At 44.3% G+C, this 57,671-nt stretch carries 51 protein-coding genes, 1 pseudogene and 1 riboswitch (1 of these 53 running past the window's edge); of the genes and pseudogenes, 16 read left to right on the plus strand and 36 right to left on the minus strand.

All coding sequences use genetic code 11. The features are described from left to right. Nucleotides 1–366, plus strand: a 366-nt coding sequence (locus tag ED652_RS07845) for a cytochrome b (RefSeq protein ID WP_174214622.1), incomplete at its 5' end; no start/stop codon positions are given. Between the two features lie 80 nt (nt 367–446). Here ED652_RS07845 and ED652_RS07850 read toward each other — a convergent pair. The 7 genes and pseudogenes from ED652_RS07850 to ED652_RS07890 all read right to left on the minus strand — a co-directional run bounded on the left by ED652_RS07850 (nt 447) and on the right by ED652_RS07890 (nt 8,889). Continuing rightward, nucleotides 447–881 (minus strand): hypothetical protein, encoded by a 435-nt coding sequence (locus ED652_RS07850; protein ID WP_017105215.1) that lies wholly within the window; start codon nt 879–881, stop codon nt 447–449. A 116-nt stretch (nt 882–997) separates the two neighbouring features. Beyond that, entirely contained in the window at nt 998–1,264 is a 267-nt protein-coding gene (locus tag ED652_RS07855; protein ID WP_017111811.1) for a hypothetical protein, read from the minus strand. Between the two features lie 234 nt (nt 1,265–1,498). Next, on the minus strand, nt 1,499–3,283 hold the full coding sequence (locus ED652_RS07860) for an ABC transporter ATP-binding protein (RefSeq protein WP_122054187.1): 1,785 nt from the start codon (nt 3,281–3,283) through the stop codon (nt 1,499–1,501). Further along, on the minus strand, nt 3,277–5,040 hold the full coding sequence (locus ED652_RS07865; RefSeq protein WP_122054189.1) for an ABC transporter ATP-binding protein: 1,764 nt from the start codon (nt 5,038–5,040) through the stop codon (nt 3,277–3,279). The genes ED652_RS07860 and ED652_RS07865 overlap by 7 nt, the downstream gene beginning before the upstream one ends. A 211-nt stretch (nt 5,041–5,251) precedes the next feature. After that, entirely contained in the window at nt 5,252–5,749 is a 498-nt protein-coding gene (locus ED652_RS07870) for a hypothetical protein (protein WP_122054191.1), read from the minus strand. A 13-nt stretch (nt 5,750–5,762) separates the two neighbouring features. Beyond that, nucleotides 5,763–7,872, minus strand: a pseudogene (locus ED652_RS07875) (LruC domain-containing protein). 498 nt (nt 7,873–8,370) lie between these two features. After that, nucleotides 8,371–8,889, minus strand: a complete 519-nt coding sequence (locus ED652_RS07890) for an NUDIX hydrolase (RefSeq protein WP_122054195.1) — start codon at nt 8,887–8,889, stop codon at nt 8,371–8,373. A gap of 372 nt (nt 8,890–9,261) precedes the next feature. Here ED652_RS07890 and ED652_RS07895 point away from each other — a divergent pair, with 372 nt between their 5' ends. Next, complete coding sequence (locus tag ED652_RS07895) at nt 9,262–9,516, plus strand: DUF333 domain-containing protein (RefSeq protein ID WP_017105223.1); 255 nt, start codon at nt 9,262–9,264, stop codon at nt 9,514–9,516. A gap of 211 nt (nt 9,517–9,727) precedes the next feature. Continuing rightward, nucleotides 9,728–10,405, plus strand: a complete 678-nt coding sequence (locus tag ED652_RS07900; RefSeq protein ID WP_122054197.1) for a hypothetical protein — start codon at nt 9,728–9,730, stop codon at nt 10,403–10,405. A 4-nt stretch (nt 10,406–10,409) separates the two neighbouring features. On the opposite strand, the gene ED652_RS07905 is transcribed toward ED652_RS07900, so the two are convergent. Further along, the gene (locus ED652_RS07905; protein WP_122054199.1) at nt 10,410–11,276 is read right to left on the minus strand and encodes a YdcF family protein; all 867 of its coding nucleotides are present in this window, start codon (nt 11,274–11,276) and stop codon (nt 10,410–10,412) included. A gap of 355 nt (nt 11,277–11,631) precedes the next feature. On the opposite strand from ED652_RS07905, the gene ED652_RS07910 reads away from it, so the two are divergent. From ED652_RS07910 to ED652_RS07920, 3 genes are all read left to right on the plus strand, one after another. After that, a complete protein-coding gene (locus ED652_RS07910) occupies nt 11,632–13,002 on the plus strand; it encodes an L-serine ammonia-lyase (RefSeq protein ID WP_017105226.1) in 1,371 nt (456 codons plus the stop codon). Between the two features lie 591 nt (nt 13,003–13,593). Continuing rightward, nucleotides 13,594–15,072 (plus strand): peptide MFS transporter, encoded by a 1,479-nt coding sequence (locus ED652_RS07915; RefSeq protein ID WP_122054201.1) that lies wholly within the window; start codon nt 13,594–13,596, stop codon nt 15,070–15,072. A gap of 239 nt (nt 15,073–15,311) precedes the next feature. Then, nucleotides 15,312–16,094: a siderophore-interacting protein gene (locus tag ED652_RS07920; protein WP_122054203.1), complete on the plus strand. Its 783-nt coding sequence runs from the start codon at nt 15,312–15,314 to the stop codon at nt 16,092–16,094. 415 nt (nt 16,095–16,509) lie between these two features. On the opposite strand, the gene gntR is transcribed toward ED652_RS07920, so the two are convergent. The 13 genes from gntR to ED652_RS07985 all read right to left on the minus strand — a co-directional run bounded on the left by gntR (nt 16,510) and on the right by ED652_RS07985 (nt 31,472). Continuing rightward, the gene (gntR, locus tag ED652_RS07925; protein ID WP_122054297.1) at nt 16,510–17,511 is read right to left on the minus strand and encodes a gluconate operon transcriptional repressor GntR; all 1,002 of its coding nucleotides are present in this window, start codon (nt 17,509–17,511) and stop codon (nt 16,510–16,512) included. A 310-nt stretch (nt 17,512–17,821) separates the two neighbouring features. Further along, the gene (gene pepE / locus ED652_RS07930) at nt 17,822–18,562 is read right to left on the minus strand and encodes a dipeptidase PepE (protein ID WP_162929930.1); all 741 of its coding nucleotides are present in this window, start codon (nt 18,560–18,562) and stop codon (nt 17,822–17,824) included. A 193-nt stretch (nt 18,563–18,755) separates the two neighbouring features. Further along, complete coding sequence (gene gndA / locus ED652_RS07935) at nt 18,756–20,264, minus strand: NADP-dependent phosphogluconate dehydrogenase (RefSeq protein WP_122054205.1); 1,509 nt, start codon at nt 20,262–20,264, stop codon at nt 18,756–18,758. 3 nt (nt 20,265–20,267) lie between these two features. Next, entirely contained in the window at nt 20,268–20,765 is a 498-nt protein-coding gene (locus tag ED652_RS07940) for a gluconokinase (protein ID WP_122054207.1), read from the minus strand. Nucleotides 20,766–20,883: 118 nt separating this feature from the next. Further along, nucleotides 20,884–22,206, minus strand: coding sequence for a TRAP transporter large permease subunit (locus ED652_RS07945; RefSeq protein WP_010428786.1), 1,323 nt, complete (start codon nt 22,204–22,206; stop codon nt 20,884–20,886). Next, nucleotides 22,199–22,756 (minus strand): TRAP transporter small permease subunit, encoded by a 558-nt coding sequence (locus ED652_RS07950; RefSeq protein ID WP_102515829.1) that lies wholly within the window; start codon nt 22,754–22,756, stop codon nt 22,199–22,201. Before ED652_RS07950 ends, ED652_RS07945 begins: the two co-directional genes overlap by 8 nt. A 65-nt stretch (nt 22,757–22,821) precedes the next feature. Continuing rightward, nucleotides 22,822–23,838 carry a TRAP transporter substrate-binding protein gene (locus tag ED652_RS07955; protein ID WP_122054208.1) on the minus strand — a complete coding sequence of 339 codons (1,017 nt, stop codon included), beginning with the start codon at nt 23,836–23,838 and terminating at the stop codon, nt 22,822–22,824. 200 nt (nt 23,839–24,038) lie between these two features. Then, entirely contained in the window at nt 24,039–24,941 is a 903-nt protein-coding gene (locus tag ED652_RS07960) for an EamA family transporter (protein WP_122054210.1), read from the minus strand. A gap of 137 nt (nt 24,942–25,078) precedes the next feature. Continuing rightward, on the minus strand, nt 25,079–25,783 hold the full coding sequence (gene phnR, locus ED652_RS07965) for a phosphonate utilization transcriptional regulator PhnR (RefSeq protein WP_122054212.1): 705 nt from the start codon (nt 25,781–25,783) through the stop codon (nt 25,079–25,081). Between the two features lie 68 nt (nt 25,784–25,851). Continuing rightward, nucleotides 25,852–27,561 carry a putative 2-aminoethylphosphonate ABC transporter permease subunit gene (locus ED652_RS07970; RefSeq protein ID WP_174214623.1) on the minus strand — a complete coding sequence of 570 codons (1,710 nt, stop codon included), beginning with the start codon at nt 27,559–27,561 and terminating at the stop codon, nt 25,852–25,854. Between the two features lie 21 nt (nt 27,562–27,582). Then, nucleotides 27,583–28,692 carry a putative 2-aminoethylphosphonate ABC transporter ATP-binding protein gene (locus tag ED652_RS07975; protein WP_122054216.1) on the minus strand — a complete coding sequence of 370 codons (1,110 nt, stop codon included), beginning with the start codon at nt 28,690–28,692 and terminating at the stop codon, nt 27,583–27,585. 227 nt (nt 28,693–28,919) lie between these two features. Then, on the minus strand, nt 28,920–30,341 hold the full coding sequence (locus ED652_RS07980) for an FAD-dependent oxidoreductase (RefSeq protein ID WP_122054218.1): 1,422 nt from the start codon (nt 30,339–30,341) through the stop codon (nt 28,920–28,922). Nucleotides 30,342–30,461: 120 nt separating this feature from the next. Beyond that, nucleotides 30,462–31,472, minus strand: coding sequence for a putative 2-aminoethylphosphonate ABC transporter substrate-binding protein (locus tag ED652_RS07985; RefSeq protein WP_122054220.1), 1,011 nt, complete (start codon nt 31,470–31,472; stop codon nt 30,462–30,464). Nucleotides 31,473–31,822: 350 nt separating this feature from the next. Between ED652_RS07985 and phnW the strand changes: the two genes are divergently transcribed. The 4 genes from phnW to ED652_RS08005 all read left to right on the plus strand — a co-directional run bounded on the left by phnW (nt 31,823) and on the right by ED652_RS08005 (nt 36,717). Continuing rightward, on the plus strand, nt 31,823–32,926 hold the full coding sequence (phnW, locus tag ED652_RS07990; protein ID WP_122054222.1) for a 2-aminoethylphosphonate--pyruvate transaminase: 1,104 nt from the start codon (nt 31,823–31,825) through the stop codon (nt 32,924–32,926). Then, a complete protein-coding gene (locus tag ED652_RS07995; RefSeq protein ID WP_122054224.1) occupies nt 32,926–34,365 on the plus strand; it encodes an aspartate aminotransferase family protein in 1,440 nt (479 codons plus the stop codon). Before phnW ends, ED652_RS07995 begins: the two co-directional genes overlap by 1 nt. A 126-nt stretch (nt 34,366–34,491) precedes the next feature. Further along, complete coding sequence (gene phnX / locus ED652_RS08000; protein ID WP_122054226.1) at nt 34,492–35,310, plus strand: phosphonoacetaldehyde hydrolase; 819 nt, start codon at nt 34,492–34,494, stop codon at nt 35,308–35,310. A 333-nt stretch (nt 35,311–35,643) separates the two neighbouring features. Next, nucleotides 35,644–36,717: an OmpA family protein gene (locus ED652_RS08005; protein WP_122054227.1), complete on the plus strand. Its 1,074-nt coding sequence runs from the start codon at nt 35,644–35,646 to the stop codon at nt 36,715–36,717. 129 nt (nt 36,718–36,846) lie between these two features. Here ED652_RS08005 and ED652_RS08010 read toward each other — a convergent pair whose 3' ends face one another. Beyond that, entirely contained in the window at nt 36,847–37,245 is a 399-nt protein-coding gene (locus ED652_RS08010) for an OsmC family protein (RefSeq protein WP_122054229.1), read from the minus strand. 199 nt (nt 37,246–37,444) lie between these two features. Between ED652_RS08010 and msrB the strand changes: the two genes are divergently transcribed. Further along, a complete protein-coding gene (gene msrB, locus ED652_RS08015) occupies nt 37,445–38,587 on the plus strand; it encodes a peptide-methionine (R)-S-oxide reductase MsrB (RefSeq protein ID WP_122054231.1) in 1,143 nt (380 codons plus the stop codon). Nucleotides 38,588–38,672: 85 nt separating this feature from the next. Here the strand turns inward: msrB and ED652_RS08020 are convergent, their stop codons facing one another. Beyond that, complete coding sequence (locus ED652_RS08020; protein WP_122054233.1) at nt 38,673–40,040, minus strand: TrkH family potassium uptake protein; 1,368 nt, start codon at nt 40,038–40,040, stop codon at nt 38,673–38,675. Between the two features lie 26 nt (nt 40,041–40,066). After that, nucleotides 40,067–40,723 (minus strand): TrkA family potassium uptake protein, encoded by a 657-nt coding sequence (locus tag ED652_RS08025; RefSeq protein WP_017106229.1) that lies wholly within the window; start codon nt 40,721–40,723, stop codon nt 40,067–40,069. Nucleotides 40,724–40,909: 186 nt separating this feature from the next. Between ED652_RS08025 and ED652_RS08030 the strand changes: the two genes are divergently transcribed. From ED652_RS08030 to ED652_RS08040, 3 genes are read left to right on the plus strand one after another with little or no spacing between them, the layout of a single operon-like run. Next, complete coding sequence (locus ED652_RS08030) at nt 40,910–42,025, plus strand: mechanosensitive ion channel family protein (protein WP_122054235.1); 1,116 nt, start codon at nt 40,910–40,912, stop codon at nt 42,023–42,025. A gap of 54 nt (nt 42,026–42,079) precedes the next feature. Continuing rightward, entirely contained in the window at nt 42,080–43,615 is a 1,536-nt protein-coding gene (locus ED652_RS08035) for a mannose-1-phosphate guanylyltransferase/mannose-6-phosphate isomerase (RefSeq protein WP_122054237.1), read from the plus strand. A gap of 15 nt (nt 43,616–43,630) precedes the next feature. After that, the gene (locus ED652_RS08040; protein ID WP_122054239.1) at nt 43,631–45,055 is read left to right on the plus strand and encodes a phosphomannomutase CpsG; all 1,425 of its coding nucleotides are present in this window, start codon (nt 43,631–43,633) and stop codon (nt 45,053–45,055) included. 113 nt (nt 45,056–45,168) lie between these two features. Here the strand turns inward: ED652_RS08040 and aroG are convergent, their stop codons facing one another. The 4 genes from aroG to ED652_RS08060 all read right to left on the minus strand — a co-directional run bounded on the left by aroG (nt 45,169) and on the right by ED652_RS08060 (nt 47,554). Further along, entirely contained in the window at nt 45,169–46,221 is a 1,053-nt protein-coding gene (gene aroG, locus ED652_RS08045; RefSeq protein ID WP_004730106.1) for a 3-deoxy-7-phosphoheptulonate synthase AroG, read from the minus strand. Between the two features lie 315 nt (nt 46,222–46,536). Next, nucleotides 46,537–46,752, minus strand: a complete 216-nt coding sequence (locus tag ED652_RS08050; protein WP_004730103.1) for a DUF3820 family protein — start codon at nt 46,750–46,752, stop codon at nt 46,537–46,539. A 12-nt stretch (nt 46,753–46,764) separates the two neighbouring features. Beyond that, the gene (locus ED652_RS08055) at nt 46,765–47,100 is read right to left on the minus strand and encodes a hypothetical protein (protein ID WP_102444986.1); all 336 of its coding nucleotides are present in this window, start codon (nt 47,098–47,100) and stop codon (nt 46,765–46,767) included. A 100-nt stretch (nt 47,101–47,200) separates the two neighbouring features. After that, nucleotides 47,201–47,554 (minus strand): hypothetical protein, encoded by a 354-nt coding sequence (locus ED652_RS08060; RefSeq protein ID WP_017066796.1) that lies wholly within the window; start codon nt 47,552–47,554, stop codon nt 47,201–47,203. 323 nt (nt 47,555–47,877) lie between these two features. Then, a riboswitch (cyclic di-GMP riboswitch) is annotated at nt 47,878–47,967 on the plus strand. A 73-nt stretch (nt 47,968–48,040) separates the two neighbouring features. Here ED652_RS08060 and gbpA point away from each other — a divergent pair. Next, complete coding sequence (gene gbpA, locus ED652_RS08065) at nt 48,041–49,507, plus strand: N-acetylglucosamine-binding protein GbpA (RefSeq protein ID WP_122054241.1); 1,467 nt, start codon at nt 48,041–48,043, stop codon at nt 49,505–49,507. 112 nt (nt 49,508–49,619) lie between these two features. Here gbpA and cyoE read toward each other — a convergent pair whose 3' ends face one another. From cyoE to ED652_RS08085, 4 genes are all read right to left on the minus strand, one after another. After that, the gene (gene cyoE, locus ED652_RS08070) at nt 49,620–50,612 is read right to left on the minus strand and encodes a heme o synthase (RefSeq protein WP_122054243.1); all 993 of its coding nucleotides are present in this window, start codon (nt 50,610–50,612) and stop codon (nt 49,620–49,622) included. Beyond that, on the minus strand, nt 50,602–51,657 hold the full coding sequence (locus ED652_RS08075) for a heme A synthase (protein WP_122054246.1): 1,056 nt from the start codon (nt 51,655–51,657) through the stop codon (nt 50,602–50,604). Before ED652_RS08075 ends, cyoE begins: the two co-directional genes overlap by 11 nt. Nucleotides 51,658–51,763: 106 nt before the next feature. Then, nucleotides 51,764–52,363: a hypothetical protein gene (locus ED652_RS08080; protein ID WP_102541603.1), complete on the minus strand. Its 600-nt coding sequence runs from the start codon at nt 52,361–52,363 to the stop codon at nt 51,764–51,766. 1 nt (nt 52,364) lies between these two features. After that, complete coding sequence (locus tag ED652_RS08085) at nt 52,365–53,234, minus strand: SURF1 family protein (protein ID WP_254051686.1); 870 nt, start codon at nt 53,232–53,234, stop codon at nt 52,365–52,367. Between ED652_RS08085 and ED652_RS08090 the strand changes: the two genes are divergently transcribed. Continuing rightward, nucleotides 53,173–53,403: a DUF2909 family protein gene (locus tag ED652_RS08090; protein ID WP_122054298.1), complete on the plus strand. Its 231-nt coding sequence runs from the start codon at nt 53,173–53,175 to the stop codon at nt 53,401–53,403. The two genes, ED652_RS08085 and ED652_RS08090, sit on opposite strands and share 62 nt — an antisense overlap. Nucleotides 53,404–53,442: 39 nt before the next feature. Here ED652_RS08090 and ED652_RS08095 read toward each other — a convergent pair whose 3' ends face one another. The 4 genes in view from ED652_RS08095 to coxB are tightly spaced (at most 38 nt apart) and all read right to left on the minus strand, a layout consistent with a single transcriptional unit that may run on beyond the window. Continuing rightward, a complete protein-coding gene (locus ED652_RS08095) occupies nt 53,443–54,327 on the minus strand; it encodes a cytochrome c oxidase subunit 3 (RefSeq protein ID WP_102360957.1) in 885 nt (294 codons plus the stop codon). A 38-nt stretch (nt 54,328–54,365) separates the two neighbouring features. Further along, nucleotides 54,366–54,986: a cytochrome c oxidase assembly protein gene (locus ED652_RS08100; protein WP_122054250.1), complete on the minus strand. Its 621-nt coding sequence runs from the start codon at nt 54,984–54,986 to the stop codon at nt 54,366–54,368. A gap of 11 nt (nt 54,987–54,997) precedes the next feature. Then, nucleotides 54,998–56,659: a cytochrome c oxidase subunit I gene (gene ctaD / locus ED652_RS08105; RefSeq protein WP_122054252.1), complete on the minus strand. Its 1,662-nt coding sequence runs from the start codon at nt 56,657–56,659 to the stop codon at nt 54,998–55,000. After that, nucleotides 56,656–57,671 carry the 3' portion of a cytochrome c oxidase subunit II gene (gene coxB / locus ED652_RS08110; protein ID WP_122054254.1) on the minus strand. Its footprint extends 187 nt past the window's final position, so only the last 1,016 of its 1,203 coding nucleotides appear in the window; the start codon falls outside the window, past its right edge — the gene reads right to left on this strand; its stop codon occupies nt 56,656–56,658. Before coxB ends, ctaD begins: the two co-directional genes overlap by 4 nt.

Genomic DNA, 57,671 nt, shown 5'->3' on the forward strand with positions numbered 1-57,671 from the left:
GATTATGGGTTTGGCAATATTAGATCATATTTGTTAACAAAGTGCGATCCCGCCCTGACACCACCCATGCCTTCCTCTGTGGCTGCCGGTCAAATATGTATTGCCAAACTCGCCCACTCACTCATGTATCTCGTTATGTTCATGGTTTTCAGCACCGGTTATTTAATGCTTAAAGAGCCCTATTCATTATTTTGGCTAACAACCGTCGACAACCTAATAACCGACCCTGCAATCAACAGCTTCTTTTTCTATTTACATCGCACCAGTTGTGTTGTTGCCCTTGCTTTTTTAATCTTATTGCATATTAGTGCTGCGCTTAAACATCACTTCGTCTCTAAGAATTACGTGTTGAAGATGATGATCTAGGTTTAATAATTCGAACTTTTGAGCACAAACAAAAAAGCCACAGCGTGTAAGCTATGGCTTTATTCAATCTATTTAATTGTTCAGTTTTTTTGAGTATCTAGCATCACTTGCCAATATTCACATTTGGCTAAGAACTCTTTTAAATAGAGCTCTGGATTCTCTAGTTTCTCGCCGCCTTTTACATCAGCGCCAGTCACACGCCAAAAGCCACGAGTGACCAAGTTTCGATGATAAATAAAATCGCTGAGTTCATTAGCCTTCATAGGAAGTTGCTCACCAAACGTATTTTCGTAGTGGCTCAGAGTCGAGGCTTGCTCACTTGGCTTCTCTCTTAAAAAGGTATCCAAGTCCAAGCCTAGTTGATGTTGCGCTTCCTTTGGTAAGGCTTTAGCTAACTTAGAGATCACACTAAACAGAGCCAACTCAACTTTTTGAGACGCTAATAACGATGCACCGAGAAGCGCATGTTCATTGGAAATATGTTGCTCTGTTGATGAAACGGTTGCTGTTGTCACTGTGTTAACCTCAAATAATCATAACGGGTGTTACTGAACTGGATAGAGTCTTTTCATTACGCTGAATCTTATTCTGGTAATTAAGAAGAATCTTGTCGTTAAGCAGAGTCTTGCAACTAAGCAGAATCTTTTAGCAGAACGCGTTCAGCATCAATAATGGTGAAGCCCGATGCGTCTTCATTCTTCTCGACTTGCACTAAACCTTTAAAACCAATTTGCGACAACTTCTTCGCAAGCTGATCCGGCGCGGTTTCAAACACTACATTCATAAAAGGCAAAGATTCAGCATCAACAAAACCATGCTCGTTAAACAGTTCCATTGCTTGAGATAAATGGTCTGAGTCGGTTAATTCAATAATTTCTACAACTTCTTCCAACAACATCTTCGATTCCATATTCGCCAGAAAGTGACTGACACAAGCAAGTTCGTCTTGCTCGCATACATTCCGATGCCCTAAGACACCCCTTTAGTAGTAAGGAGATCATAACATATTAATAATCGTAAAATATGTTTATTTTCCCTAAGCCACTGGGGATAACAGAAAAGAATCGAAACTGATTAAGCATAATCAGCAGCAATTTATCTCATCGAAAACGGTAGGTATGACTTGAGATGATTAGGCTACCGTAGCTTGAGAATCGCTCGTTTCTACAATCGATTCTTGCAACAAACCGGCATAAATACCATTGTGTGCGACCAATTGTTGATGATTGCCTTGTTCAACGATTTCACCCTTTTCCAGCACCAAAATAGTGTCAGAGTGACGGACGGTACTCAGACGGTGCGCTATCGCAATCACGGTTTTTTCTTTAAAAAGGCGCTGCATCGCTTTTTGAATAAGGTCTTCAGTAATTGAGTCTACTGAGCTGGTTGCCTCATCAAGCATCATCAGCTGCCCACCTTGTGCGACCGCTCTTGCAAACGAAATGAGCTGCGTTTGTCCCACAGATAAATTTGAGCCATTCTTTTCTAAATGGAAATCATAGCCTTGTGGCAATTGCTCAATAAACTTATCGGCGTAAACATAGCGCGCTGCTTGTTCAACCTCAACTCTAGTAAGATGCTCCTTACCCAAAGCAATATTGAACTGAATCGTCTCTTCAAATAAGTGCACATCTTGCATCATCATTGAGAACAAGTGGGCAGAGTCTTCGCTTGAAATTTGTGACAGCTCAATGCCATTCAACAAAATGCTGCCTTCATAATCTTGATAAGTTTTAGAGATCAGACGCAGAATCGTCGACTTACCTGAACCCGTTGAACCGACAAGTGCGATTTGATGCCCTTTCCCCAGAACAAAAGAGACATTCTTTAGAACATATGGAGAGTCGTCTTTGTAGCGGAAACTCACATTTTTGAACTCAAGACTGACAAACTTTTCGAGCTGGCTTTTGACTTGATGAGATGGCAATAAGTTGCGCCCTTCCTCTTCCGTAGGCTCGACAAAAAGCTCTTCAATATGGTCAAAAGCCGCAAACGAGCTTTGAATAGAGGCAATCTGAGAAGTAAAGTCACGAATGGGCACAAACACCTTTTCGAGCGTGTTGATGAATGCGATCAGCACACCCAATGTTAACGCACCTTCAATGACTTGCTCTGAACCGTACCAGATCATAATCGCGATGGTGATTGAGGTGATGCCCGAGATAAACGAGAACAAAATCGCATCGTACTTATTGATCTTCTTTTGAGCTCGCAAAAACTCATCCGTGTAGCCTTGGTATCGTTGCTCGACTTGCTCCTCAGCGCGATACATCTGAACGGTTTTCATGCCAAATAGCACTTCTTGTAGGAAGCCAATACCACGCGCCAGTGTTGAGCGAGTAACCTTATACATCGCGCGGAGACGATTACGCACATAGACCGTCAAGTACATCACGGGAGGCATGATAATCAGCACAATCATAGTCAACTGCCAATCAATGAAGAGCATCATAATAAGCAGAGCAATGGTGTTGATGCTGTCTTTAACCAATCCAACGACAGATTGAATAAACGTCTCGCCTATCGTTTCTAGATCGCTGGTCAGGCGCGAAAGAGTCACACCAATCGGTGTGTTATCAAAATAGCTACGAGGCAGTTTAAGCACACGCTCAAACAGTACTGAGCGCATGTCGGTAATGGTGTACTGGCCTGTTTTTCGCAGATTATACGAATAGGTGGTGTCGACCACATAACTGGCAATCAAGACAAGAACTAAATAGAAGACATACTCAAGTAACCCGTCCATATCACCCTTGCTCAAATGCACGTCGATCACTTGAATAATCAACCAAGGGAACAGCAGGCTTGTGATCACCGACAACGGAAGCATCGCAACACCCAGAATTGCTGAGCGTTTGTATTTCTTAGCAAACTTAAAAAAGTGCTTTAGATACTTAACATCAACACCTTTTAACATGCTGCTGCCTCCGTTTCATTCTGTTGTAATTGCCAAGTGTTGTAATAGTAAGCACAGGTTTTTAATAAGGTGTCATGGTCACCTTTCGCGATCACTTTCCCTTCATTCAGAACAATGATTTCGTCCATATATTCAAGGGCATTAACACGATGCGAAACCACCAGCACAGATTGATTTTTCAATCGATTGAACAGGCCTTCTAAGATCTTTCTTTCCGTTTCATAATCGACTGCTGACAGAACGTTATCCATGATGATTAAATCTGTAGGCTCTAATAAAGCACGCGCAATACTTAGGCGTTGCTTCTGGCCACCCGATAACATGATCCCTTTTTCACCGACTAAGGTTTGATCGCCGTTTTCAAAACGAGTGACGTCATTCGCTAGTTGGCTCAACTCAAGAACTTCATCAACCTGACTCTTTACGAGTTCAGTATGCAAACTGCCAAAACGAATGTTGTCTTCAACCGTTGCTGAAAACAAGTAAGGATCCTGAGTAACCGTTTTGACATAACGGCGTAGATCACTGCGTGAGAAACTTGTTATGTCTGTTTCCCCGAGAAAAACCGTTCCTTTAGGCACATCTAGATGGTGATTCAAGCAGTTAACCAACGTCGTTTTACCCGAGCCAATTCCTCCTAATACACCAATTTTCTTTCCTGCTGGAATATCAAAGCTGATGTTATCAAGAATGAGTCGCTCCTCACCTTCGTATTGGAAGCTCAGGTTGCGCACAGAAAATGCCTTTCCCTTGAGAGATTCAACGTCTAATTCAGACAACTTCGCGTCATCCAATTCTGGAACTCGCGCATTAAGAATAGTCTGTGCGCTTTGAATTCCGACTATGCCACGCTGATAAATGGTCGCGATTCTGCCGAGCTGCATCAATGGCATAGCGAGTAAAACAGAATAAGTCAGGAAAGCGGTTATTTCGCCTAAAGTAAGCTCTTGCCGCATTAGCATAAAGCCACCAAGTCCCAGAATGATGATTTTCATTAAGTCGTTGGCATAATCGAGAACAGGCATGAAGAAGACTTGAATACGAGTGATCTTAAGGCGACATTCAAGCAGTAGCTGATTGAGCTTTTCGGTTTCAGCCTTTACCCAAGGTGACATCTGCTGACTCTTGATCAAATCAATCCCTGATAGGTAACTCATCAACTGAGCAGACAGATTCTGTAAACGCTTCATATGTTCTAAATGCAGTGTCTTCATTCGTTTAAAACCAACTCGGAAAATCACAAAAGCGATTGAGATAGGAATAATCGAATACATCGTAAGCTCTGGCGATATGCGCCACATGTAGAGCGGTGTTAATGACAGTGCCAACAGGGCATTAAAGAACTGCAGAAAGCCCACACCAAAGAGCAAGCGAATGCCACTGAGGTCATTATTGATGATGGAGATCAGTCTGCCTGACGCAAACCTCTGGTGAAAGCTGTTAGGTAGACGGTTTAATTTATGGAGAAGTGTCGTCTTAAGCGCCGCCTCTGTAATCCGCCCAGGGTTAAGCGCATAGATACGAGACAATATACGCACCACAACCATGGCGACCGACATGCCAACCACAATCCAAACATAGGTTTGAAGCTGCTGATGGCCACTTGAGGAAGCATCATCAATCAGATCTATCGCCAATTGGATATAGCGTGGTATTTCAACTTGAAGCCAATTTACGAGAAAAATGAAAACTATCGCCAACAAATAAGAAGTGCGATTCATACGCAAATAGTGGGCAATAAACTGTCTTTTATTCATGGAATTCTTTCTTTGAGGACGGGTTCGCGGCTGTACCATGGATTCATCAGGAGCTTGGTACATTCTCAGGTTTAAAGGTACACCAAAAAGACATGGTTGACAATGTCAACCAAATTTATATTTTAATCGTTCCGTTGTTTTTCAAGGCTACAAAAAGAATATTTGCCGCCAAAATGGCGGCAAATATTTTAGGTTTGTTAAATGATGAACTTTAAAGGACGACGTCTACCTGCCCGTTGTTGATGTCCACTAAACGCTTCACTTCACTTCCCATTGCTGATGGATACCATACTTCTACCCAAACCTTATCAACATGATTTGGAAGAAGCAGTGTCGTTGAAAAATCAATATCCTCATTGATCGGCGTTCTCAACACTTGTGAGGTGTAATCGACAACCTCTCCATTAAAATCAGTGTAGATACTCATAAAGCCTCGGGAACTCTGTGAGCTTGCTACATCAACGGTGACAACAACCTCCCTCTCAGTAGAGAAGTCAAAACCTTCCGGAACCGAGAGCTCTACTGATTTCAGCGCTTGTGCAGGTGCAACGCTAGAGGTAACCGCGTTACTGCCGCCAGCAGGAGCGCTACTCGGTGGGGCAACGGAACTTGGTGATGAACTGGTTGAACCGCCACCACCGCCTCCGCCGCCACAAGCAGTAAGGAAGACCAGAGTTACACTACTCAGCATTAGTTTAGTTGTATTCATAAATCCTCCTTGATTAATCTTCAGTAGACCAAGTTTTGTCTGAAGTCGGGTTTTGGTACCAGGTTGGTTTTGCTGAACCTCCTGAGGTCGCCCATTCGGCAAAATCAGGATACGCCTCACTGATATCAATGTACTCTGCCGGGTGATTCCAAGGAGATGAAATTAAGATACCCCAAGGCATATTTTGTGTGGTTTTGTAGTATTTGTTGCTCGATGGATCCGAGTCATCCTGCGCTATGCCATAAAAATCACTGACTAACGTACCGCGAGTTGTCGGTGGGAAATCGGCTGTATGAATCTCGAGATCTTTCCCTTGAGAACCAGTGAAACTCGAACCGTGATACAAACCTTGACCCGGACCAAAGATGAATGGGTCAAAACCACTCAATGGCATCAATGAACTCACAGTTGGCTCACTTCCAGAAGCAAACGGTAGTGAAATACTAAACGTCATATTATCTGCTTCCAGAGACATGCTACAAGATGGGTTAGTACGGTGGAACATACACTCGGCATTAATGGGCAGATCGTTTCTTAAATTTAGAGATGCAACAACGACAACGTCTCCTCCTGGCGATGCAACCGCTTTGTCCTCACCAGTAAATGGTGAAATATTAACGCGAGTCGCCCCATCTTTTGTACTCGAGCAGTTTGCAGATCAACATCTGACTCATCGAATCCATTGAGCTTCCAACCTAAACCATTGCCGTAAGAAGCTCCATAAGCCATGACAGTGCCAGTAATATCCATTCGAAGAACGGCATCGTCTTTACTTAAGATGGTGGTTCGGTAGTAAACAACGACATCATTTAAGTCAAAGTCGCCCACTTCTGGCCAATTATCTTCAAAGGCCGCAGTGTAGTAATTAGAGTGTTGGATCGTGGTCCCTGGGTCGGTTACATTGAAAACGTAATCTTCAACTTCCCCATCACCGACATAGCCATCGCTAGGAATGTTGGGGCTACTAGCCAAGCGGAATCGAGTTTGTACAGTACCAACGACTGCACCGTCGCCGACACGAATAGGAACAACTTGGCTTCCATCGACAACAGAATGATTTTTCAGTATTTGCTCGTCATCATCGAAAACACCATTCATGTCCCAGTCAGCCCAAGCCTGTAGATAGCCGCTACCGACTACGTTGACATTGATTAAGCTGTCTAATCCAATTTCTAGATTGGACAACAAGGTAATTCCATCGTCGTCGTTCCCGCCAATATCCAAGTCGTCGCCATTGGATGCTGCACCAGGTTGTCCGTCGGTATCAGCATCAATGCTAGCACCTAACCTAAATAAAGCGTTGACGAAATCGCATGTTCAGCACCATTACTCGCTTGTAACGTGCCGTAACTATCAGGCGCATCACCAAAATCAGATTCGTCTGAGCTTTCGATGGGAGTTGTAAAACCGGATAACTCCCAGTTACCATCAAATGCAGAGAATATAGGGTTAGGTCCAGTACTCGTGGTAACCGTTTCAAACTGAAGTGTGACGATAGAAGTGTTTTTGTAGGTGAATTTAACCGCCCCTGAAGTGTCTGTTTCAGAGTAGTTTGTACCAGGCCCCGTGAATAAGACTGAAGTCCCATCGGCACTCTCTTCTGCCGTCAAACTTGCGCTCGCACTACCAAGTTGATAGCTGAAAAAACCTTCACTTTTAAAGACTCGTACTTGTTCAGACTGTGAGGGTTCTCCATCTATGTCATAACCAATCATGTCAAACTCAGGAATAGTATAAGGTACTGAGAAGGTTCCGGAGAGACCTTCCGTACCATCATAAAATTCAAAGGTATAGATTAAGCCTGCCGAGCCCGCAGAATTAGTTTGGTAAAGAAAGCCAATATCTCCTGAAGGCTGCGTTGCGCCAACTTTGTAGTTGGGAGCATGAAACAAAAATGTCGCATCACCAAACACATTACTAGACACTTTGGCATCTATTGTTTTTCCATCATGTGTTCCGACATTCAGAAAATGCATTGACACCCCATCGTACGTCGGTCCCGCCCAGCTACTACTCCCATTAGTTGACTCTATATGGTTTGAAAAGTCCAAATCCACCGTCGTTGCATAGATAGGGACACTGACTACTGCCGTCATAAGATAAATAACTTGCTTGTATTTCATAGTAAACCTCGACTTCTTCTTCGCATGAGCGATTTCCTTGAAAAGTGTGTGAACTCTGAACGACGGTTAAACAAAAGTTTTCCGCATCCCAAACTCGTAACTAAGCAAAAGTAGTGGTTTGTTATTTTGGTATCGATAAAGCGAGCTGCTTAGTCAATGAAGCAAGAGGAAGGCCAAGTTTTCAATTAAGCAAAGTATGAATTTAAGATAATGAAATTAAAGGTGATTTCATTTATTTTCATTTTAAATCTAGAGCTCGTTCTCGATATATTCAAAATAAGAATCAAATTGCTTAAGTGTTACGTCAATTTAAAAACCACCGACTTTAACTACGATTTATACCTATATAGGAAAGTCAAAAGACGAGCACTACATTCACTTTCAAACAAAGTGGTTGGTGTCAGATACAAAAACCGCCTAAAAGCACAGGACTCTTAGACGGTTAATAATTAGTAAGTTTAAAAAATAGAAGCTTGATAAGGAAAAAGTTATTGCTGCTTACAGCATCTCTTTGGCAATCAAATGCAGTAAGAAGGTTTCACGCTCAATACTCATGCCCTTTTTCGGGCTCTCGTCCATGGTCTTTTCATTATGGGCAATCGCTTCATGGATATTCATCCACACCGGTTTCATCCCATTTTTCACTTCATAATCTTCGTAAGCCGTTTCACCAAGCTCACGATCGATCTTGCATGAGTAGCAGTAAGAGATCATGTGCATCATATCTGCGTCGTCTTTATACCAAGGACGAAACTCTTCAAAAATGCCGAACGGCTTGATGCTATGAATGTTCTTTGCACCCGTTTCTTCTTCGAGTTCACGAACCATACCAGCAATCACATCTTCACCTTCATCCAAACCACCACCAGGAATGGTGTAATCGTGATAGCGCTCGGTGTACAGCATCAGAATGTTTTCACCATCTAAGACAATTGCACGTGCAGCGTTACGCTTGTATACAGTTTTATTGTCTAGGTGATCGATATCAGGGTGAATTGTGGTTTTTAGATGTCTCATGATTCTGACTGCTCAACTGAATTTGGGCGGCATCATATCATAATAGAGAATAGATTCGAGGCTAAGAACAAGTGACACAACATCAAACACCACGCTCTTTAAGCCAGTTTATGCATTGCCTTGAAAGAGTCAGTTCCACTTCAAAACCCTAAGTTCTCCGTATACTGATCTCGCAATACCAGGGTCTCTCTTAGCTTGATCTAACACCCAAAAAGCAGCTAAACATGAAGAAATATCAACCTATTTCAATATCTTGACCAAATTAGGACAACCTTTTCTGAAATCTAAAATATACTAGTTTCATAGAGCTTCTCATTTGGTTCTGTAGAACTTAACGCATTCGATTATAGAGTTATCACGTAGGAGATAAACATGAAGAAAATTGGTTTGATGGCTGTATTTGCCGTTGTATTAGGCGGTTGTGCAAACGACTATGCAGAATATAGCGAAGGCCAACGTGTTTCAGTCGCTAACCCAGCTGCGGTTTATTGTGTTCAACAAGATGGCGAATTAGATACGGTGACTGAAAACAATCAACGTACCACTTACTGTGTATTCGATGACGGTGAGCGTATTGAACAGTGGGAGTACTACCGCAATAACCACGAGCAAGAAGCTGAAAAGTAATCACTTCGACTGCGAGTTTCTAACCTCACCGCTGTAAGACCCCGCCCCAAAAATTCTAGTACGTTACGTAAACTGCCTGCCTCAAGGCAGCGGTTTACCGTATACACACACCAATTGAACAGTGTTTTATTTTTGACATTTTCATGACATTCGAGCAAGCAAAGTAAATAGACTGCAACTCTGTTACAAATATTTACAAGTAGTGTTGATTATGAAAGTACAAACAAAATCGAAAGAACAAAATCATATGTCCTTTGAGATACCTGAATTCAGCCTGTCTCAATCGACTTCTGAGGTAATCTACAAACGCTGTCAAACAGCGCTAGTAGTATTAGCGATTGGTATAATAGTCAACCTAGCAATCCGCATTGATTTCGTTTTATTGAATGGAAAAATCGGCGAAAATTCAGTCACTGAAATGCTACAGCAATTTCTTTTAATCATCTCCTTTGGTGCATTTGCTTACCTCGCTAAAAAACGTCCTGAGGTAAAATATGCCGCTGTGTTAATCAGCGCATTCTTTGCCGTAATGTTCATCCGAGAATTAGATTATTGGTTTGACATGATCATACACGGCGCTTGGGTTGTCCCTGCCCTATTAGTTGCTGGTAGCGCAATCTTCTATGCAATTAAAAATGGTAAACGAACCATTGATCAGCTTGCGCTTATTCTTGCATCCCCACACATGAACATGCTGGTTACTGGTGTTATGCTTCTGCTTGTTTTCTCTCGCTTATTTGGCATGGGCAGTTTTTGGCATGGCGTAATGGGGGAACATTATATTAGTAATGTTAAGACTATCGCAGAAGAAGGTACTGAGCTTCTAGCTTACTGTCTGATTGCTTTTGCTAGTTTAAAGACCGTTATAGGCATCACGAGAAAGAAATAATTACCTATCGCCACAAGCGCTGAGTCTTATCTTGCTCTGGGTCTAAATATCGATTTAAGAAAGTCAGGTTTGTATCTAGTAAAGCTAGGTACTCCCTGGCTTTTTCTATATCTGAACCAACTGGAGTTTGAAGAATACAACGCTCCAATACCGGAATGAGTGTATCCACAATATCAAAACGGGGAGATGATTCTATCCAACCTCTCGCTTTCACTAACGCTTCAATAGATAACCTTTCTGGTTCTTGCCTTACGGATTCTAGATCTCGCTCAAAAGACCCTGCCACGACACCTTCGAGATAAACTCGATAAGTGGTCAGTACATCCATGAGCAAAAACAATCGCCCTTGAGGGCCTTGATGAGGATATGGCACCGCCACATGAGCCTCTAACTGATGATCTATTTGCAAATCCACACCAAGTTCGGAACACCTGTCAACAAGCACTTTAAGCAGACCTTGTTCATCCATCAGCGATTGAATCTCGAAAATACGTTGTAAATGGTAGTCATTCGAAACGAAAGTTACTTTGACACTCTGCCCACGTGTAAAAAGCCCGCTTGCAATCATTTCTGAAGCCAAATTCTGGATGTTCTCGACCGTGTTTGTCGAAAGCTGCTCAAGTAAGATAGCACCCAACACAAACGGCGCTTCAAGCTGGCTTTCCAGCTTTCGAAAATACTGGTGCATGGCATCAGCTTCGGAGGTGTTTTGCCCTTGCGTAACCCCACCACAAAATGCGACCGCAGTTTGCTGGTTCGCTTCCACCATTAAATACTCAACTAAAGCATCAACACGACTGATTCCCTCATCAGTCAATTTATTCTCATTAAGTCGCTTACCCAGCACAATAAGGAGGTGATTAATGCTCATTTTATGTTCAAGTCTCGTTTTAGTGATTAGATGAAGTGAATTATGTATACAATAGTTGTTAACAAAAGTATTTTGAAATTCTTATATGTTGCTCGCAATAATGCTCACTATTCATAGCGACACATAGGTAATGCAAGAATAGACGTGCCGCTTTTAAGCAAAAATAACACGCTCATGCATTTCATTGCTTTACGTTTGCTAACACAAGCCTCAATAAAAGAGACGTTTCAAACAAAGAACAAGCTCAATCAAAAAACTGTTTCAACCAAGGTCTGTTTTCACTAAAAAGTAAAACGCACAAAATATAAATTTTATACAGAGTTCGTTCATCGAACCGTCTTCACAGGAAGTTACTATGCTGTCTATTTTTGACATTTACAAAATCGGGGTTGGGCCTTCCAGCTCCCATACAAATGGACCAATGATCGCTGGGTTTAATTTTACCCAAAGAATTGAATCGGTACTTGATCAAGTTACCCGCATTCAAATAGACCTATACGGCTCATTGTCACTAACAGGTATTGGCCACCACACCGATCGTGCAACCCTATTAGGTCTTCTTGGTAACCGCCCTGACACCATCAAAATCACCAGTGCGAATCTAGCAATGCGTAAAGCGATTGAAGACAAGTCGCTATTGGTGAGCGGCAACCATGAAATTCACTTCGACGTAGACAGCGACTTACTGTTTCATAAAACCAACCTACCACTTCACGAAAATGGCATGACTATCTCAGCCTTTAACGCGAATGGTGAACTGTTGGACATGGAAACATACTACTCTATCGGTGGTGGTTTCATTGCAACCGCTGATGAACTGCAAAATGGCAAGCAGGAAGCAGAAACACAAGTTGAATTCCCTTTTACTTCTGCCGACCAATTGCTTGAATTGTCTGAACAACAAGGGCTTAGCCTTGGCGGCTTAATCCTGCGTAATGAAGTGTCTTTCCAAGACATGGATGTGATTGACCAAAAAGCTGACCAAATTTGGAAGGTAATGTCTCTGTGTATGCAGCGTGGCTTTGACACTGAAGGCATTCTTGATGGCGGACTAGAAGTCACCCGTCGAGCGCCAGCTCTTTTGAAAAAACTGGAAGCGAATGCTTCGATTGAAAATGATCCAATGGAGATCATGGATTGGATTAACCTGTTTGCCTTCGCCGTGAGTGAAGAAAACGCAGCGGGTGGTCAGGTTGTGACATCACCAACTAACGGTGCTGCTGGCGTTATTCCTGCAGTATTGATGTACTACCACCGCTTCATCAAAGAGCTAGATACCAAGCAGTTGAAAGACTTTTTAGCAGTATCTGGCGCTATTGGCATCTTATACAAAACCAACGCTTCAATTTCTGGTGCAGAAGTGGGGTGTCAGGGCGAAGTTGGCGTATCTTCTTCAATGGCAGCGGCTGGCCTAACCGCCCTACGCGGTGGCAGCAACGAGCAAATCTGTATTGCAGCTGAGATCGCAATGGAGCACTCACTTGGCATGACATGTGACCCAATCGGCGGGCTTGTTCAAGTACCGTGTATTGAACGTAATGCTATGGGCGCGATGAAGGCAATCAATGCATCACGTATGGCGCTGAAACGCACCAGCAAATGCCTTATCTCGTTAGACAAGGTTATCGAAACCATGTACCAAACGGGTAAAGACATGAACAAGAAGTACCGTGAAACATCTTTAGGTGGCTTGGCCGTGATCCACATGGCGCCACCTTGTGAATAACCGCGAATACCAATCACAGTAAGTAAGTGATCATAAATAGCGCAGGAAAAAGGCTCAAGAACAAGGCGGCTCTTCTCGATAAGAAGTTTCGATAAGTAGTTATTCTACAATCAAAATTTCTAACGCAGTTATTGAGCGTTTTAACCAGCTAGGATGACCAGTTATTTACTACGATTGGTATAAAACACGAGTTCAGAAAACCCCTATAGAGATGGCATTCTTGTAAACTTAGTTTTCAATATCAAAACAAAGCCAGCTGCCAAGCTGGCTTTTTTAATGGCTAAAACCCAACGGCCAATTGAAAATGGTATTCACTTGAAAAACTTTACAAGATGACCATCGCTAACTTTTCCTTTATTTGTTCATTACTTAGCCACAAATAAAAAATGGTTAAATTTCACACAGCCATGCATCCACTAGCAAAATCTAATATTGCAGATTTCATTCATGAGAAATATCAATGTGCTCATAAGAAAAGGTATATCGAGTAAAGTTCTGTTTGGGACACATGTTTCAGTTTATGTATTGCTACTAATGATATTATAATTGGGCAATTACACTACATATCAACACAAATGTGAGAATAAAATAATGTGGAATAGATTAAACAAATCAATGATGTTCTGCCAAATGATGTTCGGACTTTCGTTCTATGGCGTCATGGTGATCTTGACTCGTTTCTTCCTTGAAGATCTGAACTACAATGAAGCCGACACCATGATGGTTGTTGGTGCTTTCTCTGCAATCGGACCGCTGTTTGCTATCGCAGGTGGCTTCATCGCCGATAAATTTTTAGGCGCATACCGATCTTTGACTATTGCCTTTTTAGGCTTCGCAAGTGGTTATGTTTTACTGGTACTCGGTGCAGCTGCTACCAATGTACCGATGGCATTATGTGGTATCGCTTTAGCAAGTTATGCTCGTGGTTTGATGTCCCCTTCTTACCCAAGTCTTTACAAACGCACGTTCAAAACTCAAGAAGATTTTGAAAACTGCTACCCGATTAACTACTCAGTAAACAACATTGGTGCGTTACTAGGCCAATACTTGTTCCCAATGCTAGTGCTTGTTGTTGGTTTCCACGGTGGTTTCCTTCTTTCAGCTGTTCTAGCGGGCGCTGCGCTGCTAATGATGATCTTTGTTCGCAAAGGCCTTGTTGAAGCCAGTGCTGAAATCGATCAACAACCGGTAAGCACTAAGAACTGGGCGGCATTCCTTGGTCTTTCTGCAGCAATGATTGGCTTGGTATTCTTCATGTTCTCTAACATGGATATTGGCCAAAACATCGTATACGCAATTGGTGGTGCAGCGATCGTCTACTTTGTTTCTTTGATGCTGAAGTCGAAAAAATCAGACATGCTGAAGATGGGTACGATCTTAATCATCACATTCCTGACGACATGTTTCTTCGTGTACTACGGACAGATGATGACTTCGATGACAATGGTTGCGATCAACACAATGCGTGGCGATCTATTTGGCTTCATCCCTGTAGCCCCTGAAGCTTCAATGGCAATGAACCCACTTTGGTGTATGGTTGCAGGCCCTATCATTACGGGCATCTTCTCTAAACTAGAAAAGAAAAACATTCACTTCTCAACCGCTACCAAAGTAGGTTTCTCTTTCATTCTGACGGCGATCGCTTTTGGTATCTTAACGATGGCAGTAACGACCGTTGGTGAAGATATTCTGATTCGCCCGGAAGTGTTCCTAGCAATCCACTTCTTCCTAGCGTTTGGTGAAGTTATTGTTGGTTCTATGGTTGTAGCGTTCATTTTGTCTGTTGCACCTAAGCACATCGAGAACTTCTCAGTAAGCTTATTCTCTGTAGCAATCGCACTATCCGGTATTGTTGGCGCGGTATTCTCAACGTCAATTGCACTTGAGAAAGGCCAAGCAATCACACAAGAAATCGTGCAAACGGTTTACGGTGATTACTTCCAGTTACTAACTATTCTAGCTGTTGTAATGGTTGGTATCGCAATGGCAGCATCGTTCATTATTCGTAAGATGCTAGACGCAGCGAAAGCCGCTGATCAAACGATTGAACTAGAGCAAGCTAACAGCTAACAGCTAACAGCTAACAGCTAACAGCTAACAGTATTCTTACTCAACAAGCTCGTTCATCAAGCCCTTTAGTTTTCTAAAGGGCTTTTTTGTCGATATTGATATCAGGATTGGTAGATAACTCGATGGATGATTCAAGTTACGTTGTGCTTGTGTAAATAAAAGTAAATGATAACCATTAGTATTGAGTGTTTTCTTGTTCAGGATTATGATGTAAAAATCAGAATCTAAGAGAGCCTTATATGAGCAAGCCTAGCCCTATCACATTAACCGTTACTCAAACCTCAACAATTACACCGAATATGCAGCGTATAACGCTTAGCGGTGAAGGATTAAGTAAGTACCCAACCGAATGTACTGGCGGCTACATCAAGCTTTTGTTCTCGCCACTCGGCACCACTGATTTAAGCCAGCTGAACGAAGGTGAGCGCCCAACCATGCGCACTTACACCATTCGTCAATACAACCCAGTAGAAAAGTGGATTGAGGTTGACTTCGTTCGTCACATCACCACAGATCTGCAATGTGGCTTTGCTGCAAGATGGGCAATGAACGCAGAAGTAGGTGACAAGGTTTCAGTGGCAGGCCCTGGATTAATTCAAGGGCTGAATCTAGAATCGGATTGGTTCTTCTTGGTGGCAGATATGACGTCGCTACCTGCGCTCTCTGCAAAAGTAAAAACGCTTCCGGAACACGCAGCAGGCCACGCTGTCATTCAGATCAATTCAGCAGCAGACAAGCAAACACTTGAAGTACCTCAAGGTATAAAAGTAACGTGGCTGATTGAAGATCAAACCTCAGAATCTCTTTCACAAACGGTTCGCAACTCAGAATGGTTAGACGGTCAGGTTTCGATCTGGACAGCGTGTGAATTTGAAAGCATGCGCGCACTAAGACAATACTTCCGCAACGAAAAAGAAGTCGCTAAAGAGAACATCTACATCAGCAGTTATTGGAAGCGTGGCGTCACTGAAGATGGCCACAAAGTGCTGAAGCAACAAGATGCTCAAGCTTTAGCGGGTTAAGCCTGCTATACCAATCACAGTAAGTAAGTGATCAAAAATAGCGCAGAAAAAAAGCTTGAGAACAAGGCTGAATTTTTCGATAAGTAGTTATTCTACAATCAAAAATTCTAACGAAGTTATCAAGTTTTTTAACAAGCTAGGGTGACCAGTTATTTGCTACGATTGGTATTATTACATACATCTTTTTGCTAGGAAGATTCCCCCGGGCATGCCCGGGGTACTTACCGTGACAACGCTAAAGCGTTGACCAAAATTACAAACAGCTTACGCTGTAATTTTGGAATTGGCATTCATCCACGGGTAAACCCGTGGTTTTCTGTATTCACAGAATAAATAGAAAACGCTCTTAGCGAAGTTCATCTCGTTAAGGGCGTTTTAGTTTGAATCCGATGAAGATCAAAGCCAAAGTGTAAGATTAAATACTCTCACCTACTTCAATCTCATAACCGAGATCCAGCTTCGCAACCCATTCTTTATTGCCTTGTAAACGCGCTACAACTTGCTGTGCAGCGACTTTACCAATTTGCTCCCTAGGTGTTACGACAGTCGCCAAACGCGGTGTCATCGCCACTGTGATATCGTGTCCGTGGAAACCTGCTATCGCCATCTGTTCTGGAACTTGAATACCACGACGTACACATTCGTAGAAGGCACCAATCGCCAAGTCATCATTAGTGCAGAAAATGCCATTCACTTGTGGGTGTTTCTCAAGTAGCTCACCAATCAGTTTTGCACCAAGAGTAAACGAGGAAGCGTCTTCTGTTTGCAGTGTTACTGGCGTTTTGTCGGCTTCTTGCATCGCATGTTCATAGCCTGCCATTTTCAAGCGAGTACGCTCATCCATACGAGCGGCTAAATAAGCAATATCGGTGCGCCCTCTGTCGAGCATGGTTTTGGTCATCGCTCTAGCCGCTTCGAAGTTATCAAAGCCGACGGCTTGTTCAATTCTTGGCGATACCGAGTCCATAATCTCAATCACGGGGATTGAAGCGGTCTGCAGCATTTTTCGAGATCTATCTGTGTGGACATTCTCAGACAGAATAATCGCATCAACATTGTACGAGAGCAGCGAAGCAATGCTTTGTTCTTCCAGTTCAGCGCTATAACCATAGTGGGCAATCATGGTTTGATAACCCGCAGGAGCGGTGACTTGCTCGATACCACGGATAACCTCAGCAAAAACTTGGTTGGTTAACGACGGAACCAGTACACCAATCGCATTGCTTTTTGCGTTGGAAAGGATGTCTGGCGCGCGGTTAGGAATATAACCTAGCTCGTCTACTGCAGCGCTGATCTTATCTCTCAGTGCTTCTGATACCTGTGAAGAGTCACGTAGACATCGACTGACGGTCATTTTGGTGACACCAACTAGGTTGGCAACATCTTGTAATGTGGGACGTTTTTTCTTACTTAGCATACTGACAGCATCATGGTTACGATTAATGTTACTGGTAACATAGTAACGAATTTCGACTACTTTAGAAGAACTAAACACCTAAAACTTGATATCAGATCATAAACACACACGTCGCTGTACCACTAATAAAACTAACAATACTTCTTTTCGAAGACGATGTTCAATAAGTTCTCAACTTACACTTGATGTGTATATTACGCATTAAAAACCCCAACCTTGGATGATCAAGACTGGGGTTTCGCTTAACCCATTACAATTGCGCACATAACTTACCCCTATTAAGAGGTTGTAACGTGTCTCTATTCGTTATCTAGCAACCGATGTCCATCAAGAATGCAAGATCGCTGTCTGCCGTGAACGTTTCTGCAAGTCGACCATGCTTAAAGAGCTTCATTGGCTTGCCTGTCGCGGTGTGGTACGTTAATTTCCCTTCACACACTTGCAGCATCGTCCCTTCAGGGATACCAACAACGACTTCACTTGGGTTCATGCACAAGAACTCTTCAATACGTTCATCACGTGTTTCGCCCATATGCCCAGAAATGGATGCTTCTATATAGTGAGGGTTAATCTGAAATGGTACAAAGTTAAGCGCAGGCAAGATAGCAGCGCTGACAATTGGCATGTCATTAGTGGTACGAATCGTTGGTGTTGCGACATTTGTTCCCGCACTCCAACCAATAAACAGCTTACCTTTGTTGATCACAGCATCACGCATCGGTGTTACCAAACCTAGATCGTGAAGCATACGGTTAAGTACCCACGTATTACCGCCACTAATGATGATACCATCAACCTCTTTCAAGGCTTGCACAGGGTCTTCGGCTTCATGAATGCTCACCACTTCGCAATCATATTCATCGAACACTTGCTGCAATTGCTGCAATTGCTGCGTGCGATCCGAGTATTGCCCTCGAATCATTGCGAATGGAATAAACAACATTTTTTTAGGCTGAGCCTTTTCCATCATTGGACGAATCCACTCTTTACCATACTCTAAAAGTGATGTGTCACCTGGTAACTTGCCGTTACTAAATAGCATTACATTCATTACAACCTCACTACAATTTGCAAATTTACTATATATTATTTTGATATTCTCTTGAACTACAACACTTGCCGCTTTCAAAGACTCTACGGGTAAGTATTCATAAATTGAGGGGGAAGTAATGTGCGCCAGTAAACAAGTTCGGAAAAGGAATGACCTTTTGAGACAAAATCTTGTTGAGGGCGTTATTAACTGTTTAAGCGTTAACTTTTACTTCAGTTCTTGGAGACTGACTCCAAGTCACGTGAAACTTTTCAGCTTCATCTCTATCGACTCGCGAATAAGTATGAGAACCAAAATAGTCTCGTTGCGCTTGCAGCAGATTTGCAGGCAACACCTCACAACGTAATGAGTCGAAGTAACTCAGAGCAGAGCTGATTCCCGGCATCGGCACACCATACAGAGCTGAGTTCGCTACCGCGATGCGCCAAGCAAGCTCACGCTCTTCCACTTGTTTGATGAAAGCCTCATCAAACAACAGGTTCGCCAGCTCACCATTTTGTTGATAAGCCGATGTAATACCTTGTAAGAATGCTGCACGAATTATACAACCCGCTCGCCAAATCTTAGCTATTTGAGTGAAATCGAGATTCCACCCCTCCTTGTCTGACGCTGTCTTTAATAAATCAAAACCTTGCGCATAAACAGACAGTTTGGCGCAATACAAAGCATCATGAAGTTCAGAGACAACCTCTGTTTTGTCCAACTGACTCGCATCCGCAATAGTACCTTTTAAGAGTTGGCTTCCCTGCACTCGTTGCGACTTTTGGCCGCTCATCGCGCGTGCATAAACCGCCTGTGCAATAGTTGGAGTTGGACACCCTTCTTGAAGGCTGTTAACTGCCGTCCACAAACCCGTACCTTTCTGCCCTGCTTTATCAAGCACAACCTCAACGAACGGCTTACCCGTTACAACATCTTCTTGTTGAAGAATATCGGCACTGATTTCCATCAGGTAACTATTAAGTACACCGTTGTTCCATTGTTCAAAGACTTGGCCAATCTCTTGAGCTGGCATTTCAAGCACATCACGCATGAAATGGTACACTTCGCAAATAAGCTGCATGTCGGCATATTCAATACCATTGTGTACCATTTTCACATAGTGCCCTGAACCAGAAGGACCAACATACGCCGCGCACGCTTCACCCGTTTCAAACTGAGCAACCGGTAGTCCATTAGCATCCACTTTTGCAGCAATCGCTTCCCACATCGGTTTCACATATTGCCAAGCTGATTGGTCGCCACTCGCCATGAGCGCAGGGCCAACACGAGCGCCTTCTTCACCACCAGAAACGGCGGTGCTAAAGAAGCGCAGTTTGCCTTTGTAGCTCACTTCACGCGCCTCGGTATCTGTCCAAAGGCTGTTGCCTGTATCGATAACAATGTCGTCATTTTCTAAGCCAGCATCAAGCAAGCTATTTACGACGATATCGACAGGTTTTCCAGCAGGAACCGACAAAGCGATTACACGCGGCTTCGCGAGCCCTTGCAGCACATGCTCAAGGCTAGTCCCTTGTGTGAACTGACCTTTACCAGTAAACGATTCATTAAGCAGCTTTGCTTCTGAACTGGCGCGATCAATATTGTCTGTATTCAAGTCAAAGCCAGCAACGTTAAAGCCGTTGTCCAATAGGTTGAGCGCAAGGCTTTTGCCCATCACGCCTAAACCAATCATCGCGATGTCATTTTTTATCTGAGTCATGGTTTAACCTATCTGCTTAATTTGTTTGAGTGCACTTTCTACGACTTGCTCAACATCTTGCGATATATCGACAAATAACGCTTCATCTAACTCAGGTTCAACCAAGGTTGCGAATTGGCTTTTCAACATTTCTTGACCATTAAAGTAATGGTTTTCGCGAGCTTTATGGCGATTCCAAATCGTATCGAAACTGCCTTGAAGGTACACAATCACTAAGTCTTCATTGTTCTCTCGCAGAATCTCGCGGTATTGAGGTTTCAATGCAGAGCATGCAATCACAGCACTTGGTTGTTCGATATATTGCTTATTTAGTGTTTCTAGCCATCCTTGACGATCTTCGTCAGTCAGCGGGATACCTTGGCGCATTTTTTCTACATTACTTGGCGGGTGGAAGTCATCTCCATCAAAGAATTGAAATTCTAAAGCCTGCGCGATACGGCTACCAATCAGGCTTTTTCCGCATCCAGATACGCCCATCACGAGTATTTTTTTGCTTTTCATAAGGCAAGCCTTCCCTAAGCCCCAACCAAAACAGGGGCTGACAATCGAATCTAATAGTTAAACTTGTGTTGCTGTTGATAGGTTCCTGAACGTAAAACTCGCTCTGGAACCTTTGCTGTTATTGCCACCAAAGCGCGAGCTGAGGAAAGATAATAACCAGTGCCAGCACCAATACTTGAAGTGCAATGAACGGCAGTAGTGAAGAGAAAATCTCACCTAAGCTGATGTCTTTTGGTGCTACTGATTTCAAGTAGAAGGCCGCAGGACCAAACGGCGGTGACAAGAACGACACCTGCATGTTTAGGCAGAACACAACGCCGAACCATACTGGGTCAAAACCAAGGCCAGTGATGATTGGAACGAAGATTGGCATAGTCAGAAGTGCCACACCTACCCAGTCAAGGAACATGCCTAGTACCAACAAGATAGCCATCATAATTAATAGCGTTACTGTCGCGTTACCGCCACTGAGCGCAAGGATGGTTTCTTCAACAAAATCAATGCCGCCCATCAGGTTGTAGATACCAACCAATGCACTTGCACCGATACCAATCCACATAATCATGCCGCAGGTACGCATGGTTGCGATGGCACTCTCTTTCAACATACTGAAGTTCAGTTCACCACGGATTAACGCACTGATCATGATACCAACCACACCCAAAGCAGACGCTTCTGTTACTGATGCGATACCTGTGTAGATACTGCCGAGAACCGTTGCGACAGAGAGCAATGGGAAGAACAGAGCTTTGAAGTAGCTTGGCTGATTGGCAATATCTTCTTCTGTCTCATCATCACTTGGAATTGGCGCAAGAGAAGGGTTCAACTTACAGCGAATCAATACGTAACCGATGTAACAGCCCGCAAGGATAAACGCTGGCAAGAAAGATGCTTTGAACAGGTCACCGATCGACACACTCGCTGTCATACCGTAAATGATCAGTACGATACTTGGCGGAAGCATAGTGCCTAGTGCGCCGCCCGCACAGGTTGTACCAATCGCAAGCTTGCGGTCGTAGCCTAAGCGAAGCATTTGAGGCAGAGCAAGAATGCCAAGCAGTACGGTTTCGCCACCAATAACACCTGACATCGAAGCCAACAGAACCGCGACTAATAATGTTTGTACCGCAACACCACCGCGAACCTTACGTCCGACAGATTTCATTGCATCAAACAGGTCACGTGCAATGCCTGAACGGTCTAACAAAGCGGCCATCAACACGAACATCGGAACCGCAAGAAATACATAACCAGAAGCAAAGCTGTAAGTTCGGCTCGCAATCAAAGGTAAAGCATCAGGGCCAAACCAACACAAGGTGAAGAAAATCGCGACAAAGCCCGTTACAAACGCTAGCTGCATACCTGTCAGTAGCAAGCCAATCATCATAACCAGCATGAGCAAGCTGCCCCATGCGATACCAATAGAAGATAAATCAAACATCGTCATTCTTCCTTAGACCCATCAGCTCTTGGATTAGGTGCAATACAAACTGGACAACAAGAACACATAAAACGACAAAGATCAGGCCTTTAAGTAACGCGGGATAAGGCGCGTTTAACACTGAACCTGAGGTCTCAAGACGGAATTCACCCCATGGCGCAAACCACGATTCTTCTGCAGTAAAATATGCCGCGTAAGCCAACATGCCAGCAAACGCCAAACCAACAATATGGTGAACAAGATTAAGATATTTACGAGCTTGGTTAGACACTGAGTCATAGATAAGAACTACTCGTACGTGCTTGTTTGCGGCAAACGCGTAGATGCCACCAATAATGAATAAAGAGCCACCGATGAAAGAAGCTGTTTCATGTACCCATGTGGTCGGGGCATCAAATGCATAACGCATCACAACTTCATAAAATGAAATCAATACAGTGAAGATAAAAAACCAGCTCACGAGATTACTGAATTTTATAACCAAACGGTCAAGCGCATTTCTTGGTTGCTCGTCGTTTTCAGCTGGGGAATGGGGAGTTTTGTCTGTCATGGGCCAAATATCCTGGGAAAGAACGGGAGAGCAATGCCCTCCCCCTTCAGTACGCTAAGTTTGAGTTACAGTAAGCCGTTTTCTTCTAAGAATACGGTTACTGAGGTGTAAACTTTTCCTGCGTTATCAGAACGCTCTGCAAACACTTTCCATTGGCCTTTCGCGATTTCACGGAACTTCTTACGCTCTTCTTGAGACCAGTCGTGGATAGTGATTTCTGGGTTCGCTTCAGCTTCTTTAAGTGCAGCTTGGTCAGCCATTTTCAGCTGAGTTGTCATGTCGTAAGAGAAGTCACGCACTGATGTTTGCAGCATTGTTTGTAGATCAGCAGGCATCTTGTCCCACTTCTTCTGAGATACAGAGATATCGATAAGAGGCAGTGAGTGGAAGCCCGGTTGAACTGGATGAGTAGCGATATCGTTCATGCCCGCTTTTTGGTTGGTAGAGAATACCGTGTAGTCCGCAGCATCAATTACACCTTTGCTCAGGCCAGTAAATACTTCAGAACCCGGCAGGTTTACTGGAGTTGCCCCCGCGGCTGCAAATACTTGTTGAACTAGGCCTTCAGGCGCACGCAGTTTAAGACCTTTAAGATCTGCAACGCCATCGATTGGCTTTTTAGAAATGAATGATTCAACGCCGGTTGTTGAAGCACCAACGAACTGAACACCGTAAGGCTTGTACAGTTCAGTCATTAGCTCATTACCACCACCGTAGTTCATGTACTGAAGCAACTGTGTTGTGTCTGACCATGCACCAACCATGTTACCGATAAGACCAAAAGCTGGATCTTTACCAGAGAAGTAACCTGTTGCTGTGATGTGACCATCTAGGATGCCCATTTTGATCGCGCCTAGCGTTTCTGTGTGCTTAACCACAGCACCAACAGGAAGTAGATCGATGTCGATACGTCCATTAGACATCGTTTCTACGCGCTCAGCCCACTTCTGCTGAACCTTGAAGTTCAAATCACCAGATGGATCTGAAGATTGAATCTTAAGTTTAAAGTCTGCAGCCATTGCTGAAGTAGCAAATAGACCAGTGAGGGAAGCGGCAATCAGCGTTTTAGTCAGAGCTTTCATTTGGGTATCCTTATGAGTTTCACAGAGTCCGGCTTGTTATTATATGTTACCGGTAACGTTGGAGTGGATGTTACCGGTAACTTTACAGCATTGTCTATGAGAAGGATCACATCTTTAACATTAGTAAAACGTTTGCTATCAATAAGAAAAATGTGACTAAAAAGTCACGTTATAGGTTGGAGGTAGGATTTAATTTCTTTTTAAGTCAGTGAGATAACTAAACCTGCAATGATAAAAACGACGCCTACACCGCGAGTGGCGTGCCACTTTTCCTTTAAAAAGTAGATCCCCATCACTACGCCGAAGATGATGCTTACTTGCCTTAGAGCGACAACCAAGCTGACATTTTCAGTCATGGTCATCGCAAATAATACGAGGCCATAGGTCGAAGCCATCATGATGCCAGCAAGTGTTGCTCTTTTACGCAATAACCAAGCATTATGAAATTCGATTTTTTGATTCGACACGAGCAACCACAGGCTCAGTGGAATCACAATCGCCCAAAACTGAATGCCTAGATAGAAAATCGCGGTGTGCTTGTTAGTTATAACTGTTGTGCTCAAAGGATCGAGTAACAGAAGCGCTTCTTTATCAATTATGGAATAGCCCGTGGTACCAATGGCCGCAATTAACGCCCACAGTACGCCAAGGTTGAGATACGCTTTTAACCTAAGATCTGAAAACTTCTTAAGTGGTACAAACAAACAGCCCAAGGTAATCAAGGTGAACCCAAACCACTGATTAGGTGACAGCTCATAGCCTATCAACACCGTGCCTAAACCCACCATCAACACGGGCAGTGCTCTTGCCATTGGATAAATTACGCCGATATCAGCCTGTTTATAAGCTGCGCCCAAGCCGATCAAATAGATGATTTGGCAAATCCCGCTCAAGAAAACCAGTTGCCAAAATGGAAGTAAGATATTTGACAGTCCAACGCTGTGAACATACCAGATCAAGTAAGGCGTCAATATCGCGGCAGCGGCAAAGCCAGAGGCTAAGAAGAAAGACGAGCCCGAGCCTTGATTAGATTTACCTAGAACATTCCAACCCGCATGAAGCAGAGCTGAAATGATCACGATTACAATGGCAGAGAATTCCATTTCATTCCTAACTTATTGATGAATTAGCACAACGGCTGACAACAGGTGATAAAAAAGGCCTCCGAATAAGAGACCTTTGATCGTTTCAATTGGGCAATCCTGCATAGTTGCAGATATGCCAACGTTATAACGTATGACTAGCGCTCGAGCTGTGCGACCGACTCAATGCTGATCGCGTCATGACGCCAATATTCAATATCGCAATCAATCAAATCACCGTTCTGATTGTAGTTAACACGCTCAACCACCATAGCCGGAGAACCAGAAGTCGCACGCAGAGCTTGCGCTGTTTCACCCAGCAATGATGTTGTGCTCACACGATAACGTATCTTTTGATACACCACACCAAAGTGCTCTCGGTAGATGTCCGTCAATGACTTAGACAAGTCGTAGTCAAGCAAGTTAGGGAACAGTTCAGGTCGAATGTAGTTGGTCACATACACAACTGGCCTATCTTCAAGGTAACGAACTCTGTCCACTCGATAAACATCCGAAAAAGGTTGCAGCTCAAGAAGCTTAGTTGCTTCCTTGGTTGCTAACATACCTTTCGCTGCCACTAATTCTGTTTTCGGCTTACGATTCTGCGACAAAGCCATATTAGTGAAGTTCAGCGTTTGCGTTGGATCGTAGCGCAGCGGCGCTGGAGAGATAAACCAACCACGGCGGTCTTCTCGATAAATACGCCCTTCAGCTTCAAGTGAAGACAGCGCTTCACGCAACGTTACTCGTGTTGTATCAAACGATTCAGCCAGTTTTCGCTCCGCAGGCAGCTTCTGTCGTGGCGTTAACATCCCCGACTCTATCTGCTCTACGATGACGTCTTTGATTTTTACGTACTGCACTTCATTTCCTTTTATTCTTGTTCTTGTCGTCAGCCACTCCTTGGCCAACTGCAATATAAAATGGTTCGCTAGCGTTTGCGCCAAGCTTGGGTGCGCTTCTCAAATAACTTGTTGATTAGCATATGAATCAACTTCGCACTTGCCGCCGATATCATGATCATGACGGCCATGGCGGCTGCTGCACCGGTTTGTCCCGCATCATCCATATTCAGTACTGAAACTGACGCAGGTATCGTATCGGTAGAATACAAGAATACTACCGCAGAAGTCGTGGTAAGTGCATTAATAAACAGGTATGTCGCAATATCTAAAATCGCAGGCAAACAAACCGGCACGGTCACCTTAAAGAACAGCTTGTATTGCGGTAGGTTAACCGAGGCCGCCGTCGCTTCTATCTCCTCAGGCAGCTGTTTTAATGCGGTTAATGCCGTCATGTGCCCTACCGTGTAATAGTGAACCACGGTGTTGATCACCAAGAACGCCATCGTGCCATACAAGAAGTTAAGTGGGTTGCTCAAGTCATTGAAGTAGAAGATGTACCCCAAACCCAACACCATGCCCGGAACCGCCATCGGGACCACACTGAGCATTTGCATTGCTTGACGAACAGGACCAAATGCTCTGCCTTTCTCAATGCAATATGCACCCAAGAAAATCAGTACCGTACCGATAATAGCAGTCCAAGCACCGAGCGTCAGAGAGTTGAAGAACGGCGTCCAACCGTAGGTACTCATTTCTGCGAAGTTGTAGTTATTCAATGTAAGCGCTTTGTTCCAAGGCCAGAACGTGACCATAGAACCGTATATCGCCATGCCTAGCACGATAACAACAGCAGCAGAGATGATAGTGCAATAGAGCAAACACACGCCATCACGTAGAGTGTTTGGTTCAGGTTGGTACGCGACGGATCGAGTATCAAACAAGCTCTTCTGTTTCTTTTGAACCCAGCGATCCACAGTAAACGCAAGCAACGCAGGCAATAGCAATAAAATACTGGTTACTGCACCCATAGAGAAATTCTGTTGCCCTACCACTTGTTTAAAGATGTCTGTCGATAGAACGTTGTAACTACCACCAATCACCTTTGGCACACCAAAGTCACAAACCACCAGCGTAAATACAACGATCAGAGTGCTTATCAAACCATACTTTGCCGCAGGTAGCGTCACCATGAAAAAGGTTTTTAATGATGAAGTATTAAGTGCACGTGCCGCCTCATACAGACGAGCATCAGAGGTTCTTAAGGAGGTGGTCAGAATCATCAAGGCGTGTGGAAAAGTCCAGAATATTAAGCCGAGTGATATACCAATCAAACCGTATACCGAATTTCCCCCTAATACTTCTTTGGCGATACCTTGATTGCCAAATAAGAAGATCAAACTGATCGCAGGAAGCAACGACGGAGCGAGAATCGGCGCTGAACCCAACATCTGAAAAAGCCCCTTGAAAGGCATACATGAACGAGTCAACGCATAGGCATAACCAAACGCTAATACACCCACGACAACCGTTACTAACAGCCCAAGCGTAAACGTGTTACCTACCGACAGCCAGAGGCTCTGCGAAGCAAAATACGTTGCGAAATTCTGTAACCCTACAAATTCACCGTCTGCGTTCTGAACACTCTTTTTCAACATTGCCCACAATGGCATCAGGATAAACAGCGTCATGACCACAGACAAAAAGGCCAACAGCCCAAAAAGGATTACGTTGTCTTTACTTAATCGAGCCAGAACAGGCTGTACTCGTCGTTGAATTAGCAGCTTAGATTGCATCATTTGAGTCGATTCCATGATTATTTACGCCGCCTCGTCTTTCATCACTTGCTGGCTTTTCGATGGGTAAGCTCTCAGGCCTTCTTGGTCAAACGCCACATAACGAATATCACTGCGACGCAGCTTCAATCGATTGAATTCTTTGACTGATACATCAACGATGATCTCTTTCGCCGTTGAGTCATGTTGTAATTGACACTCAACACGATAAAACGCCCCTAAGAATTCGCTTGATACGATTCTCACGGGTAATGACTCACTAAAACGATCCACAAACTGGATTTGCTCTGGACGAACGGCAATATCAAAAACGTCCCCAAGTTTTGGAGTGAGGTTATCTAAACCCGGCAACGGTAACATCGACTCAGCAATACGTATCTTGCCTTGCGCTGCGACAGAAGCTTGAATGAAGTTCATGCTGCCAACAAACTCAGCCACAAAACGACTGACTGGTTTTTGGTAGATCTCTTGTGGGCCGCCTACTTGCTCAATGACACCATGATTCATGACCACAATGCGATCGGCCATGGTTAAGGCTTCATCTTGGTCGTGCGTCACCATGATGGTGGTAATACCCAGTTTACGTTGCAGCTGACAGATCTCATCGCGCAGGTGTGTTCTGACCTTCGCATCTAACGCAGAAAGCGGTTCATCAAGTAGCAACAAACCTGGAGACAAAGCCAGTGCACGAGCCAAAGCAACACGTTGTTGCTGCCCACCAGACAGTTGATTTGGGTATTTCTGACCAGACGTTGGTAAGCCGATGGTCTCTAACCAAGACTCTACTGTTTCCAGAGCTTCTTTGGTCGACATCCCTTGATTCTTCAGGCCAATCGCAATGTTCTCTTCCACAGTGAGATTTGGGAACAAAGCATAGGATTGGAACACGATGCCAAAATCACGCTTTTCTGGTGGCAAGAAGGTCGTGTCATTACCGTTCTGCTCAATAGAACCTGAAGTTGGTAAATCTAGGCCTGCAATCGCACGTAATAAGGTGGTTTTTCCACAGCCAGATGGGCCAAGGAAACAGACGAACTCACCTTTTTCGATCGATAGGGAGATGTCTTTTAACGCTGTAAATTGGCCAAATTGCTTTACAACGTTTTCAATATTCAAATAAGTTTGGTTGCTCATACTACAGCACTCTCCATATGGTATATACCAAATCTAAACTGAGAATATTGCAGTTGAGTGACAAATTTATAGTAGCTAAATGACAGTTATATTGCAGATATAATAAGCATTAAAGATTGCTATTTATTCAGCATTAAAAGTGAGCTCAACGTTGAAAGCCCTCAGTGACTTGCCCATAAATCACTGAGAGCCTAAATGTAAACTTCTAATTTAAACGCTAGATTAATCTATGATTCAACCTTGTCGGCTTTGCCCGCCGCACCTGCGAGTTTTGATAACTGTTTATCCAGCCACAATGGCGTGTTACCCGAATCTTCCGCGTTCTCTTTTCTTCGCACCGCATCACGCACCATCATGGCACCTACCCAACGGAATGGCTCTGGCGGGAAGTGTCCTAACGGGCCTTTAGTTAAACCGCTTCGTGTCCAAGCGTTGTCGATATCGAGTGCCATTGCTGACAAAATCTTCCCGCCCATACGGGTTTGAGCAACGCCATTACCAGAGTAACCAAGCCCATAATAGATATTACTTTGGCTTTTTAGATTACCGAAAAATGGCAAACCGCTGACCGAACGATCTGAGCCGCCTGACCAGTTGTAATCGAATTCATTCTGTTCCAGTTTAGGGAACAATTTCTGGAAAGATTGATTGAGGATCGGTATGTAGTTAGTCGTTTGGTTGAACATGCTTTCAACTTGATTGGCAAACGAGAATTTATTGCCGCCTTTGCCCAACATGAGTCGTCCATCCTCAGTGTCACGGTAGTAATGAACAAAGATACGTGAGTCCACTACCGCCGCTCCTTTTTCGGGACCAAACTGCTTGAGCTTTTCTGGAATAGGCTTGGTCACTACCATGTCAGACGAGACAACCACAATGCTACGTTTGAACTCTTTAAAGTGATCGAGCATCCATGCATTGAGCGCTAAGATCACTTTATCGGAAGTTATCGTCCCACCTTTAATCTGGACGCGAGCTGGCGAGCCGTAATCAAGAGAAGTCATCTCTGTGTTTTCGTATATTTCGACACCCAATTCGATCGCAACGCGGCGTAAGCCTCTCGCCAATAACGCTGGCTGAACGCTACCAGCAGCTTCTGAGTAGTAACCTTCAATGTGGCGATCCGACCCCGCTTTATCAGCCAAAGAGTTATCGCACTTCTTCCAGCTATTAATACCCTGTTTAACCAGTTCGTTAACAACAGGCTCCATTCCACCCTTTTGAGCTTCATTGGTCGCCGTGTAGTAAGTTCCGCTGCGATACATGTGCGCGTCGATGTTGTGTTCGTTACAGAAAGCTTCGATCTCGTATATAACCTTTTCCGATTCCTTAACCAACCATTTCGCCTGTTCTTTTCCGTAGAGCTTTTTCAGCGTTGGATACTTAGTCGACCACGTCAGCATGCAGCCGCCGTTAGCACCAGAAGCACCGCTGCCACACAAGCCTTTTTCAATGACCACAACGTGCTTTTGAGGCTGTTGTTGTTTGATTAAAATCGCCGTCCATAAACCAGTGTAACCTCCGCCGACAATGGCGATGTCACAGTTAACGTCTTTTTGAAGCGGCTTAGCCGAATCTAGTCCCGCATTGACGCTGCCAAATTCCTGTTCCAATGCTTGCTTGAACCAATATGAGTAGTGCTTTTTCATTTGTTGTACCTTACTTAAAACCTAAAGGCGTAAAACTAAAAAAGGAAGACCGAAGCCTTCCTTTACTGATTTCTAACTTCTAATGAACCAAATAGTTAATTAACTGGGTAGCTCAGTAGACTAAGATTTTGGCTCTGACTTAGCGTCAAACTTCTCAGACCATGTTTTCAGAACATCTGCACGTTCACTGCCCATGCGAGCGAAGTCCATTTTTGCCATGTTCTTCTCTACGTTCGGGAAGTTCTCTGCTTTACCTGTGACATCTTGGTGGCCAACAACTGGGTACATTTCGATGTAAAGTTCATTCGCGGCTTTAGAGATAGACCAATCGATAACACGTTGTGCTGCATCGGAAGGCTTAACAAGACCTACCGCTTCAGATTCCCAACCGATACCTTCAGGCGTAATCACAGAAAGTGGCGCACCTTGAGTTTTTAGCTTCGCACCGCGGCTCGCCATAGAAATACCGATCGCCACTTCACCCATACCGGCTTGAACACATGGCTTCGAACCTGAGTGCGTGTAGTGAGCGATGTTTTGATCTAGCTTCTGCATGTAGTTCCAACCTTGGTCTTCACCCATGTTTTGCAGCCAAGCAGACACTTGCATGTAACCCGTACCAGAAGACGCTGGGTTTGGCATCGCAATATGGCCTTTGTAGATAGGCTTCGTTAGGTCATCCCAAGATTTAGGTGCAGGTAGGTTCAATTGCTTAGCAACTACTTCGTTGAAACAAACCGCATTGAAGAATGCGTCATTGCCATACCAAGCTTGAGTAGATTGCGGGTCGTTAAGATTTGCACGCAGCGCTTCTACACCTTGAGGAGTGTAAGGCTTAAGAATGCCCTCATCTTTAAGTAGAGCCATTGAAGAACCCGCAAGGCCCCATACTACTTCTGCACGAGGGTTGTTTTTCTCGGCCAATAATTTTGCCGTCATGATCCCAGTTGAATCACGAACCCATTTGATGTTGATGTCTGGGTTTTCACTTTCAAATGCGTTTTTGTATTTCGCTAAAATGTCAGTTTCAAAAGCGGTGTAAACCGTCACTTCCTGTGCTGCATAAGCATTACCAGCCAATAGAGTAACTAATGCTGCAAGTGATCCTTTCATAAAACGGTTTTTCATCATTTTCTCCAGTCAGGCCCGATGCCAAGGTTAGGAATTGCCAAGGTTAAAGTTGTTAAGGCTAGAAGCTCCATCTAGAGGCTTCTATATCCATAAATTCATTTAGGTTGTTAGCACACATCCTTACATTGGTATGTACCAGATTTCGAGTATTAAGCTAACTGGCTTTTATGACGATTAAATGAACAAAAAATGGCAATTTCAAGATCGGAAAATTTCTCAACACAAGTGACAAATTTGAATATGAAGCTTTTGTGAAAATAACGTTTGGGCTATTTACGACCGTTTAAATTGGTTGTTAAAGTAATCGCAAACATTGGTATAGTCCAAAACACAAATCACGAGAGTTGAACATGAGAAACGAATACTTACTACTGACACCAGGTCCTCTATCTACTTCTGAAACCGTTCGCCAAGCGATGCTAAAAGACTGGTGTACTTGGGATGATGAATACAACAAAGGCGTTGTTGAAGTGATTCGTAGCAAGCTTGTGACTTTGGCGACTAAGCAGGCGGGATATACAAGTGTATTAATGCAAGGCAGCGGCACCGCTTCAGTTGAAGCAACAATCGGTAGCGTTATCTCTAACAGCGGTAAGCTTCTTGTTGTCGATAACGGTGCGTATGGTGCTCGTATTGCTCAAATCGCAGAATATTTAAACATTCCATGCCATGTCGTTTCCCCAGGTGAAACATCACAGCCTGACTTGAACGAAATGGAAACGGCATTGGCCATGGATTCAGACATTACTCACGTGGCGATTGTCCACTGTGAAACCACCACTGGCATGCTGAATCCAATTGAAGAGATTGCCAAATTGGCAAAACAGCACAACAAAACCGTCATTCTTGATGCTATGTCGAGCTTTGGTGGCATCCCTATGGATATTGCTGACTTAGGTATCGATTACATGATCAGCTCAGCAAACAAGTGCATTCAAGGTGTACCTGGCTTCGGCTTTGTTATTGCAAAGCAATCAGATCTCGAGAAGTGTAAAGGCCAAGCTCGCTCATTAAGCCTTGATTTGTTTGACCAATGGCACTGTATGGAAAGCAACCATGGTAAATGGCGCTTCACCTCTCCGACTCATACAGTGCGCGCTTTCTACCAAGCTCTACTTGAATTGGAGCAAGAAGGTGGCATCGAAGCTCGTCATAATCGCTACCAAACCAACCAAGCCACATTGGTTGCAGGCATGCGTTCTCTTGGCTTTGAACCACTGCTCAATGATGACCTTCACTCACCTATCATCACCTCTTTCTATTCTCCAACTCATAGCGATTACCAATTCAAGGAATTCTATGACCGTTTGAAAGAACAAGGGTTTGTGATTTATCCGGGCAAGGTTTCAAACGCAGACTGCTTCCGCATCGGTAACATCGGTGAAGTTTACCCTTCTGATATTGAAGCCCTCATTGGCGCAGTGAAAAACGCTATGTACTGGGACATCAAATAATGACCACGACCAATCAAGAGCCAACTCTAAAAGCGACGCACTTTCGAAGCGAAGGCGATGTGAACACCACACCAGCACGTGAGAAATGGAACGAGTCGCTAAACGATGATGCAACTCAAGCGATGTTAAAACGTGACTCTGACGTATTTCTTCATCAAGCGATGTCAACACCTTGCCTAGACACGCTTGAAGCCGCAGAAGGTATTTACATTCAAGATGCGACGGGCAAGAAATACATGGACTTTCACGGCAACAATGTTCATCAACTAGGTTATGGGCACCCACATATTATTAATAGAGTGACTCAGCAAATGGCGTCATTGCCGTTTTCACCACGTCGATTCACCAATGAGACTGCAGTTCAGTGCGCCGAAAAACTCACACAGATCTGCGGTGGCGATTTAAACCGCGTGTTGTTTGCTCCGGGTGGTACATCGGTGATCGGCATGGCGCTCAAACTGGCTCGACATGTCACCAACAACTTCAAAGTAGTGTCATTGTGGGACTCATTCCATGGCGCGTCGCTGGATGCTATCTCTGTCGGCGGTGAAGCCTGTTTCCGCGAAGGCATGGGGCCGTTAATGGCAGGCGTAGAACGTATTCCACCAGCCATCTCTTATCGCGGTGCTTTCCCGCTTCACGATAGTTTTCCGTTAAGTGGGAATAACGCTAGCGATTCAAACGAGACTGCATGTGATGTGCACTATGCCGATTACCTTGAGTACGTGATTGAAAAAGAAGGCGGTATTGGCGCCTTCATTGCAGAAGCGGTTCGTAATACAGATGTTCAAGTGCCAAGTAAGGCTTATTGGAAGCGTATCCGTGAGATATGTGACAAACACAACGTCATGTTGATCATCGATGACATCCCAAACGGCATGGGTCGTAGCGGCGAATGGTTTACTCACCAAGCGTTTGATATCGAACCTGACATTCTATGTATCGGTAAAGGTTTTGGCGGCGGCTTGGTTCCAATTGCAGCCATGGTCACTAAAGACAAATACAACACGGCAGCGCAAGTTTCACTTGGTCATTACACCCATGAGAAAAGCCCTATCGGTTGCGCGGCTGCACTGGCTACGATGGAAGTGATTGAGCAAGAAAATTTACTTGAAAAAGTGCAAGCCGACAGCGCATTCATGCGTGAGCAGCTGCTTCAAATGAAAGAGAAATACCCAGTCATTGGTGACGTTCGTGGCATCGGCCTGCTTTGGGGCGTGGAGTTGGTCAACGATCATATCACCAAAACCCGAGCGTTCGATGAAGCAGAAGCCGTACTTTACCAATGCCTGAACGATGGCCTGAGCTTTAAGGTGTCACAAGGTAACGTGATTCAGTTGAGCCCACCATTGATCATCAGTCGTAGCGAACTAGAAGTCGCTCTGTCTGTATTCGAAAAAGCGATAGCAAAAGTCTGCAAAGACTTCGAATACCTTTGAATCACCTTTAAAGCACGTTTTGAAGAAATAATTTCAAGCAACCAATAACCTAAAACAATCAGTAACCTCCCGACTGAACCTTTGAGTTTTAAACAGGCGGGAAGTGACACACAATAGGACACTATTATGAACACGACATCACCTATCCAAGCGGTTATCTTTGACTGGGCTGGCACTATCGTTGATTTTGGATCGTTTGCTCCAACCAGTATTTTTGTAGAAGCATTCAGACAAGGTTTTGACTTTGATATCGTTTTAGCAGAAGCGCGTGAACCTATGGGGATCGGCAAATGGGACCACATCGAAGCGGTGGGTCGAATTCCAGCTGTTGACGCTCGTTGGAATGCTCAATTCGGACGCTCGATGACCAGTGAAGACGTTGATGCGATCTACGCGGCATTCATGCCTCTTCAGAAAGCAAAAGTAGCAGACCACGCAGCACCAATTTTAAACGCTATTGAAGTGGTAAATAACCTAAAAGAAAAGAACGTAAAAATAGGCTCTTGTTCTGGTTACCCACGTGAAGTAATGGATGTACTGATCCCAGCTGCAGCAGATTATGGTTATCTTCCTGACAACGTAGTAGCAACGGATGACTTACCGCAAGGCGGTCGCCCCGCTCCATTCATGGCGCTTAAAAACGTCATTGACCTAGGTGTGACGAACGTCGCCGCGTGTGTGAAAGTGGATGACGCTGCACCGGGAATCGATGAAGGCCACAACGCAGGTATGTGGACAGTAGGCCTTGTACTATCAGGTAACGAAGCAGGCTTAACCTACCAAGAATATGTGGATGCCGACGAAGCGACACTTGCAGCTGCGCGTGAAAAAGCAAGCGTGAAGCTAAACAAATCAAACCCGCACTACCTAATTGATACCATCGCCGACTTACCAGATGTCATTGCAGATATTGAAAAACGTTTGTTAGCTGGCGAACGCCCATAACGGTAATTGTTCAGGTTACCCAACCAAATATTCGATACACATAAAAAGAAACCTCGAATTGCCTAGAAATAATACGAGGTTTCTTTGTTTCCAACATTTGAGACAACATATTGTTGACAAACAACACAGTAAATAACACCTTAAACATATAATTTTTAACAATTTCATTGACTGCGATACGCAATCAGACTAACAATATAAGTACTGAGTAAAAAATAGGTCAACCTGAATCAACGCCTTGATTTACTTATTACAAGCAGTGTCATTAACTAATAAGTGATCGTTTTACTGGCAAGTTCAGATAACAACAATAGTTAATCCAAGGATAAGATTATGAAAAGACTGTCAAAAATCATGTGTGCTGTCGTTGCCGCTTCAGGCTTAGCTGCTGCTCCTTCAATTGCTGCAACCACTTACGTTGGTGCAAAAGTTGGCATGGGCTGGTTAGACAGCGCATGTGTAGCTGGTGCCAAATGTGATGATGATGCAATCGGCGCCGGTATCTACTCTGGCTACAATTTTAACGAGAAGTTTGGTATTGAGCTAAGCTCAGACTTCCTTGGTGACTACAAGACAAGTTTTACAAAAAACGGTACAACAGCTGCGTTCAGCGATCCACTAATCGCAATCTCACTAACGCCAATGTACCGCTTACCAGTACAGCAAGAATTTGACGTATTCTTCAAAGCTGGTCCTGCATACATTTCTCACGGTGGCGAAGATGACGTTGTACTTTCTGCTGGTATCGGTGTAGAGAAGCAGCTTTCTTCTGATTGGGCACTTCGCGTTGAATACCAGTACTTTGATGATTTCGACGACAAATACGTTCAAGATCTCAATTCGAACCTGTTGTCGGTCGGTGTTAGTTACAACTTCGGTACTGGTAATACAACCGCATCAGCAGCGGCTGCTGCCGCTTCGGCAGTAGCAGTGACTCAAGCACCATCTGAGCCAATTGCAGAGCCTGCTGCTGTAGTTGTTGAAGAAAAAACAGCTGTTATCGTTACTAAAGCGCAAACAGAGAGCTTCTCTCAAGAGATGTTTGCAACGAACAGTACTGAACTGTCTACAGATGGCAAAATTGCATTAATGCCATTGGTCGAAGTACTGAAAGCTCACCCTCAATCAACAGTTCAAGTTGTTGGTCACACCGATTCAACAGGCTCTGCCGAATACAACATGATGATATCTAAGAAACGTGCTGCTGCTGTAGCTGCATACATCGAAGAGCAAGGTATTGAAGCAGACCGCATCACTGCAACAGGTGAAGGCGAAGAAAACCCAGTTGCATCGAATGATACAGCTGAAGGTCGTGCTCAAAACCGTCGTGTTGACACAACGATCCCTGGCTTTGAATACCAGCAAGAAGTGAAAGTTGAAGAAGTTATCGTAGAAACTGCTGAATAAAAGCACTCTACCTTAGCTAAAATAACAAGGGCGGAACACTTTCAAGTGCTCCGCCCTTTTCTTTATCTGTCTTTGCCCAAAAACCTTAAGCTGCAAAAGTCTACCTAACACAGAGGTACAATCAGAAGACTAGACGATTTCCCAGCTGTGAGTCATTTCTACGCCAGCACCTAGCATCAGACATACTGAACAGTATTTATCTAATGAATCCGCACAAACTTTAGCAACAAGCTCAGGATCAAGGTTGTCACCTGATACTTCAAAATGAATATTAATAACGGTAAAGATTTTTGGTGCGGTTTCACGACGTGTGGTTTCAAGTTTTGCATTACAATCTGTAATGTTCTGGCCTGCAGATTTCAAACCATCAACCACATCAACAGAGCTACAACCACCAGCCGCCATTAACACCATTTCCATCGGGCTTGGCGCAGTAGCACCACCACTCCCATCCATCACGACAGAGTGACCTGATTGAGATTGGCCTAGGAATTTAAAGCCTTCGACCCATTTAACTTCTGCTTGCATGCTGTTCCTTAGATGTACGAAAACGTCATCATTAGCTAGTATTTTATATCAATGCCTACACCCTACTACTGGCGGCATTTATGAGCAAGATTTTCTCAATAACATATTTTTTCGTGAATGATGCAATTTTTTCCATCTAAAACCTGTCTCTATTCGTACATTCAAAATCGAATGAGAACAACGTCAAGATGAGGTATCTATGAATAAATTATCTAAAATATTGGTATCACTCGTGGTTGCGCTACCACTGATTTCGCTGTTTGTAAGCCAGACTGGCACTGCCAATACAATGGATAAAACAGCTAATTCAAGTAAAAGTGAAATCGCGACACTGGCTGGTGGTTGTTTTTGGTGTACAGAATCTGACCTAGAAAAGCTGACAGGCGTCACAGACGTTATCTCTGGCTATTCTGGTGGTGAACTAGAAAACCCAACCTACAAACAAGTATCCTCAGGCAAGTCTGGTCACATCGAAGTGATCAACGTGACTTACAACCCTGATGTTGTTAGCTATGAACAGGTTCTTGACCAATTCTTCAGACACATCGACCCTACCGATGACAAAGGCTCTTTTGTAGACCGAGGCCGTCATTATCGACCGGCTATTTTCTATCATAACCAAGCACAAAAAGATCTTGCTCAGAACTTCATGATGGAGATCGACAAAGCTAATATCTTTGGTGAACCACTAAAAACAGAACTGATTAAATTTGAAAAATTCTGGCCAGCGGAAGACTATCACCAAGACTATTACAAAAAGAGTAAAGTTCGTTATAACTACTACCGCTATGCTTCTGGCCGCGATCAGTACCTAGATAAGATCTTCGGTGACGATAGAAAAGAGAATCCACAAACACTCCGCCAGATCATCGACAGCAAAAATGCGACAGCTAATGCTAAGACCTACATTAAACCGTCTGATGCAGAGATCAAAGCGAAGCTAACCTCACTGCAGTACGATGTAACACAAGACGATGCAACAGAGCGCCCGTTTGACAACAAGTACTGGGATAACAAGCAAGAAGGTATTTACGTTGATATCGTAACTGGGGAACCACTGTTTTCTTCAAAAGACAAATACAAATCAGGCACAGGCTGGCCGAGCTTTACACAGCCAATCAGCGAGGCTTATGTCGTAACGACTACCGACTACAAACTGATTTACCCAAGAACAGAGGTTCGAAGTAAATTTGGTGACTCGCACCTAGGACATGTATTTAAAGATGGTCCTAAACCAACAGGCTTACGTTACTGCATGAACTCAGCGGCAATGCGCTTTATCCCAGCAGATAAACTGGTTGAAGAAGGGTATGAAGAATACGTTGAAATGTTTCAGGGCTAAGTACTAAACAATTGACGCTAGATCTACCGCAAAGCCAGCATATCGCTGGCTTTGCTTTTTCTAACTCGCAAAAAAAACGCTAATCCTAACCGGTTAGCACTGTATCTTCTGGATACTTGAGTAGTGAAGGTTCGGGACGCGCTAACATGTAAGCTAAGGTCAAGGGACCGATCCGTCCAATCACCATAACCACAATCATGATGTATTTTCCTGGCTCAGTCAGGTTCGCGGTTAAGCCTGCTGTTAAGCCTACCGTTGCAAATGCTGAAATCACCTCAAACATCACTCGATCAAACGCCGCCTTTTCAGTCAGCATTAACAAAAACATTGCGGTGGTTAATAGCGCTCCACTTACCACAATAATGGCCAGTGACTTTGTTACCGCTTGCCAAGTCACTGTACGCTTAAACATCACGACATGCTTTTTCTGACGTAGGAAAGTCCACGTTGCGACAAATGCAACTGCAAAGGTCGATACCTTAATACCGCCACCTGTAGACGTTGAGCCTGCACCAATCAGCATCAACACTATCATCACCAACAAGGCAGGTTGAGTATACTGAGTTAAATCCACACTGTTAAAACCAGCAGTACGAGCACTTGCTGATTGGAAAAACGCCGCAAGCCACTGACCTTGTGTAGACAACCCTTCCATCGTCGCGGAGTTGTTTCTTTCCAACAGCCAAAACATCACCGTGCCCACCAACAGCAGGGTTGGTGTTGCGGTCAGCATGATCTTAGTGTGCAGATGCAAGTGCTGGAAGCCTTTACGCCAGTTACTCGATAAGTCCCCCACTACCGTGAAGCCTAATCCGCCAAATATGAATAAACCCGCTAAAGTACAAATCACCAATGGATCATCAACAAAACTCATCATACTGTCTGAGAACAGCGCGAAGCCTGCGTTATTGAATGCAGATATAGCGTGAAAGAGTGCATAAAAGCTTCCCGTTGCCCATCCCATTTCTGGAACCCAACGGAAACAAAGCAATACAAAACCGACAAACTCCGCCACCAACGCAAATATGATGATCTTCTTAACTAATTTACGGAGATTAATCTTACGATCTTGACCAAGCGCTTCCTTCGCCAATGCTTGTTGCTTGAGACTTAATCTAACGCCAAACATATAGAGCAGCACCGCAGACAGGGTCATCTGCCCTAAACCGCCGACTTGCATCAAAAACATCAGCAGTATTTTGCCCGCCAGAGTGAAATGTTCACCCGTATCGACAACACCCAAGCCTGTCACACTGATTGCGGATGTGGCAGTAAACAGCGCATCTGTAAAACTAAGTCCGGTTACAGAAAAGACTGGCAGCGTCAACAAGATTGCAGAAGGGATAAGAACACCTAAGAAACTCGTAAGGATAATCTTTGGCTCTGAGCCTTTGCGCGGCTTTTTATCTGTGTTGAGCGTGTAGAAAGTACCTTTTCGTTTCAACGAATTCATACGGTTACCTTATTACCAATTACTTATTACCAGTTGCGTAGCTTTCTAGACAAGGTCTCTTTCGGCCCAGCGATGATCACCACATCACCGATTTCTAAACTGACATCCAGTTCAGGTGCTTTGGTTAGGTTCGGACCGCGCTTGAAGCCAAGTACTTCAACCCCTACCTCTTTGCACAGCTTTAGGTCGCGAAGTTGCTTGCCTAAAAACTTTGAGCCAATAACGATTTCTGTCATCGCTAAGCCACTGCCAAGGTCGATAAATTCGAGAACGCGTCTGTCCAGCATCTTACGAGCAACACGAATACCCATATCTCGCTCCGGCATGATGATATGATCAGCACCAATCTTAGAGAGGATCTTGCCGTGGAACTTATCATTCGCCTTAACCCAAACTGCTTTTGCTCCAGATTCTTTCACCACCAAAGTCGTTAGAATGCTTGAGTTAACGTCAGAGCCTATCGATACCATCACCATATCGTAATCATCGAGTCTTAACTCTTTCACCGTCTCTTCGCTCGTGCAGTTCGCAACAATCGCTTGTGAAACAAAAGCCGCTGCTTCTTTCACTCGCTCTTCATCAATATCGACGGCCAGTACCTGTGCCCCTGAACTTTGCAGCTCTTTGCAAACAGACAGACCAAATCGCCCTAAACCGATAACTGCATATTGTTTGTCGCTCATTTGAAATCCTGTTTAGAAATTTTAATTACGCGGGATAGCCAAACCTACATTAGTTTCTATCTCAAAAAAAGTTAGTTCTGCAAGAATAAGGTTATACTATTGTCATAATCGCTTGATTTATAAAGGTAGAGAACAACTCGAGTTTCTGCTAATTTCCAATTCATAATTTCTGCGGCAGCACACACAATGAATGAATTCATAACCCAAGTACAAACCTACATCAACCAGAGCCATAGTGATTGGGCAAACAGCGTCCTATTCATCACTATTGCGAGTTTTCTCGCTTGGGTAGCTTGGCGAATTATCCATAATCGCTTAGAAATTCTGGTTAAAAAAACTCCATTCCATTGGGACGACCTACTGCTAGAGGCTCTAAAAACGCCTGTCAGCACGTTACTTTGGTGTTGGCCTGCTACAGTGTCTATTGGCCTGATCCTTCAAGATCAATTTGGCAATGAAATCAACTGGTTAAAAACGCTTAAGCACATACTGATCATCTGTACTTTTGTTTGGTTCACGTTGCGAATGATCAGCAACTCTGAAGTATATGTCTTAGAACAGAAGACCAGGGACGAAACCACCGTTCAGGCTATCGCGAAAGTTGCTCGCTTGTTCTTTATGGTGATGGGCGGCCTGACCATCATGCAGGCGTTTGGGCTTAGCCTTTCCGGCTTACTCACCTTTGGTGGTGTGGGTGGCTTGATCGTCGGTTTAGCGGCTAAAGACTTACTGTCGAACTTCTTCGGTGGCATGATGATTTATTTCGACCGCCCGTTTAAAGTTGGAGATTGGATACGCTCACCAGACCGCCAAATCGAAGGCACAGTCGAACGCATTGGCTGGCGCATGACCATCATTAGAACCTTTGATAAGCGCCCTTTGTACGTACCGAATTCTGTGTTCAGTAACATTGTGGTGGAGAACCCATCAAGAATGTTGAACCGCAGAATCAATGAAACGTTTGGGCTCCGCTATCAAGACGCAAACAAGCTTGCTCTGATTGTGGATGACGTAAAAACTATGCTCGAAACGCACCCAGATATTGATGCCAAGCAGACCTTGATTGTTAACTTTGATAAATTCGGACCATCAACCCTGAACTTCTTTATCTACACCTTCACCAAGACGGTTAATTGGGTGAGATACCACGAAGTGAAACAAGATGTTTTATTGCAGGTGTTAGCGATTATTCATAAGCACAATGCTGATATCGCCTTCCCAACACAAACACTCAAGATTGAAGCGCAAGACATCAAGGATTCTCAAGGTGTAATGAATTCGAGCCCTGAAGCTCATCGATAAGCCATAAGCGTGGTAACATGGTGTTAGTAACCCTTTACGCCTAATTACCACTTTATGATTTTACCTGTCATTCTGGCTGGCGGCTCCGGAAGCCGCCTCTGGCCATTGTCTCGCGAGCTCTACCCTAAGCAATTCCTCAACATTGCTGGCGAACAATCAATGCTTCAGCAAACGCTTCAACGCCTGCAAGGTCTTGAGGACTATCTAACGGATAGCAAGTGCGCTGCTCCATTCATTATCTGTAATGAAGAACACCGCTTTATTGCCGCGGAACAAGCTCGATCGGCTAACATCCAACATAGTGGTATTCTGCTAGAGCCCGTCGGTCGAAACACGGCTCCAGCCATCGCATTAGCGGCATTACAAGCCTTAGGTAAATCAACCAATAATGAGCAGGATGCATCAGACCCGATCTTATTAGTACTGGCTGCTGATCATCACATCGCTAACACCTCTGAATTCCAACAAGTGATCAGTCGTGGTGTTGATTATGCGAAGCAAGGCAAACTGGTGACATTTGGAATAACCCCTAATGCGCCAGAAACAGGCTACGGTTATATCAAACAGGGGAAACCTCTTTCCCCTCTCGTTCAAACTGATACTAATGCTAAAGAGCAGCCAACCCATCACGCCTATGCCATTGATTGCTTCGTTGAAAAGCCTGATAAAGCAACTGCAGAAGAATACATAAGTTCAGAGCAATACTTGTGGAACAGCGGCATGTTCATGTTCAAGGCATCCCGCTACCTTGAAGAACTCTCTCAACACCACCCAGATATCTTGACGGCTTGCAAACTCGCTCTTTCAAAGCAAAATACCGACCTCGACTTTATCCGTATCGACGCAGAAGCATTCAAAAATAGCCCAAGTGACTCTATCGATTATGCCGTGATGGAAAAGACCTCATACGCCGCAGTGATCCCAATGGATGTTGGTTGGAATGATATTGGCTCGTGGTCTGCAATCTGGGATGTCAGTGATAAGGATGAGCACAACAACGTCATTGAAGGCGATGTGTTAACCGTCGACTCTCAACACAACTACATTCATGCGGAGAATAAACTGGTCGCGACGGTAGGTGTCGAAAACCTCATTATTGTCGAAACCAAAGATGCAATATTGGTTGCGAACAAAGACAAAGTTCAGAGTGTTAAGTCGATTGTTAGCCAACTGAATCAGGCTGGTCGAACGGAGCATATACATCATCGCGAGGTGTTTAGGCCTTGGGGTAAATACGATGTGATCGATCTAGGCAAGCGCGACAAAGTGAAACGTATCACCGTAAAAGCGGGTCATCAGCTTTCACTGCAGATGCATCACCATAGAGCGGAACATTGGGTAGTCGTGGCGGGTACTGCGAAAGTGACCAATAATGAGAAAACCTATCTGGTTGAAGAAGATCAATCCACTTACATTCCGCTAGGTCACATCCACAGCCTTGAGAACCCTGGAGACTCACCTCTTGAAATGATCGAAGTACAAACTGGTAGTCATTTAAGTGAAGACGATATCATTCGATATCAAGACAGCTATGGGCGAGATGTTCGAAATCAACAAGCTTCTTCGTCTCAGAACAACAAATCGAAATAAAGCGGCGACAATCAAGTGAAACCAACATTAGACCTGAGCTGCTTTAAGAACAACGACATTCGCGGCATCATTGGTGACCAAATCAATGGGCACTTTGCCTACCTGCTCGGCAAGGCATTTGGCGAATACGTCCTATCCACGACACCTGAAACTTCATTCGATGGCTTAGCTCAAGTGGTGATTGGTCGTGATAACCGAGAAACGTCCCTTTCATTGCAAGAAGCCATGACTAAAGGCTTAATCGAGTCTGGAATAACCGTCGTTGACCTTGGTATGACAGGGACTGAAGAAGTCTACTTTGCAACTCGCCACGTTGGCGCCATAGGCGGAATCCAAATTACGGCAAGCCATAACCCAATTAATTACAACGGAATGAAATTGGTCGGCTTGGACGCTAGCCCGATAAGTAAAAACAGTGGGTTAGATGAAATCAAACTACGCATTAAAGTACTGAATCAAGAGCTGAACAGTGATTTATCTGTCGGTCATGTACAACCAAATCACTCTAGTCGATCGACCAGCATTCTCGCCCCTTATGTAGACCACTTACTCTCGTACATAAACCCATCAAAGTTATCACCGATGAAGGTGGTGGTTAACGCAGGAAACGGTGTTGCAGGACATGTTATCGATGCTTTAGAGGAGCGTTTCAACAAACTCAATGTTCCTGTCACCTTCATCAAGGTACACCATGCCCCTGACGGAAAATTTCCTAATGGCATCCCAAACCCATTGATTAAAGAAAACCAAATAGCGACTCGAAATGCAGTCTTAGAGCACTCCGCCGATCTAGGCATTGCATGGGATGGCGATTTTGACCGCTGTTTTTTCTTTGACGAAAAAGGCAATTACATTGAGGGTTACTATATTGTCGGGTTGCTAGCTGAAGCTTTCTTGTTAAAAGAAACGGATGCAACCGTATTGCACGACATGCGTATGACATGGAATACGATTGAAGTAGTCAACAAGCTTGGTGGGAAGGCTATTGCGGTCAAAGCTGGGCATGCGCTCATCAAAGAGAAGATGCGAGAGTTAAACGCGGTGTACGGTGGTGAAATGAGTGCGCACCATTATTTCCGTGATTTTGGGTATTGCGATTCAGGAATGATTCCTTGGCTCTTGGTGATTGAACTGATCTGTGAGATTCAGCAATCTCTTCATCAATTGACCAGTTCGAGTATGGATAGATTCCCTTCTTCGGGAGAGATCAATCGTAAAGTTTCCGACCCAGAACAAGTTATGGCATATGTGTTGTCGCACTATCAAGATAACGCCGTTGAGATCGAACACACAGACGGGCTCAGCATGAATATGGGCGCATGGCGCTTCAACTTAAGAAAGTCCAATACAGAGCCGCTGATACGCCTCAACGTGGAAACCAAGCAAGATCGAGCTTTGCTGTCACAAAAAGTCGACGAGTTACTGTCTTTTCTCATTTAAGAGTACAAGGCACTTTCCGCTTACAACTAAGAACCACAAAAAAGCCCTTACTAGCGATTGCTAATAAGGGCTTTGAATTTTCAGTCGTTTAGTGACTGGCTATAATGATTAGATTACTTGTTGCGGCGAGCTTCAACAGCGTCTGCCAACTGGCGAAGTACTGTTTCAGTATCTGCCCAACCAATACATGCATCAGTAACAGATTGGCCGTAAGTTGCAGCTTTACCATCAACAAGATCTTGGCGACCTTCAACAAGGTGAGATTCAATCATCACACCAAAGATAGCTTTGTCACCGCCTGAGATTTGAGCACTAACGTCATCAGATACATTCATTTGACGCTTAAACTGCTTAGAGCTGTTTGCGTGGCTGAAATCAATCATTACCTTTTGTGGAAGGCCTGACGCTGCTAGTTCTTCTTTGATTTTACCTACATGCTCAGCGCTGTAGTTTGGCTCTTTACCGCCACGTAAAATGATATGACAGTCAGGGTTACCCACTGTTTCAATAATTGCTGAATGTCCGTACTTAGTTACAGATAAGAAGTGGTGCGAAGCGCTTGCAGAGCGAATTGCATCTGTTGCGATCTTGATGTTGCCATCCGTACCATTCTTAAAGCCAACTGGGCAAGATAAGCCAGAAGCCAATTCACGGTGAACTTGAGATTCCGTAGTACGTGCGCCGATTGCACCCCAGCTGATTAGATCTGCTACGTATTGAGGTGTGATCATATCTAGGAATTCACTTGCCGTTGGCATTCCCATATCAGTTAGGTCAAGCAGTAGCTTACGTCCAAGACGAAGACCATCATTTAGCTTGAACGTGTCGTTCATGTACGGGTCATTGATTAGACCTTTCCAACCAACGGTTGTACGTGGCTTTTCAAAGTAAACACGCATTACGATTTCAAGGTTATCGCCAAGTTCGTCGCGCAACACTTTCAAACGCTTGCCGTACTCAAGAGCAGCTTCTGTATCATGAATAGAACATGGGCCAACAATAACAAGTAAGCGGTCGTCGCTTTCTTCTAAAATATTGTGGATCGCTTTGCGGCTTTCAAAGGTCGTAGAAGAAGCAACTTCTGTCGCTGGAAACTTTTCTAAAACAGCAACAGGTGGTAATAACTCTTTTACTTTGTTAATTCTTACATCATCAGTCTGGAACATTGCTTACTTCTTCCTTTTTTCTATCCTTGAGCTGAATGTACGTTGTCTCACGTAACTTTCTTTCAGCACTAATCTTCTTGTTCCTTGTAACTTAACTAGTAAAAACTCTAGTTTCAATCACTAATTGAAAATAAACGCAATTTTTTTTGTGTTTTATATTAGAAACACCCTGTATAGCATTATTTACACGCTATCGATTGCGTAATTTCAAGGAAGACAAGAGCATCTATTCTTCGAGCTTCGGCATACATGTAGCATTGTGTAGCACTTGAAAACAAAAAAAGCTCACGTGATTAACGCAAGCTCTTTATTTAATTACATTCTTTTCAATGGTTTGACAACGCTATCAAGCCCTTCAATTTTCAGAGCAAGGCACAATTTTAATAAGTCACCTAGCTCACCAGAGGGGAACCCTTTTTTATCGAACCACAGCAAATATTCTTCAGGCAAATCAATCAACGTACGACCAGCGTATTTACCAAATGGCATTTGCATTCTAGCAAGTTTAATCAGGTTCTCTTTCTCTAGCATTACAGGCTCTTTCTAAGCATCATCAATATTCTGTAGAGTATCACCTAAACGTTCAACCCAATAGTTGATCGCATCTTTGGCATCATCAAGCGAGTCAATCATGGTTGAAAAGTCTTTATTACCCGCTTCACGGTCGATCACCACAGAATCATAGTCGTCTAACTTGGAGCTCAGTCGCTGCGCATCACGTAACCCAATCCTTGCCCAAACTAGGTCAACGCCACCATCAGGGACTGGCTGAAAATCTTTATAACTGGTGAATTTAGTTGCGGTTTTAATTGGGCCGCCTGCACAACCAAACAAGAAGATGCTGGTTGCAACAAGCAAAAAGACTTTTAGAGGTTTCATGACGCACTTAGTTAAAATTAAGGAATTTAATTGAGTAAGTCATACCTTATATGAAAAGTTTGTAGAAAAGGGGAGTTAAAACTCAGAGCTAGCTTTAAAATTAATCATGCTGAACGGTGTGTGCATACTCTACGATTACCTGATTTCCTTCGATATAAGCATTTTGGATCTCACCATCAACGCTCATTCTACTTTTCAGGTAGACCACTTTTGGCCCTGACTCATTACCTTCTTTAAGTGAAGGAAACACATTCCTAGGCTCTAAATGAAGTAAACGACAAAAGTGACTAACGAAAGACATCGTTAATGGCGTCTCGCCTCTTAGCACTCTAGAGAAATCAAGCTGGTTCATTCCAAGCTTTTTTGAAAACTCCATCTGCGTAATACGCATTCTCGATTTTTGTGACATCCACGTTTGATATAACGCGTCTCTATCTAGTTCTGTGAATTCCATACCGACTCCTTTATATAATTCATACCAATCAATTGTCCGGCTTTTCATACATAGCATGTCAGGGTTTGGTTAGTGGAAACCAAAGGTTTGGTTTTGATATGCGCGCAATTGTCTTGCAGAACAAAACATCACAATCGAAAAGCATTCACAAGAGCGATTAGAGCAAATACTTTCTTCATTTATATCAATAATTTATACGTTAACGAACTAAACATATAGCAAGTTAATTTGTATTAAGAATTAAAAGTTCGAGATTAGCATTCCACATTTCAATCGATTGATTCGTATTTATAAAACGGGTTGGCTACATTCCGCTTGCTTAAACGCACTTCTGGCAAACTATTTGAAAGAATAGGACGCAAAGCCACCGGTCTGTCGACAAATATTCTGTCTATGATAGCGGGGCCGCCACTTAATAGGATTTAAGTGTCAATGCATGCCCGAGTGTTCTCTTTTTTTGTCGGCCAAATACAGTAAGGACAAATAATGAAACAACTCCCAAAAAAATCACTCATCGCGCTATCGCTACTTAGCGTAAGCGGTGCAAGCTTCGGTCACGGTTATGTTTCGGCATACGATAATGGCGTAGCAGAAAGCCGTGTCGCGCTATGTAAATTCCCAGCGAGTGATACACAAGAGAAAAATACGAACTGTGGTGGTATCCAATACGAGCCACAAAGTGTAGAAGGCCCTGAAGGCTTCCCTGAAGTCGGCCCTGCCGATGGCAAAATCGCCAGTGCGCAATCGTCTTTAGCGGCAGCGCTAGACGAGCAGACTGCAGATCGCTGGGTTAAACGTCCTATCAAGTCGGGATCTCAACATTTTGAGTGGACGTTCACTGCGAACCACGTGACGAACGACTGGAAATACTACATTACTCAACCAGACTGGAACCCAAACCAGCCTTTGGCGCGCAGCTCTTTTGACTTAACACCATTCTGTGTTGTTGAAGGCAATGGGCAACAACCGCCTATGCAAGTAAGCCACTTATGTAATGTTCCAGAGCGCGAAGGTTATCAAGTGATCCTTGCGGTATGGGACGTGGGTGATACTGCTATGGCTTTCTACAACGTTATCGATGTGAAATTTGATGGCGACGGCCCTATCATTCCTGATTGGGATCAAGGCGGTCAAATCAACCCAACTCAAGATCTAAACATTGGTGATGCTGTTTACACTCGTGTCTTCGATCAATCGGGTGAGAACGCTTCATACAGCACTGAGCTCGTCATTGAGAACAACGAACAAGGCAAAGCAAATAACTGGTCTTACGCACTTGCCTCTAAGATCAACAAAGAACAAACGCAAATCAAAGCAGGTCAGCTGAACGACCAAGGCGATTTTGCACCCGTGTACGGCACAAACCCAGTTTACCTAAAAGCCGGTTCAGGCTTTAAGAGCGTAGAGATCGGTTACAAGATTGATACTCCAGAACCGGAGCATGAGCTAGCAGTGACAGGTCTAGAGTCTGAGTACATTATTGATGAAAACCAGCCAACACAGCTTGATCTAACTTTAGAAGCAACTGGCGATATTCAAGCAGAACTGACGGTGTACAACCATCACCGCGAAGCGCTTGCTTCTCAAAAATCAGAACTGGCAGACGGACAAGTTGAAGATGTTCAACTCACTCTGTCTAAATCGGAGGCTGGCCACCACATGCTTGTGGTTGTGACTAAAGATGACCAAGGTAACTTAGTGGATCAGAACACGCTTGATTTCCACCTAATGGACGAGCAAACACCGCCACCCGCTGGCGATTACGACTTCGTATTTCCTAAGAGCATTAAGTCTTACACAGCAGGTACTAAGGTACTGAGCAGCGATGGTGGCGTTTATCAGTGTAAAGAGTTCCCATACTCTGGTTACTGTGTTCAATGGACTCCAACAGCAACTCAATACGAACCAGGTGTTGGTTCACACTGGCAAGATGCTTGGAACAAAGTGGACTAATTACCAGCCAGTCACTTACTTTCTAGTCGGTACGTGCTAGTAATCAGCAAAACAAAAAACGGATGCCTAGAGCATCCGTTTTCTTATTCAGTAAAAGTAGAAACATCAGTTATCAAAGTAGATAGTGGTCCGCCAGCAAAGCGACAAACAAGATCATGAGATGATAAATGGAGAATTTAAAAGTCTTCATCGCCATATTAGGCTCATCACGATATTTAAGCACCCAAGCGTGATAAACAAACCCGCCATTTAGAACCAAAGAAGCGCTCAAATATATCCAGCTACTCATACCAACCAACACCGGCAATATACATACGATGCTTAGCAGCAAGGTATAGAGAAGAATCGATGTTTTGGTGTAGGCGATCCCATGCGTCACAGGCAACATCGGGATGTTCACCTTGGCATATTCGTCACGACGATGAATCGCCAACGCCCAAAAGTGCGGAGGCGTCCAGATAAAGATGATCATCACTAACAACCAAGCGTTTGAATGCAGTTCATTGGTGACCGCCGTCCAGCCCAATAACGGAGGCATTGCACCTGCAATCCCTGCAATCACGATGTTTTGCGGTGTAGCCCGCTTCAAGTACATGGTATAAATCACCGCATACCCTAATAAGCTCGCAAAGGTTAACCAAGCAGTGAGTTGATTAACCCACACCACTAACGTGACAAAGCCAAGTAAACCAATGCCAGCAGCAAAGCTGAACACACGCACACTGCCAAGTTCTCCTGACGGCAAAGGGCGTCGATTTGTGCGAGTCATCTGCCCATCGATCTTTTTGTCGATCAAATGGTTAAATGCCGCTGCCGAGCCCGCCATCAACCCTATTCCGATCATTCCAAACATAGTTTGTTGTAAAGGTAATCCGTTAGGCACCGCTAAACACATACCCACTAAGGCCGTTAGTAACATCAAAGCCACTACCTTGGGTTTAGTCAGCGTTAAATAGACCTTCCAAGTAGCTTTGTTTTTCGAGGCCAGCTCATTTTTTAGAGCACTTTCTCCGTTGGTTGCTATCTCTTGACTGGCAGCGAGATCTTGACTTAAAGCTGCGCCTTGAACCACCACTCCATGTTGTGTTGATGTTCTAGTGACCATGATTACCTCCTTGTAATACATCGTTCTTTATCAAGTACTCACTCGGTTGACGTTGCCAAACCACAAAGTTTGTAACAACCATGGTGACAAGTAACAGAGCGGCCACCAAATTATGCAAAACGGCTACCGAGATCGGTAGGTGAAACCATACATTGCTGATCCCTAAACTGACCTGTGCAAACAACACTATCGCCAAAGTGACAGCCAGCTTTCTTTGCGGTCCTTTTTCAAGCTTCCAAAGCTGATAAACAATCATCAACACCGTTAGTGTTGCGACGATCGCCCCGAACCGGTGCATAACATGTATAGTTAATCGCGCAGGATATTCCAACACACCAAACTCATAGTTATCATGGCCATGTTGAGCAAAATCGAAAGCATTCTTGAAATCTAAATAGCTCATCCAGTTACCTTCACAAATAGGTAATTGGGTACACACCAGAGCGGCATAATTAGATGATGTCCATCCACCTAGTAATATCTGACCAACCACAACGATTAACCCAAACAATGCCCACGCTTTAAGAGGAGAATGGGAAACAGACTCACCAAAGTGATGTTGGACATTAGACAGACGACAATAGAGTAAACAGAGCAGTGACAGTAGCGTGAACCCACCCATAAGGTGTGCCATCACCACAACAGGCATCAGCTTTAGAGTAACCGTCCACATACCTAACAGGGCCTGGAAAATCACAGTGGCGGAGATAAGCAAAGGAAGTCCAACAGAGGTGATGTTCTTTTTGATGCACCAAGCGACAACAACAAAGATAAGTAATCCAAGCGAGCCAGCAAAGTAGCGATGTATCATCTCTATCCATGCTTTATCTGCTTCAAGAGATCGTTCTGGAAATTGTAGATTGGCTTCACTGATGGCCGCAGTATTCGATGGTACGGACAAATTACCGTAACACCCTGGCCAATCAGGGCAGCCAAGACCAGCATCCGACAAACGAGTATAAGCACCGAGTACAATAACGGTGAGTGTCAGTAAAATAGTCAGCCTCATGATTACCATGAGTAATTTGGGCGCTCCATTCTGCATCGCTTATCTCCCTATATCGAATCGCTGACAACGCATCATCACTTCTTCACTAATCCCAACATTTGTCTATTTGTCTATTTGTCTATTTACTTGGTATTACCAATGCTTAACCCACACGTGATAATTTGAGTAACTTCCTTAGGTCGTGGATCATCCCTTTGGATTGGCTAACTAATTGAGACGGTTCAGAAACGCTCTTATACTCCATAACAAGCTGGCCCAGTGGGTCAATAATCACAATCGATGCAGGAGCAAATTCAGCTCTCAGTTGGTCTCCACCAGCAAGAAACTCTAAATCAGGCTTGTTAATGGTTCCCTTCAAAGAAACGCCCTCAGCCACAAACACCACCGCAGTGACTCGCTCTTTGTTCTTACCTAAAGCCAAGTAACTCTGATTGAGATAATGTAATTGTTGCTCACACAAGCTTTCGCACTCTGTCGGAGCGATATATCCGACCAACCAACCTTCTTCAGCCACAGGCAACGTTATACCAACATCTTCCAAGGTTACCCTTGGCTCAACAAGTTCTCCGGAATTGGTGACGCCTGCGGTGTACCAATGCTGCTCCAGCACGGTTTTAGCAATAATTGCAGGCAAAGCAAAAATCAGAATCAGTCCTATCAACATCAAACGACCTTTCGAGCGACGCTTCTGCAATAACCGCGTCTCTTCTTCTGTTTTGCTTAAAGCTTGAGGTTTATCCATGTTAGTCCCCTACCTTGGGTGTCCCTTTCATATACCGATAACCAATTAAGACCATCAAAAACAGCAATACCCCGGCCATTACAAACCATTGAACTGAGTAACCAAAATGCTTTTCAGATTTCATTGCCGTTGGCCGCCATAGAAACTCATAAGGCCATGACTCTAAGCTCTGCGGTTGAAAAAAAAAGGGCATCACCTCTTTCTTTGTGTATTGAGATAGCTCTTCGATATTAAGATTCTGAATGCGTTTCGGTGTCGTTTCTTCTAGACCCAATGTTTGACTCAGAGGGTTAATCGACCGTGTGTACAAACGCCCAGACATTGTGGTTGGTAATACAATGTCGCCTAACTTCGGTAGCTCTCTTCTGTCATTACTCGCTGCAACAAACCCAAGATCGATCAAAATCCGTTTCTCTACGCCTTGCGACTGAATATTGCCCAGCATGTAAATCACATAACCAACGACACCTTGATTGATCTGATTATCTAACAAGAAGACCAAACCGCTTTGTGTTGTCAGAGTGATGTTGACCTTTTGCCCGTTCCAAATCTGTCGGGTTAAATCGACTTGAGTTTGAGTATTGCCCCATTGCCAATCGCTGATCACTAGCTCTAAATCCTTGGGCGATTGCAGAGCTCTTTCTAACAATTGCTGTTCATAGCTTAGTTTCTCGTTACCTCGGTCTAACTGCCACAAACCTAACTTGATTAAAATGCCGACTGAAACCACAGTTAAAACAACCGCTACCCAAAAACCTTTACTGCGGAACTTGTGTTCATCATCAATCAATCGGTTTGGAGTTATCACTATGGCGTCATCTACCTTTGTGTTGTTATTTAAAGTTATATTGGTCGCTTTGCTGTTTTTCATCGCTTTCAACTTGATGAAAGGTCTAATCCAAATCGCATCAGGCAAACACAACGGCAAAAAGCTGAGTCACTTCTTAGGTCGTCGGGTAATGCTGTCTGCCATAGTGGTGCTGTTACTTCTGCTTGCTTTGGCTTCTGGGGTCATCACTCCTAACCCTCGTCCTTATTAATTCGGCTTACGCTCAGTGATCATCAGATTCGTGTTGTCACTAAAGCACGTACACAAACACGAACAGACCTAACCAAACCACATCAACAAAGTGCCAATACCAACTGCCCGCTTGGAACGCAAAATGGTCTTTCGGAGTGAAATGGTCTTTCGCAACCCTAGCCAGAAGCACAATCAAAAAGATCGTCCCTAAACAAACATGCAAGCCATGGAATCCAGTCAATAAGAAGAATGTGTTGCCATAGATACCGGATTGAAGTGTTAGCCCCATCTCTTGATAAGCATGAACATACTCTTCCACTTGGAAAAACAGGAAGAACCCAGCCAGCACAATCGTGATTTCTAGCCATACGATCAATGCCATGCGTTTGTTTTGTTCAAGACTGATATGTGCCATGTGCAGCGTCACAGAGGAAAGCAACAGAATAATGGTGTTCTTGAGAGGGATACCTTGCCAAGGCATGGCTTGGGTCGTCACGCCATCGGGGGTGGTTGTTAGCGGCCAAATAGATTGGAACATCGGCCACAATACTTCATGGGTCATCTCGTTGTTTCCTGCTCCTCCAATCCATGGCACAGAAATCATCCGAGCGTAGAAAAGCGCACCAAAGAAAGCTCCGAAGAACATGATTTCAGAGAAAATAAACCAACTCATGCCCTGTCTAAAGGAGCGGGATATCTGTTCAGAATAGAGCCCACTCAACGATTCCGTGATGACGTTACTAAACCAACCGGCAAGCATATACAGCAGCACACCAAAGCCAACGAACAGCACCGCTTTCCCAAACACACCACCAGCAGAGTCGGTCTCCATGTGTTGCACCGTTAAGCCCGCGCCAACCGCGACAAGAAACAGAGCAATAGCCCCGACCAGAGGCCAGTGGCTTTGATGTGGAACGAAATAAACTTCCTTTTTAGAACTCATCGCTCAACTCCTTATGTTGATACTGGTTCTGTAAATCCCTAATTACTTGCGAGTGTCTCAGCTTGAGGCTGACTCTTGTTCAAGCCAACATCACTCGTGATATTAAACAAGGTGTAAGAGAGAGTGAGCGTATGAATCGATTCAGGGATCTCAGGTTCGATGTAGAAGATCAGCCCCATCTCTACGCTCTTGTGTCCGTCTAGCGGCTGCTGGTTAAAGCAGAAGCACTCCATTTTATTAAAATATGTCGCCCCATTTCCGGGAGACACCGATGGCACCGCTTGCCCAACTAACGAAAGACCCGATAAGTTTTTCGCAATGTAATTCGTTTGAACCACTTCCCCAGGGTGAACCTCTAACACTCGAGTTTCAGGCACAAACTGCCAAGGCATATCTGGCTTGATGTGGGACATGAACTCTACTCGAACCGTGCGAGAATAATCAGGTTGCATTCCTTGAGGCTGAACCGCTGAAACCGTGTTGGTTTTCCCGTTGATCCCCAAGGCTTCACACATCACGTCATACAGAGGAACCAGAGCGAAACCAAAGCCAAACATGCCAATCACACTCAGCACCAAGTAGCCCGTCAATTTCTTTATCGAGCGTTTAGGTAATGGCTGGTTATTGCTGTCTTGTTGGTGGTTTTTGTTATCGCTCATACTCCTTCCCCTTAATCAATTTTAGGTGGATGAGTAAAGGTGTGATGAGGCGCTGGGCTTGGTACAGTCCACTCAAGGCCTTCCGCTCTGTCCCATGGTTTGCTTGGTGCAGGCTCTCCGCCTCTGACACATTTGATCGCCAACCATAGGAAAATCAATTGCGATAAACCAAAGGCGAAGCCACCAATCGAAACGACTTGGTTAACGTCAGCAAACTGAATCGCGTAGTCAGGGATTCGGCGAGGCATGCCCGCTAAACCTAAAAAGTGCATAGGGAAGAAAAGTACATTGACCGATATGACTGATGTCCAGAAATGCCACAAGCTGAGTTTGTGGTCGTACATGTGACCAGTCCATTTCGGCAGCCAATAATAAGCCGCAGCCATGATGGAGAACACAGCACCCGTCACCAGAACATAATGGAAGTGAGCCACCACAAAGTAAGTATCGTGATATTGGAAATCAGCGGGCACGATAGCGAGCATAAGTCCCGATAGCCCACCAATCGTAAACAGAACGATAAAGGCAATCGCAAACAGCATTGGGGTTTCAAAGGTCAAAGCCCCCCGCCACATCGTCGCCACCCAGTTGAATACTTTCACACCGGTCGGCACCGCAATCAGCATGGTGCAATACATGAAAAACAGTTCGGCAAATACCGGCATCCCAGTGGTAAACATGTGGTGCGCCCAAACCAAGAACGACAACAGTGCGATACTACAAGTGGCATAAACCATCGAGTGGTAACCAAACAGACGCTTGCCACTGAATGCAGGAATGATCGCAGAGATGATACCGAACGAAGGTAAAATCATAATGTACACTTCAGGGTGCCCAAAGAACCAGAAGATGTGCTGGAACATCACAGGATCTCCACCACCCGCAGCATCAAAGAAGCTTGTTCCAAAGTATTTATCGGTTAATACCATAGTGACCGCGCCCGCCAGCACCGGCATGACGGCGATAAGCAAGAAAGCCGTAATCAACCAAGTCCACACGAACATAGGAAGCTTGAACCAAGTCATTCCCGGCGCTCGCATATTCACGATGGTGACAATTACGTTAATCGCCCCCATGATCGAACTGATCCCCATAATATGAACGGAGAAAACAAAGAGAGCGGTGCTATCTGGGCCGTAAGTTGTAGAAAGCGGCGCGTAGAATGTCCAACCAAAGTTCGGCCCACCTCCTTCCGTGAACAAAGAGCCAATCAAGATCAAAAATGCAAAAGGCAGGATCCAAAAACTAAGGTTATTCATACGGGGCAACGCCATATCCGGCGCGCCAATCATCATCGGGATCATCCAGTTAGCCAAACCCGTAAATGCAGGCATCACGGCACCAAATACCATGATCAAACCGTGTACCGTGGTCATTTGGTTAAAGAAGTCTGGTTCAACGAGCTGCAACCCCGGTTGGAATAGCTCAGCTCGAATCACCATCGCCATCGCACCGCCCGTTAAAAACATCGCAAAACTAAACCAAAGGTAAAGGGTGCCTATGTCTTTATGGTTGGTTGAGTACAACCAGCGAGCCCAACCTTTTGGTGCCGCGTGAGAGTCATGATCATCAATGTTGGTATCAGTGTCACCTAAAACGCCTTCGCTTACATGGCTCAACGTTTGCTCGTCAGCGGGAGCCGATTTTACAGGTTTATCGATTGGTGAACTCATAACTGCTCCTTAGCATCACTTTGTGCATCATCCGTTGAGCTTTCTGATCCGCCTGATTGTTTAACCTTATAAGCGTTAATATCTGAAGCCTGAACAACATCACCAGTATCATTACCCCAAGCGTTTCTTTGGTACGTCACAACCGCCGCAATTTCTTTCTCTGTTAACTGGTTATCGAATGCTTGCATCGCCGTGCCTCCACGACCATAGACGATGGTATCGATATGGACATCAACATCACCAAGCGCAATAGGACTTCCTTTGATGGCAGGAAATGCCCCAGGGATACCTTCACCGTTCACTTGATGACAAACCGCGCATCGAGTTTTATAAACGTCTTCACCTAATACATTCAACTCGTCCAAAGAAAGTGACGCGTCTAATGCATCTTTCGCCGCTTGCTGTGCGGTTAATTGCAACTCTTTCTGCTCAGCTAACCATGAATCGAATTCTTGCTCTTCCATTGCATGTACCACTATCGGCATAAACCCGTGCGCACGACCACATAACTCCGCACACTGGCCTCTGTATACACCCGGTTCATCTATTTTGGTCCACGCCTCATTAATAAAGCCGGGAACCGTATCTTTCTTAACCGCAAACGCTGGCACCCACCACGAGTGAATGACATCGTCTGACGTCATCAAAAAGCGAACTTTGCGGTTAATCGGCAATACCAATGGCTTATCCACTTCAAGCAGATAATGAGCGCCTTTGGTCTCTATCCCTTCAATCTCTTTATCGCTGGTTGCAAGTAAGCTAAAGAACTCGACATCTTCTCCAAAATAGCTGTAATGCCATTTCCATTGTGAGCCAGTAATTTTGATTGTTAGGTCTGATTGAGAGGTGTCTTCCATCGCTATCAAGGTTTTCGTTGCCGGAATGGCCATAGCGATAAGAATAATGATGGGGATGACGGTCCAAAGAATTTCTACTTTCGTGCTTTCGTGGAAATGGGCAGCAACCGCGCCCTTCGACTTTCGATGCCTAAGAATGGAATAGAACATGACGC

Source organism: Vibrio sp. Evd11 (assembly GCF_900382755.1).
GTDB classification, from domain to species: Bacteria; Pseudomonadota; Gammaproteobacteria; order Enterobacterales; family Vibrionaceae; genus Vibrio; species Vibrio lentus.

Bases quoted from the DNA above. Each gene is read 5' to 3' on its own strand.
- ED652_RS07855 (WP_017111811.1), bottom strand. From the start codon at position 1,264: ATGTTGTTGGAAGAAGTTGTAGAAATTATTGAATTAACCGACTCAGAC.
- ED652_RS07860 (WP_122054187.1), bottom strand. From the start codon at position 3,283: ATGTTAAAAGGTGTTGATGTTAAGTATCTAAAGCACTTTTTTAAGTTT.
- ED652_RS07865 (WP_122054189.1), bottom strand. From the start codon at position 5,040: ATGAATAAAAGACAGTTTATTGCCCACTATTTGCGTATGAATCGCACT.
- ED652_RS07870 (WP_122054191.1), bottom strand. From the start codon at position 5,749: ATGAATACAACTAAACTAATGCTGAGTAGTGTAACTCTGGTCTTCCTT.
- ED652_RS07890 (WP_122054195.1), bottom strand. From the start codon at position 8,889: ATGAGACATCTAAAAACCACAATTCACCCTGATATCGATCACCTAGAC.
- ED652_RS07895 (WP_017105223.1), top strand. From the start codon at position 9,262: ATGAAGAAAATTGGTTTGATGGCTGTATTTGCCGTTGTATTAGGCGGT.
- ED652_RS07900 (WP_122054197.1), top strand. From the start codon at position 9,728: ATGAAAGTACAAACAAAATCGAAAGAACAAAATCATATGTCCTTTGAG.
- ED652_RS07905 (WP_122054199.1), bottom strand. From the start codon at position 11,276: ATGAGCATTAATCACCTCCTTATTGTGCTGGGTAAGCGACTTAATGAG.
- ED652_RS07910 (WP_017105226.1), top strand. From the start codon at position 11,632: ATGCTGTCTATTTTTGACATTTACAAAATCGGGGTTGGGCCTTCCAGC.
- ED652_RS07915 (WP_122054201.1), top strand. From the start codon at position 13,594: ATGTGGAATAGATTAAACAAATCAATGATGTTCTGCCAAATGATGTTC.
- ED652_RS07920 (WP_122054203.1), top strand. From the start codon at position 15,312: ATGAGCAAGCCTAGCCCTATCACATTAACCGTTACTCAAACCTCAACA.
- gntR (WP_122054297.1), bottom strand. From the start codon at position 17,511: ATGCTAAGTAAGAAAAAACGTCCCACATTACAAGATGTTGCCAACCTA.
- pepE (WP_162929930.1), bottom strand. From the start codon at position 18,562: ATGAATGTAATGCTATTTAGTAACGGCAAGTTACCAGGTGACACATCA.
- gndA (WP_122054205.1), bottom strand. From the start codon at position 20,264: ATGACTCAGATAAAAAATGACATCGCGATGATTGGTTTAGGCGTGATG.
- ED652_RS07940 (WP_122054207.1), bottom strand. From the start codon at position 20,765: ATGAAAAGCAAAAAAATACTCGTGATGGGCGTATCTGGATGCGGAAAA.
- ED652_RS07945 (WP_010428786.1), bottom strand. From the start codon at position 22,206: ATGTTTGATTTATCTTCTATTGGTATCGCATGGGGCAGCTTGCTCATG.
- ED652_RS07950 (WP_102515829.1), bottom strand. From the start codon at position 22,756: ATGACAGACAAAACTCCCCATTCCCCAGCTGAAAACGACGAGCAACCA.
- ED652_RS07955 (WP_122054208.1), bottom strand. From the start codon at position 23,838: ATGAAAGCTCTGACTAAAACGCTGATTGCCGCTTCCCTCACTGGTCTA.
- ED652_RS07960 (WP_122054210.1), bottom strand. From the start codon at position 24,941: ATGGAATTCTCTGCCATTGTAATCGTGATCATTTCAGCTCTGCTTCAT.
- ED652_RS07970 (WP_174214623.1), bottom strand. From the start codon at position 27,561: ATGATGCAATCTAAGCTGCTAATTCAACGACGAGTACAGCCTGTTCTG.
- ED652_RS07975 (WP_122054216.1), bottom strand. From the start codon at position 28,692: ATGAGCAACCAAACTTATTTGAATATTGAAAACGTTGTAAAGCAATTT.
- ED652_RS07980 (WP_122054218.1), bottom strand. From the start codon at position 30,341: ATGAAAAAGCACTACTCATATTGGTTCAAGCAAGCATTGGAACAGGAA.
- ED652_RS07985 (WP_122054220.1), bottom strand. From the start codon at position 31,472: ATGATGAAAAACCGTTTTATGAAAGGATCACTTGCAGCATTAGTTACT.
- phnW (WP_122054222.1), top strand. From the start codon at position 31,823: ATGAGAAACGAATACTTACTACTGACACCAGGTCCTCTATCTACTTCT.
- ED652_RS07995 (WP_122054224.1), top strand. From the start codon at position 32,926: ATGACCACGACCAATCAAGAGCCAACTCTAAAAGCGACGCACTTTCGA.
- phnX (WP_122054226.1), top strand. From the start codon at position 34,492: ATGAACACGACATCACCTATCCAAGCGGTTATCTTTGACTGGGCTGGC.
- ED652_RS08005 (WP_122054227.1), top strand. From the start codon at position 35,644: ATGAAAAGACTGTCAAAAATCATGTGTGCTGTCGTTGCCGCTTCAGGC.
- ED652_RS08010 (WP_122054229.1), bottom strand. From the start codon at position 37,245: ATGCAAGCAGAAGTTAAATGGGTCGAAGGCTTTAAATTCCTAGGCCAA.
- msrB (WP_122054231.1), top strand. From the start codon at position 37,445: ATGAATAAATTATCTAAAATATTGGTATCACTCGTGGTTGCGCTACCA.
- ED652_RS08020 (WP_122054233.1), bottom strand. From the start codon at position 40,040: ATGAATTCGTTGAAACGAAAAGGTACTTTCTACACGCTCAACACAGAT.
- ED652_RS08025 (WP_017106229.1), bottom strand. From the start codon at position 40,723: ATGAGCGACAAACAATATGCAGTTATCGGTTTAGGGCGATTTGGTCTG.
- ED652_RS08030 (WP_122054235.1), top strand. From the start codon at position 40,910: ATGAATGAATTCATAACCCAAGTACAAACCTACATCAACCAGAGCCAT.
- ED652_RS08035 (WP_122054237.1), top strand. From the start codon at position 42,080: ATGATTTTACCTGTCATTCTGGCTGGCGGCTCCGGAAGCCGCCTCTGG.
- aroG (WP_004730106.1), bottom strand. From the start codon at position 46,221: ATGTTCCAGACTGATGATGTAAGAATTAACAAAGTAAAAGAGTTATTA.
- ED652_RS08050 (WP_004730103.1), bottom strand. From the start codon at position 46,752: ATGCTAGAGAAAGAGAACCTGATTAAACTTGCTAGAATGCAAATGCCA.
- ED652_RS08055 (WP_102444986.1), bottom strand. From the start codon at position 47,100: ATGAAACCTCTAAAAGTCTTTTTGCTTGTTGCAACCAGCATCTTCTTG.
- ED652_RS08060 (WP_017066796.1), bottom strand. From the start codon at position 47,554: ATGGAATTCACAGAACTAGATAGAGACGCGTTATATCAAACGTGGATG.
- gbpA (WP_122054241.1), top strand. From the start codon at position 48,041: ATGAAACAACTCCCAAAAAAATCACTCATCGCGCTATCGCTACTTAGC.
- cyoE (WP_122054243.1), bottom strand. From the start codon at position 50,612: ATGGTCACTAGAACATCAACACAACATGGAGTGGTGGTTCAAGGCGCA.
- ED652_RS08075 (WP_122054246.1), bottom strand. From the start codon at position 51,657: ATGCAGAATGGAGCGCCCAAATTACTCATGGTAATCATGAGGCTGACT.
- ED652_RS08080 (WP_102541603.1), bottom strand. From the start codon at position 52,363: ATGGATAAACCTCAAGCTTTAAGCAAAACAGAAGAAGAGACGCGGTTA.
- ED652_RS08090 (WP_122054298.1), top strand. From the start codon at position 53,173: ATGGCGTCATCTACCTTTGTGTTGTTATTTAAAGTTATATTGGTCGCT.
- ED652_RS08085 (WP_254051686.1), bottom strand. From the start codon at position 53,234: ATGAAAAACAGCAAAGCGACCAATATAACTTTAAATAACAACACAAAG.
- ED652_RS08095 (WP_102360957.1), bottom strand. From the start codon at position 54,327: ATGAGTTCTAAAAAGGAAGTTTATTTCGTTCCACATCAAAGCCACTGG.
- ED652_RS08100 (WP_122054250.1), bottom strand. From the start codon at position 54,986: ATGAGCGATAACAAAAACCACCAACAAGACAGCAATAACCAGCCATTA.
- ctaD (WP_122054252.1), bottom strand. From the start codon at position 56,659: ATGAGTTCACCAATCGATAAACCTGTAAAATCGGCTCCCGCTGACGAG.